The sequence below is a fragment of the Candidatus Omnitrophota bacterium genome (assembly GCA_041650805.1).
GTDB lineage: Bacteria > Omnitrophota > Gorgyraeia > 2-01-FULL-45-10 > 2-01-FULL-45-10 > JBAZKM01.
On the sequence record JBAZKM010000007.1, the window covers coordinates 1 to 57671 of the forward strand.

General features: G+C 52.4%; 65 protein-coding genes (1 of these 65 running past the window's edge). 6 read left to right on the plus strand and 59 right to left on the minus strand.

Features of this window, described 5'->3' with window-relative positions; translation table 11 throughout:
- Both WC515_05930 and WC515_05935 read left to right on the plus strand, forming a co-directional pair.
- Positions 1-323: hypothetical protein (locus WC515_05930; protein ID MFA5146888.1), on the plus strand; the 323-nt coding region annotated here is incomplete at its 5' end.
- A 55-nt stretch (positions 324-378) separates the two neighbouring features.
- Positions 379-3729: an Ig-like domain-containing protein gene (locus WC515_05935; protein MFA5146889.1), complete on the plus strand. Its 3351-nt coding sequence runs from the start codon at positions 379-381 to the stop codon at positions 3727-3729.
- Between the two features lie 21 nt (positions 3730-3750).
- Here the strand turns inward: WC515_05935 and WC515_05940 are convergent, their stop codons facing one another.
- From WC515_05940 to WC515_06025, 18 genes are all read right to left on the minus strand, one after another.
- Positions 3751-4758 (minus strand): hemolysin family protein, encoded by a 1008-nt coding sequence (locus tag WC515_05940; GenBank protein ID MFA5146890.1) that lies wholly within the window; start codon positions 4756-4758, stop codon positions 3751-3753.
- Positions 4759-4761: 3 nt separating this feature from the next.
- Positions 4762-5352, minus strand: coding sequence for a DUF502 domain-containing protein (locus WC515_05945; protein ID MFA5146891.1), 591 nt, complete (start codon positions 5350-5352; stop codon positions 4762-4764).
- A gap of 27 nt (positions 5353-5379) precedes the next feature.
- Positions 5380-6639, minus strand: a complete 1260-nt coding sequence (locus WC515_05950) for an Nramp family divalent metal transporter (protein MFA5146892.1) — start codon at positions 6637-6639, stop codon at positions 5380-5382.
- On the minus strand, positions 6636-7976 hold the full coding sequence (locus tag WC515_05955; GenBank protein ID MFA5146893.1) for a CBS domain-containing protein: 1341 nt from the start codon (positions 7974-7976) through the stop codon (positions 6636-6638). Before WC515_05955 ends, WC515_05950 begins: the two co-directional genes overlap by 4 nt.
- Before the next feature lie 11 nt (positions 7977-7987).
- Entirely contained in the window at positions 7988-8491 is a 504-nt protein-coding gene (locus WC515_05960) for a DNA-binding protein (GenBank protein ID MFA5146894.1), read from the minus strand.
- Positions 8488-9993 carry a TrkH family potassium uptake protein gene (locus tag WC515_05965; GenBank protein ID MFA5146895.1) on the minus strand — a complete coding sequence of 502 codons (1506 nt, stop codon included), beginning with the start codon at positions 9991-9993 and terminating at the stop codon, positions 8488-8490. Before WC515_05965 ends, WC515_05960 begins: the two co-directional genes overlap by 4 nt.
- Positions 9990-10130, minus strand: a complete 141-nt coding sequence (locus tag WC515_05970; protein ID MFA5146896.1) for a hypothetical protein — start codon at positions 10128-10130, stop codon at positions 9990-9992. Before WC515_05970 ends, WC515_05965 begins: the two co-directional genes overlap by 4 nt.
- 2 nt (positions 10131-10132) lie before the next feature.
- Positions 10133-10801 (minus strand): TrkA family potassium uptake protein, encoded by a 669-nt coding sequence (locus WC515_05975; protein ID MFA5146897.1) that lies wholly within the window; start codon positions 10799-10801, stop codon positions 10133-10135.
- Positions 10802-10827: 26 nt separating this feature from the next.
- The gene (locus tag WC515_05980; protein MFA5146898.1) at positions 10828-11472 is read right to left on the minus strand and encodes a TrkA family potassium uptake protein; all 645 of its coding nucleotides are present in this window, start codon (positions 11470-11472) and stop codon (positions 10828-10830) included.
- Positions 11473-11510: 38 nt separating this feature from the next.
- Positions 11511-12107 (minus strand): MarC family protein, encoded by a 597-nt coding sequence (locus WC515_05985; protein MFA5146899.1) that lies wholly within the window; start codon positions 12105-12107, stop codon positions 11511-11513.
- A gap of 179 nt (positions 12108-12286) precedes the next feature.
- Positions 12287-12469, minus strand: coding sequence for a DUF2934 domain-containing protein (locus WC515_05990; protein MFA5146900.1), 183 nt, complete (start codon positions 12467-12469; stop codon positions 12287-12289).
- Positions 12470-12517: 48 nt separating this feature from the next.
- On the minus strand, positions 12518-14185 hold the full coding sequence (locus WC515_05995) for a glycoside hydrolase family 57 protein (protein MFA5146901.1): 1668 nt from the start codon (positions 14183-14185) through the stop codon (positions 12518-12520).
- 6 nt (positions 14186-14191) lie between these two features.
- The gene (locus WC515_06000) at positions 14192-15781 is read right to left on the minus strand and encodes a 1,4-alpha-glucan branching protein domain-containing protein (protein ID MFA5146902.1); all 1590 of its coding nucleotides are present in this window, start codon (positions 15779-15781) and stop codon (positions 14192-14194) included.
- Positions 15782-15785: 4 nt separating this feature from the next.
- Positions 15786-16628 (minus strand): DUF4912 domain-containing protein, encoded by an 843-nt coding sequence (locus tag WC515_06005; protein ID MFA5146903.1) that lies wholly within the window; start codon positions 16626-16628, stop codon positions 15786-15788.
- 14 nt (positions 16629-16642) lie between these two features.
- Positions 16643-16804 (minus strand): hypothetical protein, encoded by a 162-nt coding sequence (locus WC515_06010; protein ID MFA5146904.1) that lies wholly within the window; start codon positions 16802-16804, stop codon positions 16643-16645.
- 77 nt (positions 16805-16881) lie between these two features.
- The gene (locus WC515_06015; protein ID MFA5146905.1) at positions 16882-17292 is read right to left on the minus strand and encodes a hypothetical protein; all 411 of its coding nucleotides are present in this window, start codon (positions 17290-17292) and stop codon (positions 16882-16884) included.
- A 166-nt stretch (positions 17293-17458) separates the two neighbouring features.
- On the minus strand, positions 17459-17785 hold the full coding sequence (locus tag WC515_06020; protein ID MFA5146906.1) for a hypothetical protein: 327 nt from the start codon (positions 17783-17785) through the stop codon (positions 17459-17461).
- Positions 17786-17810: 25 nt separating this feature from the next.
- A complete protein-coding gene (locus tag WC515_06025; GenBank protein MFA5146907.1) occupies positions 17811-18254 on the minus strand; it encodes a peptidoglycan-binding domain-containing protein in 444 nt (147 codons plus the stop codon).
- A gap of 169 nt (positions 18255-18423) precedes the next feature.
- Here WC515_06025 and WC515_06030 point away from each other — a divergent pair, with 169 nt between their 5' ends.
- Together WC515_06030 and WC515_06035 are read left to right on the plus strand one after the other, a co-directional pair.
- A complete protein-coding gene (locus WC515_06030) occupies positions 18424-18834 on the plus strand; it encodes an EamA family transporter (GenBank protein MFA5146908.1) in 411 nt (136 codons plus the stop codon).
- Entirely contained in the window at positions 18831-19205 is a 375-nt protein-coding gene (locus WC515_06035; GenBank protein ID MFA5146909.1) for an EamA family transporter, read from the plus strand. Before WC515_06030 ends, WC515_06035 begins: the two co-directional genes overlap by 4 nt.
- On the opposite strand, the gene WC515_06040 is transcribed toward WC515_06035, so the two are convergent.
- The 32 genes from WC515_06040 to WC515_06195 form a co-directional block, all read right to left on the minus strand.
- Complete coding sequence (locus WC515_06040; protein MFA5146910.1) at positions 19198-20124, minus strand: arginase family protein; 927 nt, start codon at positions 20122-20124, stop codon at positions 19198-19200. The two genes, WC515_06035 and WC515_06040, sit on opposite strands and share 8 nt — an antisense overlap.
- Positions 20114-21430 carry a hypothetical protein gene (locus WC515_06045; GenBank protein MFA5146911.1) on the minus strand — a complete coding sequence of 439 codons (1317 nt, stop codon included), beginning with the start codon at positions 21428-21430 and terminating at the stop codon, positions 20114-20116. Before WC515_06045 ends, WC515_06040 begins: the two co-directional genes overlap by 11 nt.
- 11 nt (positions 21431-21441) lie before the next feature.
- Positions 21442-22860 (minus strand): aspartate aminotransferase family protein, encoded by a 1419-nt coding sequence (locus WC515_06050; GenBank protein ID MFA5146912.1) that lies wholly within the window; start codon positions 22858-22860, stop codon positions 21442-21444.
- Between the two features lie 55 nt (positions 22861-22915).
- Positions 22916-23560, minus strand: coding sequence for an MtnX-like HAD-IB family phosphatase (locus WC515_06055; GenBank protein ID MFA5146913.1), 645 nt, complete (start codon positions 23558-23560; stop codon positions 22916-22918).
- Between the two features lie 49 nt (positions 23561-23609).
- A complete protein-coding gene (locus WC515_06060; GenBank protein ID MFA5146914.1) occupies positions 23610-24434 on the minus strand; it encodes a hypothetical protein in 825 nt (274 codons plus the stop codon).
- Complete coding sequence (locus WC515_06065) at positions 24434-25591, minus strand: aminotransferase class I/II-fold pyridoxal phosphate-dependent enzyme (GenBank protein MFA5146915.1); 1158 nt, start codon at positions 25589-25591, stop codon at positions 24434-24436. The genes WC515_06060 and WC515_06065 overlap by 1 nt, the downstream gene beginning before the upstream one ends.
- A 46-nt stretch (positions 25592-25637) precedes the next feature.
- Entirely contained in the window at positions 25638-26123 is a 486-nt protein-coding gene (locus WC515_06070; GenBank protein ID MFA5146916.1) for an Lrp/AsnC family transcriptional regulator, read from the minus strand.
- Between the two features lie 80 nt (positions 26124-26203).
- A complete protein-coding gene (locus WC515_06075; GenBank protein MFA5146917.1) occupies positions 26204-26659 on the minus strand; it encodes a peptidoglycan-binding protein in 456 nt (151 codons plus the stop codon).
- A 67-nt stretch (positions 26660-26726) separates the two neighbouring features.
- Positions 26727-27500, minus strand: a complete 774-nt coding sequence (gene lsrF / locus WC515_06080; protein ID MFA5146918.1) for a 3-hydroxy-5-phosphonooxypentane-2,4-dione thiolase — start codon at positions 27498-27500, stop codon at positions 26727-26729.
- 95 nt (positions 27501-27595) lie between these two features.
- Positions 27596-29362: a phosphoenolpyruvate carboxykinase (GTP) gene (locus WC515_06085; protein MFA5146919.1), complete on the minus strand. Its 1767-nt coding sequence runs from the start codon at positions 29360-29362 to the stop codon at positions 27596-27598.
- A gap of 7 nt (positions 29363-29369) precedes the next feature.
- Entirely contained in the window at positions 29370-30398 is a 1029-nt protein-coding gene (locus WC515_06090; GenBank protein ID MFA5146920.1) for a zinc-dependent dehydrogenase, read from the minus strand.
- 3 nt (positions 30399-30401) lie between these two features.
- Entirely contained in the window at positions 30402-30881 is a 480-nt protein-coding gene (locus WC515_06095) for a flavodoxin (protein ID MFA5146921.1), read from the minus strand.
- A gap of 143 nt (positions 30882-31024) precedes the next feature.
- The gene (locus WC515_06100) at positions 31025-31522 is read right to left on the minus strand and encodes a peptidylprolyl isomerase (GenBank protein MFA5146922.1); all 498 of its coding nucleotides are present in this window, start codon (positions 31520-31522) and stop codon (positions 31025-31027) included.
- 141 nt (positions 31523-31663) lie between these two features.
- On the minus strand, positions 31664-32254 hold the full coding sequence (locus WC515_06105) for a hypothetical protein (protein ID MFA5146923.1): 591 nt from the start codon (positions 32252-32254) through the stop codon (positions 31664-31666).
- A gap of 88 nt (positions 32255-32342) precedes the next feature.
- On the minus strand, positions 32343-33836 hold the full coding sequence (locus tag WC515_06110) for a glycosyltransferase family 39 protein (protein MFA5146924.1): 1494 nt from the start codon (positions 33834-33836) through the stop codon (positions 32343-32345).
- A 2-nt stretch (positions 33837-33838) separates the two neighbouring features.
- Positions 33839-34390, minus strand: a complete 552-nt coding sequence (locus WC515_06115; GenBank protein MFA5146925.1) for a hypothetical protein — start codon at positions 34388-34390, stop codon at positions 33839-33841.
- The gene (locus tag WC515_06120; GenBank protein MFA5146926.1) at positions 34387-34767 is read right to left on the minus strand and encodes a hypothetical protein; all 381 of its coding nucleotides are present in this window, start codon (positions 34765-34767) and stop codon (positions 34387-34389) included. The genes WC515_06115 and WC515_06120 overlap by 4 nt, the downstream gene beginning before the upstream one ends.
- Before the next feature lie 24 nt (positions 34768-34791).
- A complete protein-coding gene (locus tag WC515_06125) occupies positions 34792-36006 on the minus strand; it encodes a radical SAM protein (GenBank protein ID MFA5146927.1) in 1215 nt (404 codons plus the stop codon).
- Positions 36007-36131: 125 nt separating this feature from the next.
- The gene (locus WC515_06130; protein MFA5146928.1) at positions 36132-36293 is read right to left on the minus strand and encodes a CxxC-x17-CxxC domain-containing protein; all 162 of its coding nucleotides are present in this window, start codon (positions 36291-36293) and stop codon (positions 36132-36134) included.
- 84 nt (positions 36294-36377) lie between these two features.
- A complete protein-coding gene (gene corA, locus WC515_06135) occupies positions 36378-37352 on the minus strand; it encodes a magnesium/cobalt transporter CorA (protein ID MFA5146929.1) in 975 nt (324 codons plus the stop codon).
- 15 nt (positions 37353-37367) lie between these two features.
- Positions 37368-37619, minus strand: coding sequence for a hypothetical protein (locus tag WC515_06140; protein ID MFA5146930.1), 252 nt, complete (start codon positions 37617-37619; stop codon positions 37368-37370).
- Between the two features lie 66 nt (positions 37620-37685).
- The gene (locus WC515_06145) at positions 37686-38489 is read right to left on the minus strand and encodes an ABC transporter permease (protein MFA5146931.1); all 804 of its coding nucleotides are present in this window, start codon (positions 38487-38489) and stop codon (positions 37686-37688) included.
- A gap of 4 nt (positions 38490-38493) precedes the next feature.
- On the minus strand, positions 38494-39234 hold the full coding sequence (locus WC515_06150) for an ABC transporter ATP-binding protein (protein ID MFA5146932.1): 741 nt from the start codon (positions 39232-39234) through the stop codon (positions 38494-38496).
- Positions 39235-39269: 35 nt separating this feature from the next.
- Positions 39270-39761, minus strand: a complete 492-nt coding sequence (locus WC515_06155) for a peptidylprolyl isomerase (GenBank protein ID MFA5146933.1) — start codon at positions 39759-39761, stop codon at positions 39270-39272.
- 99 nt (positions 39762-39860) lie between these two features.
- Positions 39861-40220: a hypothetical protein gene (locus WC515_06160; GenBank protein ID MFA5146934.1), complete on the minus strand. Its 360-nt coding sequence runs from the start codon at positions 40218-40220 to the stop codon at positions 39861-39863.
- Positions 40217-40858 carry a hypothetical protein gene (locus WC515_06165; protein MFA5146935.1) on the minus strand — a complete coding sequence of 214 codons (642 nt, stop codon included), beginning with the start codon at positions 40856-40858 and terminating at the stop codon, positions 40217-40219. The genes WC515_06160 and WC515_06165 overlap by 4 nt, the downstream gene beginning before the upstream one ends.
- Positions 40859-40873: 15 nt before the next feature.
- The gene (locus WC515_06170; protein MFA5146936.1) at positions 40874-41272 is read right to left on the minus strand and encodes a hypothetical protein; all 399 of its coding nucleotides are present in this window, start codon (positions 41270-41272) and stop codon (positions 40874-40876) included.
- Positions 41273-41324: 52 nt separating this feature from the next.
- Positions 41325-42056: a hypothetical protein gene (locus WC515_06175; GenBank protein MFA5146937.1), complete on the minus strand. Its 732-nt coding sequence runs from the start codon at positions 42054-42056 to the stop codon at positions 41325-41327.
- A gap of 18 nt (positions 42057-42074) precedes the next feature.
- Positions 42075-42557 carry a rhodanese-like domain-containing protein gene (locus tag WC515_06180; protein MFA5146938.1) on the minus strand — a complete coding sequence of 161 codons (483 nt, stop codon included), beginning with the start codon at positions 42555-42557 and terminating at the stop codon, positions 42075-42077.
- Between the two features lie 20 nt (positions 42558-42577).
- Positions 42578-43009, minus strand: coding sequence for an FxLYD domain-containing protein (locus tag WC515_06185; protein ID MFA5146939.1), 432 nt, complete (start codon positions 43007-43009; stop codon positions 42578-42580).
- Positions 43010-43098: 89 nt separating this feature from the next.
- A complete protein-coding gene (locus WC515_06190; GenBank protein ID MFA5146940.1) occupies positions 43099-48525 on the minus strand; it encodes a filamentous hemagglutinin N-terminal domain-containing protein in 5427 nt (1808 codons plus the stop codon).
- Between the two features lie 87 nt (positions 48526-48612).
- On the minus strand, positions 48613-50322 hold the full coding sequence (locus WC515_06195) for a POTRA domain-containing protein (GenBank protein MFA5146941.1): 1710 nt from the start codon (positions 50320-50322) through the stop codon (positions 48613-48615).
- A gap of 103 nt (positions 50323-50425) precedes the next feature.
- On the opposite strand from WC515_06195, the gene WC515_06200 reads away from it, so the two are divergent.
- Entirely contained in the window at positions 50426-50836 is a 411-nt protein-coding gene (locus WC515_06200; GenBank protein MFA5146942.1) for a hypothetical protein, read from the plus strand.
- Positions 50837-50880: 44 nt separating this feature from the next.
- Entirely contained in the window at positions 50881-51813 is a 933-nt protein-coding gene (locus tag WC515_06205; GenBank protein MFA5146943.1) for a hypothetical protein, read from the plus strand.
- Here the strand turns inward: WC515_06205 and WC515_06210 are convergent.
- The 9 genes from WC515_06210 to WC515_06250 form a co-directional block, all read right to left on the minus strand.
- Complete coding sequence (locus tag WC515_06210; GenBank protein MFA5146944.1) at positions 51803-52081, minus strand: GYD domain-containing protein; 279 nt, start codon at positions 52079-52081, stop codon at positions 51803-51805. The two genes, WC515_06205 and WC515_06210, sit on opposite strands and share 11 nt — an antisense overlap.
- A gap of 39 nt (positions 52082-52120) precedes the next feature.
- Complete coding sequence (locus tag WC515_06215; GenBank protein ID MFA5146945.1) at positions 52121-52534, minus strand: hypothetical protein; 414 nt, start codon at positions 52532-52534, stop codon at positions 52121-52123.
- Positions 52535-52577: 43 nt separating this feature from the next.
- Positions 52578-52964, minus strand: coding sequence for a response regulator (locus WC515_06220; GenBank protein ID MFA5146946.1), 387 nt, complete (start codon positions 52962-52964; stop codon positions 52578-52580).
- Complete coding sequence (locus tag WC515_06225; protein ID MFA5146947.1) at positions 52961-53281, minus strand: hypothetical protein; 321 nt, start codon at positions 53279-53281, stop codon at positions 52961-52963. Before WC515_06225 ends, WC515_06220 begins: the two co-directional genes overlap by 4 nt.
- Before the next feature lie 15 nt (positions 53282-53296).
- Positions 53297-53608: a hypothetical protein gene (locus WC515_06230; protein ID MFA5146948.1), complete on the minus strand. Its 312-nt coding sequence runs from the start codon at positions 53606-53608 to the stop codon at positions 53297-53299.
- A gap of 30 nt (positions 53609-53638) precedes the next feature.
- Positions 53639-54250 (minus strand): nitroreductase family protein, encoded by a 612-nt coding sequence (locus WC515_06235; GenBank protein ID MFA5146949.1) that lies wholly within the window; start codon positions 54248-54250, stop codon positions 53639-53641.
- A gap of 23 nt (positions 54251-54273) precedes the next feature.
- Entirely contained in the window at positions 54274-54603 is a 330-nt protein-coding gene (locus WC515_06240) for a DUF5666 domain-containing protein (GenBank protein ID MFA5146950.1), read from the minus strand.
- Between the two features lie 357 nt (positions 54604-54960).
- The gene (locus WC515_06245) at positions 54961-56034 is read right to left on the minus strand and encodes a hypothetical protein (GenBank protein ID MFA5146951.1); all 1074 of its coding nucleotides are present in this window, start codon (positions 56032-56034) and stop codon (positions 54961-54963) included.
- Between the two features lie 164 nt (positions 56035-56198).
- Positions 56199-57671, minus strand: partial view of a hypothetical protein gene (locus tag WC515_06250; GenBank protein ID MFA5146952.1) — the 3' portion only. The gene runs 27 nt beyond the window's last position; the window shows 1473 of its 1500 coding nt (coding positions 28-1500); its start codon lies beyond the right edge, outside the window; the stop codon is at positions 56199-56201.

The following is a 57671-nucleotide window of genomic DNA, read 5'->3' on the forward strand; positions in this document are numbered from 1 at the left end:
ACGGTATATGGGCCAGGTACGGCACTGGCACCTGGGCATTACTCAGCTCCGCCACCCCCGAATCTATGGCCTCAGGCGACATTGACGGTAACGGCAAGGACGATATAGTGATCGACTTCGGGCCTGAGTACGGCATATGGATACTAGGCGATAGCGGCCTATGGACCAGGGTGAGCGATGTGGACCCCGGGTCTATCGTAACGGGAGACCTGGACGGCGATAACCTCGGCGATATAGTCATCGACTTCGGATCGGAGTACGGTATATGGGCGAAGCATCAGGACGGCACATGGGAGGAGATACATGGGTTGAGCGCGAAATGAGGGAAGGGCGAATAAAATGTGTATAAAAAAATATTGTTATATGACCATAATATTAATGAGCGTCGTGTCAGCCCCTTGCACAGCCGACTTCTCTTATGCAAATACTCCTCCTATCGCGGAGACAATCCAAATAGAGGTGTCTCAGAACCAGCCAAAAGACATAGTGCTTCAGGGAAGCGACCCTGATGGCGATCCTATAGTATATACGATAGTGTCATACCCCGCCTATGGCGCGCTCACCGGCGCACTGCCTGATCTCACATATACGCCTTCTGCCGAATATTATGGCGCTGATTCATTCACCTTTAAAGTAAATGACGGTGCAGCCGATTCAGAGATAGCGACGATATTCATTATCGTGACACCTGACGTTACTTTGGATGTGTACGCCGAAGAGGAGATACGCGATATCTATCCGACCGTCATCGGAGGCAACGAAGTGTACCATTACTCAAGCATATTGTGGCTCATGTATGATTATTCTAAGGATAGCAACCTTTCAAAGATGTGCTGGCGCGTGCATCTCTCCGACAATGGGTGGGGCATAAAATGGGATACCAATCTTATCGACCAGCGCTCGGTGATATCCACATATAATCTCGAAGGCCTTAACGGCTCCTCTCAGGTTTTCGTCCCACCTGACGGGTTTTATACAACTTACGATAATGTCGATCATAACCAGGGTAATAAATTTGTGGTGGATTACTGGGAAGCTACGGATATGGACCATTCGGGAGTGGTGATAAAAGGCACTCAGGCCGCCAACGCATACCAGAGGGTCATATTCGCCCAGAAACCTGCGATACCGCTATATGTGCGTCTCGATGTGAAGATAGACAGCGCGCGCACATTTCGCTCGATCAATTCCGGATGGGTATTGTTGAATAATGATAATAACTTTGAGGTCCGTTTTACCAATGACAGGCGGCTTGATATACGCTGCCGCGATACCCTGAATAAAATAAAACAGCTGGCCCTCTCGCCTGTCCTTGAGCTTGACCGTTATTATTCCATCGAGGTATATTACGGCAATAACGAATGCGCCTATTGGCTGGACGGTTCAGAAATAGACAGGGCATCGCTCACCACAAGAGCGAATATACAGGAAGTTGACTTCGGCTCGGTGAGATCTGATATAGCCGGGGCGGAGGGGCAGATACACGTAGATGCATTACGGGTAGATGACAGTTACATAGGTAATAATGTCAAAAGGCCATGGCAATATCCATATAAAGCGGTATACACTTTCGATAACAACCTCCGCACCATAGACGATCTGGCAAAGATGTCCGAACGGCTCGGGGTGACGCTCCTGTGGGGAATACCCGCACCTAATAAAACAAGACCGGGATATGTGGAAAACACCGACGCCACCGGCTGGGATTGGCAGACAATGCAATATTACGTGGATATGGTCGAATACCTCGATGGGGTGGCGGATCCGGACTATGCAGAAAAGGTGAAGACGCTCGACTGGACACATAGCACGCCGGATGACAACTGGGCCAACTTGCGCGCCGCGCGCGGCAGGGTAGAACCCTACAACCAGATATACTTTGAATTCGGCAATGAACCTTATTATGCCGGCGGCTGGAGGTGGACGGACGCCGCGACGGGCCAATATGTAACGGATCTGGATGGCTATGGGAATGAGTTTGTCGCCTTCGCGACAAAAGTGCATGCCATTAACGGCAATATAAAATTAGGGATCCACACCATGTCGGGCGGCAGCAACAATGACTGGTTCGATAAACTGCTGCCGATAGCCCATGACCATATAGGGTTCATCAGCATATTCCATTATTATTTGTTTTATCACGACTCGGTACAGGGGCTTGTCCCCCCTATCGAGCACTGGCTGGGCATCCCGGTAGGCGAGAATAACACCTGGCGCTACTATCTCGGAAACAACAGAAGAGAATGGGTACAGGCGCCTTTTGGAAAAAGCAATCCTGTAGAGGGGGCGGACCACAGCATATACCTGCCTTATTACGCCCGCTTTAAAATAGACCAACATCTTTCAGACCGCCCTGACCATGCCTCGATCCCGCTCGCCATAACGGAATACGGCTATTTTGGCAATGCGGGGTACGGTGAGGAAAACTGGATAGGCACCGCCATACACCGCGCAAGCTGGATAGAAAATAATATAAAATCGGGTGTTGCAATAGGGAATTCCTGGAGCAGTCTGGCAAGCCAGCGGTTTGGCCATGGGATCATCTCGCTCCATAACAACCCCGAAGGAGGGATAGAAATAACGCCTTCTTATTATCTTTTCAGGATGATGGCAGATCACCTGGGAACCAGATTACTAAAGTCCGATATGTTGAGCACCATAACACCGTACTGGTGGCAGAGGGACCCCGCAAAAGACCAGCCGGGACAGGGCTTTGATATCCCTTACGTTACTTCCTGGGCGTCTATAGATGCGGAAAAAAAGAAGATATACATTACCTTTATCAATAGGAGCCAGGTCTACCCCGCTAATATATCGGTCAAATTACACGGAATTGTGCCGTCTGACACAGTAAAAGTTTTTATGCTGAATGGGAACAGCATCGGCGATGATAATGAGATTACGAACGAGGGCAGCAGATACACATGGTGGCTGCCTGCCTCAGACAGTAATGACAATCCAAATAACATAGTAACGAAAGAGTATTCCGCTTCAATCACCGGCAATTCATTCAGTTATACTATCCCTAAATTATCTGTCACTATCTTTGAAATTACAAAATCCGGCGTTGAAACAAACAATGGCCCTATATTTACATTGCGTGCCGACGGAGATGGTATAAGGGACACCGTCATCAACTTCGGTCCCTCATACGGGGTATGGGCAAGGTATGGCAACGGCTCATGGGAACGCCTGCATGAGCTCTCCCCCGATTCAATGGCCTCGGGGGATATTGACGGTGACACCATAGACGATATAGCCATGGACTTCGGCCCCTCTTACGGGATATGGGTGAGGTACGGCAACGGCTCATGGGGTCAGCTGCATAACTTGAGCTGCGAACATATGGCTATATGCGACCTCGATGGGGATAACCTCGGGGAGACAGCGATCGACTTCGGGCCGGATTACGGCATATGGGCCAGGCACTATGACGGGACATGGGACCTGGTGAGCGATGTAAGCCCGGAATCTATTGCCACGGGAGACATTGACGGTAACGGCAAGGATGATATGGTGATCGACTTCGGCGCCTCTTACGGCATATGGGCCAGGCACGATGACGGCACATGGGACCTGGTGAGCGATGTAAGCCCCGACTTGATGGCCGCCGGGGACCTTGACGGAGACGGCAAAGACGACCTGGTCATCGACTTCGGCACACAACACGGTATATGGGTCAGATACGGCAACGGCAACTGGGAGAAGATACACGATCTGAGCACGTAGGACCCGGCCACAGGACGGTATCTATGCGGGATTCCTGATATCGTATTCGTCCTGTATCTCACCCACTATCTCTTCCAGCACATCTTCCAGCGTTATGAGACCCGCGACCTTCCCTTGAGGATCGGTCACGAGAGCTATGTGGGTGTGCCCTTTCTGAAATTCCTTCAGCAGCTCCGTCACCTTCTTTGTGTCCGGCACAAAGGTAACGGGATATACGATATCCTGCAGGACGACCAGCTCTTTATTCGCGGAAAGGCTTAAGAGATCTTTCATATTTATAATGCCTATGATATTCTCGGGCTTATCTCTGTATACGGGTATGCGCGAGTAACCCGATTCCAACACATCATCAACGATGTCGTCGAACTTGGAATTTACGTCAATAGAGACCATCTCTTTCTTCGGCGTCATCACGCTGCGTACAACGGTCTCGCCGAAGTCGAATACCTTGGAAAGCATCCTGTATTTGTCCCTGTGAGGCGCATTATCTTCCTCCCCCAGCTTGATCAGCGCCCTTATATCCTCATCCGTAACCAGCGCCTGTTTTCCCGCCGCAGGACCGCTCATCAAATTTACTATCGCGTTCGTTATGACAGCGAGGACCTTCACCATGGGTGATAATATAAGTATGAAGACCTTTATGGGCCTGACCAGTAAAAGCGAAAGTTTTTCGGAATGTCTGGCCGCGAGCGTCTTTGCGGCCACTTCCGCTACTATGATAAGGAACGTGGCTACTATGGTAGCGAGGACCACCCCGTTCTTTTCGTCCGACACAACGGCGATCATCAATACCGTAATTATAGAGGCGAGCAGAGTATCGACGATATTGTTCGCTACAAGGATAGTCCCAAAAAATCTTTCGGGTGTCTCCAGTATCTTCAGTATGGTCTTGGCTGCCTTTGAGCCCGTAGAAGCAAGCCGGCGCAGCCTGAGACGGCTCACCGCTATGATGGAGGTCTCCGAGGCGGCCGTCAATGCCGCCAGCATAAGCAATATAATGATCGTGACAAGCCAGAATATCGTTTTCATATATTAGGGGTTGATTATCCCTCCCGACACTATGAGTTTGATCCCTTCCTCGACAGATATGTCCAGGAACTTCACGTCTTCCCTGGGCACAAATATCAGAAAGCCTGTGAACGGGCTTGGGCTAGTCGCGATGAAGACACTTACCAGGTCCTTCCCGGTCTTTTCTTTGGCATTCCTGAAGCCGTCATTGGTCACAAAGGCGACGGACCATATCCCTTTTGACGGGTATTCCACCAGGACGACCTTCTTGAAGGCCGGTTTATCTTTCGAAATGAAAGAGTTAACTATCTGCTTGGTCGCCGGGTAGACCTGGCGGATGAGAGGAAGCCGCATCAATCTCCCCTCGATCGCCCGGAATATCTTCTTACCAAAGAAATTTGTCGCGATAAACCCTATGACCAGGACCGTCAATATGCCCAGTATGAAACCGAGGCCCGGGACGACGAAACCGAGATACTTCTTAAGGTAGAAATTTATCACCTTGCCCCATATGCCGTCTATGAACCTGAATATTATGAAAAGGAAGTAGAAGGTGAAGAAGACCGGGAGCGTTATCAATACACCTGTGACAAAATATCGCCTTACTTTAGACATATATCTCCTTTAATGATATGACGGCCCTTACCTTTTCGGTAAAAAAGCGGTGACGGCTAAAGCGATAGTCAATCCTGCCACGATCATACAAGTGGCCCAGGAGACGACATTGAAAAATACGGAATTCCTGTATTCCCCCATGAGATGTTTGTCATTTATCAGGATGATCATAAATACCAGGACAAAAGGCAGAAAAACGGAGTTGGCTGCCTGCGAAACGAGCATCACCATCACCAGGTTCACTCCCGGCATCATTATGACCCCGGCGCCTATTATTATAAGCGCCGTAAATAAGAAATAGAATTGCGGCGCCTCTTTCAACCGTTTATCGACGCCCGTTTCCCAGCCGAGCCCCTCGCAGACGGAGTAGGCGGTAGCGAGCGGCAGGATCATGGCGGAGAAGAGGGACGCGTTCAGAAGCCCGAAAGCAAAGAGAGAGGCGCAATGGTCGCCGGCCAGCGGCCGGAGCGCAAGGGCCGCGTCTTTCGCGTTCTCTATCCTTATGCCGCTCTTGAAGAGCGTCGCGGCGCAGGAGATGATTATGAATACCGCGACTATGCTGACGACTATCCCTCCTATTATGACGTCCAGGCGCGCGTACTTATAATCCTTTACCGGTATTCCCTTCTCCACAACGGCCGACTGCTGGTAGAACTGCATCCATGGCGCTATCGTGGTCCCTATGACCCCCATGAGCATGAATATGTAATCCTGGCGCCAGCTGAACATAGGATGGGACGCCTCCTTAAGGACCGCTCCCCAGTCAGGATGGCCCATAAAGCCCGTGATGATGTACGAAAAATAGAAGACGCATGCCGCCAGGAATATCTTCTCTACTGACTTATATGTGCCCTTGACCACTATCCACCATACCAGCACCGCCGCTATCGGCAATGACACGTAACGGGGTATGCCGAATATCTCGCAACTGGCCGCTATGCCGGAGAATTCGGATACGGTATTGGTCAGGTTCGAGATTATGAATGCCAGCATCGCGTAAAAGGTCACTTTCACTCCGAACTTTTCGCGTATCAGGTCCGCCAGCCCCTTGCCTGTCACCACACCCATCCTGGAGCACATCTCCTGAATAACGATGAGGGCAACGGCCATCGGCAAGAACACCCATAACATCGAATACCCGAAATGGGCCCCGGCCACGGAATACGTCGTGATGCCGCCGGCGTCGTTATCGACATTTGCCGTTATGATGCCGGGCCCCATGATGCTCAGAAATATAAGAAAACTCTTCCAGGGAGCCGGTTTCCGGATCCCTTCCTGATCGTTCATATCCCCTTCGCCGCCCTCGGCCTCTTTCTCCAGGCGATCGATATGACCTGGCTCAGTATATCATCCATGGTGATTATGCCGTGCAATACCCCTTTCTCATCCACGACGGGGATCGCGGAGACCTTATACTTGTCCATCAGGTAAGCCACCTCTTTTACGCTGTCTTTCAGATGGACGTATATCGTCTTCTGGAAGACCGTCTTTATGACAATATCTTTGGGCTCGGCAAAAAGAAGCCGTCTTACCGTGGTCGCCCCCTTAAGGTGGTTCTTTTCGTCGACTACATAGATATACGGCACGGTATCGAACTCCCGCGTCTCGTTCTTTATATATGTTATCGCGGATTCTACGGACGTACTTTCGGACATCGATACGAAATCTGTCGTCATCAGCCCTCCTGCCGAATCGCTCGAATACCCAAGGAGGGTCGACAATTTCTTCGCTTTCGCCGACTCCATAAGCGTGAGTATATTCTCGACCATATTGCGGGGCAGGTTCTCAAGGAGATCAGTAGCCTCATCCGGAGACATGTTGGTTATGATCTGTGCCGCCTCTTTCTTATCCAGCTCTTTCAATATCATGTTCTGCTCTTCGAACTCTATATTTTCGAAGATCCTGGCCTTCGTTATAGCATCCAGGGCCTTGAAAAAGACCATCCGTCTGGCAGAATTGAGGTCGAACATTATCTCGCTCAGGTCAGCCGCCGGTATCGACAGGAGCTGTTTCTGCGAAACCGCCAGCTTCATTGTCATACTCGCGGGGTTTACGGACACCGGCTGGATATATTTCCACGAAACGAGCTCCTCGTTCTTAAGATACGCCTCTTTCTTAAAAATATTTTTTACCAGGAGATCGACGCACCTTTCCCAGCCCATCCGCCGCACCAGGCCCCTCAAACCTATATTTACGTGGGCCAGCATGAGGTCCCGGTCGACCCTGAGGAGGTGTACGTCGTTCACGCGTATGACCTTGTGATTGTACGTATCGACCACCTGCTGGTCGAGGACATCCCTGCGCAGGAGGAACTCATACTCTCCCGGTTCCGGAGAGAAGACGATCTCTTCCTTCCTGGCATCTAACCTTAAGTCGTCCTCTATATCGGCCACCCTCGACCACGGTACGCTCGCGTAGGAAGACCTCAAAGAGCCCCTCTTCACTATGATCTCGTCCAGCCGAGGGTATATCTCGCCCGACCTGACGGAGACGTCCCAAAACCGGCCGAGATGCGTCCCGTCGCCGCACAGGACATCCTTACCCAGGATACCGGAGAAATTAATGAACATCGCCTGTGCCTTGGCCCTTATGGACTCTATACCGTTTACAGATAGATGTGCCATGGTCCTCTTGCTTATACCCTTTTCCTGAATACGAATGCCGTCAAAAGGACGAGCGAGAACAATATGAAGGAGAGCGCGGACCTCTTTTTATTCAGATGTTCTTTTATTATCTCCCCTTTTTCGATGACCTTGACGGCCTTGGCGTGGATATCCATCTCACCGTTATGGGCAGGGCAGGCGCGGTTGAATACGCCATCCACCTCCAGGATGTCTCCCTTGCGTTTATAGCCGCCGATAAATCTGACCGGCTCGATATCGGCCGTCCTGGCCCATACCCCTACGGCATTGCGCCCGTCGTTCAGGTTCACCCACGAATATTCCCCGCGGTTCAGGATCGCAGTCACGACTTCGCCCTTGTATTGGACCGGTTTACCGTCAAGTTCTTTCGCCTTCTCTATCAGATCGCTGCTCGTGACCGTCCCGGCGTAGCAATCCGTAAACTGTAAGCTACAGGATATAAGCGCAAGAACAAATACCCTATACCCTATACCCGATGCCCTATACCCTTTATTCATTTCTTCCCCTTAAATATAGCCAATATCATCCCGCCGAGCACAAATATAGATATGAACTCGAGACGTCCCGCCCACATCTGGGCCATATAAACGATCTTCAGGGCCGCCGGCATAGAAGGTGATGTTATACCGCAGGAGAGACCCACATTTGCGGCCGCGGATACCGATTCAAATGATGCCTCGCTCAAGGGATAGCCGCATATCATACCGGCTATGGTGCCGAATAGATATAAGTTTATGTACGAAAGTAAAATTATGGCAGACGCCCTGACATGCTTATCGTCCAGGATGAGGTCCTTTATGTGGTGTATCTTCTGTATGAGTACCGCGCTATCAGGTATCATCAGCTTCTTTATGTCCTGCCTCAGCGCCTTGTACATTATGCCTATCCTCAGCACCTTTATGGCGCCGGTCGTGGAGCATACGCTCCCACCTATGGCCATAGCGATCGTTATACCCAGCATGGCGAACTGGCCCCATTCGTTCACGAACTGCCGCGCGTATATGGTGGAATACCCTGTCCCGGTATGGGCCGATGCGAGATGGTAGAACGTCTTTTTAAAGAACGGCATGGCGCCGGCATAGACCGCCCCCTCCGAAAGAGCGGCGGCGGTGATAGAGAGCGTCACCACCACGCTTATGAAGAGCGTCACGATCTCTATATTCTTATAAAGCTCTCTCCTGTTGCCGGTCCAGACCGCGTAGTGGAGCGCAAAATTAACGGAGCCGAGAAGCATTAGAGATACGGTTATCACCTCGAACGGGAAGTTATGATAGAAGAGGATGCTTTGTGACTGGGGCGTGAAACCTCCGGTATCGAATGCCGCTATGAATACGCATACGGAATCGAAGACGGCCTTCGACGGCTTGAGGCCTCCCATTATACCCGAGACAGATAATGCGGCGCTCCCAAGCAGAAGATATACAAGGCTCACCAGCCATATGAAACGTGCCGTCTCTATTACGTTCGGCAATATCCTCTCATCACGCGCCTCGCCCACATAGACCCTGAAGGCCCCCGCGGTCCCTTTAAATAGGAATGTAAGCGCTATCACGACTATGCCCTGGCCGCCGATGAACATGGTGAGGTGGCGCCAGAGATTGTGAGAGTATGCCATATGGTCGAGGTCGACGACAAGCGACAATCCCGTAGTCGCGTAACCGCTCATCGCTTCGAAGCAGGCATCCAGATAAGACAGGAAGTGCCCGCTGAGGTATAGGGGTATCGCGGATACGAACATCGCCAGGAGCCACGAAAGCGATGCTACCACCATGGCATGCATCGCGGAGAGGTCCTTCTTCGTGTAGCATACGATGACCGCTATGAGGCCGGCCAGGATAGAGACCGATATGCCGAGCAAAAAATCTACCGCCGGTTCGAACTCGGAATATGCGAGAGCCAGGGCAAAAGGTATCAGCATCAGGATACCTATGCCGATGACGATCTTCCCGAGGTAATACCCTATTATCTTGTAGTCCTCTAATGCCGGCCGTAAGATCATCTGAGGAGACCCCACCATACCAGGCACACCAGGAACCCGGCGAAGATAAAAAAGCACACCAGGGATATCTCCAGCGATATACCTAGGACGGCATTCAGCATATTCTTAAAAAATATGCCTGCCTTGAAACGTTCCATCGTCAACCTTTCACCTTGCCTACCAGGGAATCGAGGAGCTGCTGCTCATTTTCTATAGTCGTGAGGGCTATTATATCGTCGCCCTTCCTCAGGACCGTCTCGCCCTTGGGCACGATTATGCTCTCACCCCTCACGACGGAGACGAGGACGGAATTTTCGGGTACCCGCACGTCTTTCACGCACTTGTCTATCACGGGCGAGTCGCTCGTCAGGTCGACCCTTACAAGCGCCAGCTTACCCCTCTTGAACGTCATCAGGTTTATGAAATCCTCGAATGACGCTTCCTCCTCTATTATCTTAGCTATTATGGTCGTGGAATTGACCGGGACGTCTACCCCGAGCTCATTAAATATGCGCTCATTCTTCGGGTTATTCACCCTCGCGACGGTGCGCCGCACCCCGAAGACCTCCTTGGCGAGCTGGCAGATTATCAGGTTATCCTCGTCTTCAGCCGTCACCGCGGCGACGACATCGGCCCTGCCCACCTCGGCATCCTCCAGATACCGCGGTTCGCAGCCGTCGCCATGGATCACCAGCGCGTCCAGGTTCTGCGACATACCCTCGCACTGCACCTTATCCTTCTCTATCACCGCTACCGCGTGTTTATCCTGAATGAGTTTTTGAGCCAGGTTAAATCCTACCCTCCCTCCGCCTACTATGACTATATACATGGCACGATCTCCTTCGGGGGTTTATCCTATAATTTGAACGTATTTTTGACCTTGCCGAGGCTCGTCGTCCTGACCACGCCCATCACCTTGTCATTCAGCTCCAGCCTCGTCTCCAGCTGGGGGATGATGACCTTCTTCTTGCGCTCGATCGTAACGACCATAAATTCATCGGGCATATTGAGCTCCTTCACCTGTCTGCCCTTCAGATGTTCGTCTATAGGGACCTCGATGACACCGAGCTCGCCGGTCTCTACGAGATAGCTTGTGAAACGGTTCTCTATGATCTTATCCCTTATCATGGCCGCGACGAGGACCGTCCCGCTTATGGTATCGAGCCCCAGCTTGCGGTATATGTTCGCCCTCTTGGGGTCATAGACACGCGCTATGACCCTCGGCACCTTGAATATCTTCTTCGCTATCTGGCTCGCCATCAGGTTCGTGTTGTCACCGCTCGTCACGGATACGAAGGCATCCTGTTTATCTACCTTAAGTTCCTTGAGGAGCTTCTCGTCAAACCCGTTCCCGACAGCCGCTATACCGTTGAAGGTCGCGCCGAGCCGCTTGAACGAATCCTGGCTTTTGTCTATTATGGTGACGTTATGCCCTTCCTGCGACAGCAGAAGCGCGAGCTGTGACCCCACCCTGCCGCAACCTACGATCATTATGTTCATGACAACCCTCCGGGACTGAAAGTTTCGCTAAAAGTATACTACCCTCTGGCGCTCAGGAAGTAGGTGATGGTGTCTACGAGGCCTTTTCTCATCATCATGACGGCTATGGCCGCCAGGAGAAGGCTCGCTATCTTGGAGAAGGCCTTCGACCCGGCCTTACCGAGAAAATCTGATATAGCCGTAGCGTACGAAAAAGTGATCCATACCAGCACGAGGTTCACTACGAAGGACGATACTGTAAGGAAGATACCGTGAGTATCGAGGAGTATTATGATGGTCGTGAGGACCGCCGGACCCGTTATGAGGGGCGTCCCTATGGGGACAGCGCCCATGGTGGCGGTAGGGAGCTTTTGCGTCTTTTCGTGCTGCAGGATATCCCTCAACGATATCACGAGGAGCACAAGCCCCCCGGCGATCTTGAAATCGGATACGAGGACACCGAGTATCCTGAATATCCATTTCCCCAGGAAGAGGAACGTTACCCCCACGAGAAAAGCGGTGATTATGGACTGGGTCACTATTTTGCTCTTCTCGCGTTTCGTCAGGTGTTCGGTGAAACCGATAAAGAGCGGAAGCACCCCTATCGCGTCCATAGCTACAAATATAGGGATAAAGGCGAGCAGAAAATCTTTCATATAATTGATATAATTATATCATATAACCATATGAATTACAAAAAAAACGGACGCTTCGCCGATTCACGCATAAAAAAAGGCAAGGTCTGTATACAAACCTTGCCTTAAGAATATAAAGACCGAATCTCCCGGGATCCGATCATTATTCTTGAAACTTTAAATAAACCTTTTAGGGACGATTACCTGCAGAGCTTTCCCTTTATGATCCTCTCTGCCTCTAACCAGTCGTCCTGAGAATGACCGGCCTTGCGGCCTCTCTTTTCATAGAGCTCGTATGCCTTCTTCTCTATGAGCTTACTCAAATCTTCCTTCGTCATCGTAGGGTTGGAAGATTTCCCGAGTTTAAAGGATGTCCTTGCCATAACAACAACCTCCTTTCATATTATATCCATTATATCAATTTCTCTTTATTATGCAATAGAAATCTTCAAAAAATCCGGGACAGGTTTTTTCAGGAACTTATATACGTTCCTGAGGTGCGTCCTGTAAAGGACATCGAACGGGTTCAGTTTCCCGGCGTGCGCCTTGCCGCCGTACCACCAGTTCCAGTCGCTCCCCTCGGCGATGTAGAATTCCCTCCACGCCTTCTGTATATCCTCGCCGTACGCCTTTCTGTCTTTCTGGGACGCCTTGGTAAAGCGCATCAGATCTCTCCTCACCCTGTCGAGGTATTCCCACGAAACGTTATCCTGTTCTTCGCCTATCCATATCTCAAAATTGTGGTTTATCCAGGATGCCGGGAATATATTCGTCAACGTCTTCCTGGCCGGCTCGACGGCCAGATAATCGCTTATCGTGGTCGATTCGAACGGCTCATCCGCATCGTCCAGACGGGCGTACAGCGTCTCGAAGAAACGCCTGCCGTTGTCTTCGTAATACTCCCAGGCATTTTCACCGTCCATGGCGATGGTGACTATCCCGCTATCGGTATCGCGCCTCAGGTTATCGGATATGCGCCTGAAGTGGCCGGTCAGGTCCTCGGCCGCCTGCGCGGGGTCCCAGGAGTTGTAGCTGAAACTTATCATATCGGAAAGGTTCTTGTCGCGGAAGACGAGCGTCATATGCCTTGAGTCCCTCTTCATCCTGTACGGCTGATATATGAGCCGCCTGTCGATGGCGCCGGAATCCCGGTATTTCTTATCGTAAAGGGCGAGCGTCTTGAACAATATGTCTTCGTCGGTTGCGGCCCAGTCGACGCCGTTGGCTATCATCAGGTCGAGCGCCGCGTCCGAGACGCTCCCCTCCGAAGGCCACATGCCTCTCGGCGCCTGGCCGAATTCGTCGGCGCAGTATTTCAGGGCCTCGGCTATGTGCCAGTTGGCATCCTCCGGGTGGGAGAACCTCTTCTTCGGAAGTTTCATATAAGGAGAGGATGCGCGGGCTGCGGACGTATCACAGAGGAGCGGTAAGATGGGGTGGTAGAACGGCGTTGTGCTTATCTCTATACGGCCGGCGTCCTGTAGCCTCTTATACAGAGGCAGGATCTGGCCCATGATCTCTTTCTGCTTGGCTATTACGTACTCTTTGTCCTCTTCGGTATAAGACGAACCCTTATCGATGAGGTCTTTCAGGTTTATATCGTCATCGATGCTTATAGAATGGAACCACGCGAGGTTAAAGAGGACCTGGAGGTCGCGCATATCGTGATCGGAGAAGCCCCTGGCTATCCTCTTGAGCCCCGTGAAGGCGGTATCCTTGAGGCCCTTCTTTATCAGGAGCTCCGAATAGCGCGCGTTCGGCTCTATGAAATGTTTGAAATTCACCCTGAAGAAATTCTCCAGAATCTGCGCCTTTTCGTCAAGCGTCAGCGCGCTCGCCCTCTTCGCAGTGAGGTCGAGGAAGATGTCGCTGGCATCATTACGGACATAATCGTTTATCTGCTCGATGAGGGACGGGACGAGATTGAATGTCGCCTTTACGTTGTTGAAATCTTCCAGGAGGGCGGCCATGGGGAAATAATCTTTTATGCCGTGGAGCCGCACCCAGGGCATAAGGTACTTTCCCGAGATGGGGTCTTTATAGAACGGCTGGTGCATGTGCCACAGGAAAGCGATATCTATTTTTTTATACGCATCCATAGATCGTCACACGCCGTATACGGAGTAGTCGATATCCGGGAACAGGTTGTATTTGTCTTCGCAGCGCCTGATATATTCCTCGTCAAGCGAGCCCTCCTTCACCTCTTCATATATCTCGGTGAAGTGTTCGGCATGCTCCCTGAAGCGTTCTACCGCGTACGAGACATGCGACCCCGTCTTCATGATGAAGGCCCAGTCGCTCGACTGCGCAAGCAGGAGTTCCCGCGCCATCTGGTTCAGCGCCCTGAGAAGCATCCCTTTCGCGTTGGGGTTATTCCTTGCGGCTTCGACCATGCGTTCGACCATCTTATGGAGATGGCGGTATATCCAGTCGTTGGAGCCCTCGAGCCACACCTCGCTATATCCCTTCCATCCCCAGCTTGAGGCCGAAGGCGTGAGGACCTGGTATTTCTTGTACGTCTTCAGGTATTCGCCCGGCGTGGTGAGAGCTATATTATTCTGGTCATACCGGATCTTGCGGATAAGGAAATCGAGCCACTGGGGCCCCTCGTACCACCAGTGCCCGAAAAGCTCTGCATCGTAAGGGGCTACTATCATGGGGAGCCGGTCGCCCATCTGGTGGGCCAGGTGCTCCACCTGCTTCTCCCTGTTGAACATGAAGTTGCCGGCATGGAAAGAGGCGGTATCCCGGGCGCGTTCCTGGGAATACGGCTCCTTGCGGTTCGTCTCGCCCGTTATCCTGTAGTATTTGATGCCGGTATTTATCCTGACCCCGTCGGCGTTTATGTAGGGTCTGATGTAATCGTAATCGAGGTCGAACCCTATATCGCGGTAGAACTCCCTGTAGTTGTAATCGCCCGGGTATCCCTCCTTGGCGCTCCATACCGCCTTCGACGACTCGACATCCCTCCCTATCGCCGCGACGCCGCTCTTGCAAAGGTACGGGCTGAAAACGCCGAACCGCGGCCGCGGCGAACCGAAGAGTATGCCGTGGGTATCTACGAAGAAGTACTTTATCCCCTCCTTTTTCAATATCTCGTCGTCGCCGGGATTGTAGCCGCACTCCGGGAGCCATATGCCCAGCGGCTTTTTACCGAATACCTTCTCGTAAAGGCCGGATGCCACCCGCACCTGGGCGGTGACGGATGCCTTGCGCTCAACCTCCATAAGCGGCAGATAGCCGTGCGTAGCACAGCACGTGATGACCTCAAGCCGCCCCTCATTCTGAAAGTGCTTGAATGCCTCCACGAGATTCCTCTTATAGCGGTCGACGAATATATGCCGCGTCTCGAGGAATTGCGAGTGGTACATGCGCGCCAGGGCATTGAACTGGCCTTCCCACGTGGTCCTGTCTATCTCTTTGGCGGACAGTTCGATCAGTTTGTCGAGATGTTTGACATACTTTGACTGGAGGAGCGGGTCCATCAGCATGGAGATCAGGGTGGGCGACAACGACACCGTCAGCTTGAAATCGACTCCGTCCTTTATCAGCTGGTCGAATATCTTTACGAGGGGTACGTAGGTCTCGGTGATGGCTTCAAAAAGCCAATCCTCTTCGAGAAAATCTTCGAATTCGGGATGACGGACGTACGGCAGGTGGGCGTGAAGAACTATTGCGAGATATCCTTTGGGCATACGCCTACTCTGTCTTCCGTGTTACTATGGGAGTGATACGGCGGCGGTCTATCCCGTCTTTTGAGGTGGCCTCCACGGGGATCACCTGCTTTCCGTCAGGCAGCGCGAACCTTAAGGCAAAAGACCCGTCGGGCCTTAACTTTATCTCTTTCCCCTGCACCGTCACCCTGGCATCCGGTTCCGTTGCGCCGTATACGATAAGCTCCGTATTGACCACAAGCCAGAATTTTCTCTCCCCCGGCTTCCTGTAAAAAGACGCTCCGCTCGATATGCCGCCCGAGGAGACCTGCTCCTCGAGACGCTTCTTGATCATCTCCCTCACCTCGAGAGATCCCTTGCCGACACCGAACCCCCCGGAGAGGCCGAACATCTTCCAGTATTCATCCTCCGACATCATCCATTCGGCATCGAGCTTGTCCGACATCCCGAACCGCGGCGTCTTGACTACATTCGACCGGGCCAGCAGATAGAAATTACCTTTTTTGGAGAGTATGCCTATATCGACGACCCAGCTCCTGTCCGGGTTACCGACATTTATATACCAGTTGCTTGCGAGCCCCTTGAGGTCTATATCGAAGTAGGAGTGGGCGTTCTGACCGTTGAAATTGATGTCCGTTACGTCATATATGCGGAGTATAGATTTAGCGACGTCGTCTCCGGAGCTGCGTATGCTCCCTATGACGCTCTCCTCTTTATCGCGCCTTATCTCCCAATACGCGAATATCCACCAGGGGTCCCTGACCAGGAGCACTATCTTGTTGTCGCCGTATCCCTGGGGAAATCTGAACTCTTTTCTCTCTCTTATCTTCAACGGTTGCGGATTCTGCCTGGCGATATCTTTTGCCATATCGGTCGCCTCCTTCAGATGTCGTTAAGTTCGTCCTCTTCCCCTGCCGTCTCCTCCTGGTCCGACGCTTCACCGCCGGAACAGGAGACCTGCTCGGGACAGGCGGTACAGCACGTATTATCTAGGTGCCCCTCTTCTTCGCAGCTTACATACCGGGGGCATATCTCACAGCACATTACTCTATCCTGGAACTTATATTATGTATGGATAAGGTCGCGGCGCGCCGCACTATCGGACGCGCCATTTGAACTATTTACTCTTCTTCCGCCGGCGGAACAGGTGACCCTGCATCCTCGGGCTCCATCGTCTCTTTTTCAACGGCTATCACCCTGGCGGTCGATTTACCGTCACCGGCCGAGTAGGTGATATCGGCCCAGTCGCCTTTATTTATCTCGCCCAGGGCGGCGGCGTTCTCGAGCCTTGTATTCTTATCGAGCATTATCTCGCTCGTCTTCTCCTCGTCAGTATCATAATCGTAATACTGTATAGTGACGGAATTGGCAAATGTATTGACGGATTGGATCTCGCCGTAAACGGACAGGTCTTTCGATTGGGACGCATCCGGGACGGCCGGTTCGTCCGTCTCTTCCGAAAACGCCGGGGTGACGGCCATGGCGGCGAACATAAGCACGAGGATAGAGCAGAACAGACTACGGCATCGCATATCTTACCTCCTTCTTTAAGGGGATTTTAATATACCATATCGCCCGGACAAAAGTCAAGCGTAAGTTAAAGAGGCACATGCTCAAGCGTAACCCCACTGTGAGTATGTGCCTCTTATAAATATCAATATAATACGCAAATAGACCGTACTATCCGGATCGCGACGATCAGGGTGTCGTTTTCTTACTGTCTGCCAGCAGCTTATCGTATGAGGCCTTGAGCGCGATCTTTTCATCAAGTAACTTATCGTATTCGCTCTTCAGCGCATTCTTTTCGTTAGCCGTGGTCTCGACCCTGGTCGCCAGGTCCATCTTCTCTTTCAGAAGGTTGTCGTACTCGTTCTTCAGGGCGTCTTTGGCCTTCACGAGCACCGATGCCTTTTCCTCAAGCATGATCTTTTCGTTGAGAAGGGTCTCATACTTATCTTTCGAAATACCGCACCCTGCTGAACTAAAAAGCACCGCCGCGATAAGACACAGGGAAAATATCCTCATCTAAATACCCCTCTTTCCTACTGCTTTATTGTTGCACAAGGTACTTCTCGAGCTCCGCCCAGGTCTTCGGCCCTACTTTTCCGTCGACCTTCAGGCCTTTCTGCTTCTGGAACTCCTCGATAGCCGCTTTCGTCTTCGGGCCTATCTTACCGTCTATGGCGCCCGTATAAAGACCGGCATTCTTAAGCGCTGTCTGGATCTCTTTATCGCGGTTCAGGCCTTCCTGCGGTACGGCTGCCGGCATCTCTATCTTGCCCGCTGCGGCCGTCGGAGGAATCGTCTCTGTCGCCACCGTCTGGGCAGGTTCGGTGACAGGCATGGTCATCGTCTCCTCGGTCGAAATTACGCCAGGCGTGCTCTCTATGATAGCTTCTTCCTGTGTCTTCGCCGCTCTTGATTTACATCCAAAAAATGTGACGGACATAATGACAAGTCCCGTTAAAAGGACAACCCATAATCCCCTCTTCATCTATAACCTCCTTTCCCTGAGATTTTTATAAACACGTCTCAAAAAGATTTTGTATCGATTATAGTCCCCCCGTGCCTTTTGTCAAGAAAAAAATAGGTTAAAAAGGGGCTATGGCATGGTATAATGTCGCTGTTTTCCGCTTATTTTACAAAAGAGGGAGCATACAGGCGTGAAGAGAAATCCCGTCACACTGAAGATATTCGCCATGATAGTTATGACCGACCTCGGCGAGAGCATAGCGGAGATATTCTTTAAAAAAGGGTTGCTCGAGACGGGTATAAATTCCGTCAATTTCGGCAATATACTGGAATTCCTCTCAAGAAACTCCTCATCCGCGCTCGTCTGGCTGGGAATAGCCGTATATATAGTGAACTTCTTCATCTGGATAACCGTCCTCTCGCGCATCGACCTGAGCATCGCCTTCCCCGTCGGAAGCACCAGCTATATATTCATACCCGTATTCTCAATGATATTCCTGGGCGAAGATGTCGGGCCGGAGAGGTGGCTCGGGATAGCGCTGATAGTGGCGGGCATACATTTTGTATCTAAGAGCAGCCATAAAAGAGACGGGGACCGATGATGCTGAAGATAATAATTATAATCCTGGTCGCGGAATTATGGGGAACGGCGGGGCAGATACTATTCAAGAAGAGCGCGAATAAGGTGGCTACGCCTGATCTGAGGAGCATGGCTTCCTATCTCACCTTTGTGAAGGATATCCTCTCCACATACACGATATGGTCAGGCCTCGCGGCGATGGCTGCGGGGATGGTGATATGGCTGGTGGCACTAGCCCAGACGGACCTAAGTATCGCCTTTCCTATAGACAGCATGCAGTATATAGTCGCCATGGTAGCGGCGAGGATATTCCTGGACGAGAAGATAGACCTGATGAAGCTTGTGGGGACCCTCCTGGTGGTGGCCGGCGTCTTCCTGGTCGCTGTCAGCTGAGCGCTTCCAGGATACGGAGGTTCGTCGACTCGTTCGTCTCCCTCCGGAGATCATCATCTGCCGCTACGGTTCCCCGGCCTTTCGGGTGGTCTATATACGACGCCATCTTCTTTAACACGCCCTTCACACGGACGGGCGAATAGTCCCCGGTTATATCCGCCCCGACGATATCCGTCTTCTCCTTTATGAGCCGCAGGATCGACAGCACCTCTTCCAGGGTAGACCTTCCCGCTTCCCAGTTGGTGAAAGCATATTCTCTCTTCAGGCAGTCCTTGTCTATGGTCACATAGACCTTCCGCGACGGAAGACGTTCCAATACGCCCCGGAAGAAATCCGTCATGTTCTTCCCTGCGAGTTCCGTCCACCATATCCTCCTGAAGAAGAGCATCTTCTCTACTATTACGGACAGGTTCTCCGGCACATCCCTGAAGAAGACATATGAAGGCGCATGAGAGTAGGGGTATATCTCGAGCCGGCCGTCCCGGAAAGCCCCTATATTGCCTGACTCTATCCACGGGGCGGAAAGATCGTCCGAAGATGCGCCTATGAGAAGGAATTTAAGGACATTCCTGTTCTCAAGCGCGCCGTTCACCCAGGACCCGCACGCAAGGCGCGGCGGCAGGATATCCCAATCGGGGTGCATGTCGAAACCGATGACGCATAACGGTCCGTCGATCCTCTCTATCAGGAGACGGCTCACGTGATGAAAATCTCCGGAGCCCAAAAGATTTATGGCGGCCGGGGGGCGGAGGTCCAGGCGGCGGTTGATCTCACCCTCGCTATTGTCGCTGAACCACATACGCGCCGCGGGTCCTATATCGGTGAGGTCTACTATATCGGGGGCGTACTTCTCGATCAGGGTTTTCTGCCGGGTGATGCTGGAATCGAAGTTCAGTATGCGTACATTTTTACGGGACATACCGCTTGTCCAGGAGGCGGATCAATTTCCTGTTCACGCGGAGCGTGCCGGGCTTATGGTAGACGAAATCGATATAGAATATCCCTATCGAAAGGTTCTTCCATATGTCGGGATAGAGGAGATGTATGTTAGAAAGGACCTTCTCTTTGATCGCGTCTTTGGAGATGCTCTCATCCGCCAGTTCCAGGTTGAACTCCATCGTCTCTTTAAGCCCGTGGAGACGGAAGATCACCTGCCAGTCGGTGGCCAGGCCCTTCACGTCCTTCAATATCTCCTGGAACATGAGCGGGTAGAGGTTCCCGGCTGCGGCGATGACCATCTCGTCCGCCCTCCCGCGCGTCGGGGCCAGGCGCCTGAACTTCACGCCGCACGGGCACTTCTCCTCTATGATCCTGCTTATATCCCTGTTCCTGTAACGGACCAGCGGCATGGCGGTGCGGGTGAGGGTGGTGAACGTCACCTCTCCGTACCCCTCATGGTCCGGGTCGGCGATCTCTACGAGAAAATCGTTCTCATCTATATGATAGCCGCCGCATACGGAAGAGAGCTCGGAGCCGATCACCCCGCCGGACTCCACGGACGCGTATATCATCCTTATCTGGACCCCGGGCCACACCTTCTCCATCCACGGCCGCGCTGCCGCAGGCATCGTCTCCGCGGCGCCGATCAGGAATTTTAAAGGATAGGCGCCGTTCTTTTCCGCTATTTCGGTCAATTTTATGAGCCACGTCGGCTCTCCTATGACGACGTTAAAATTATGCACGGGGATCCTCTTATACACTTCGACGGGGTCCACCTTACCGGCCGCCATGCTGAAGATACCGGACTTCTCTATGCCCTTCTGCGTCACTATCCCGGGTATCCATATGCAAAAATCGAAGGCGTTCACTATCCTGTCGGTCGATTTGAGGCCCCAGAGGAAGAAGCCCATGGCGTTGATCTTGCCTATATCGTCGAGCTCACACTGCGTGAAGTACACCCGCTTATTCCTGCCGGTCGTCCCGGACGATTCGAATACTATCTGGGGGGTCTTGCAGAGGAACTCTTCCGCGTGGTTAACTATATCTTCCGGCAGCGTGTAAAAATCTCCGAGGTCCTTCGGCCCTCTTATCCTGCGCGGGTCTATCCCGAGCTCGTCGAACTTCCGCCTGTAGAACTTCGAGTGTTTGTAAACATACCTGACGACGCGCCGGAAGGACTCCTCGTTCTTCGCGCTAAGGAAAGAAGGAGGGATCACCCTGGCGGCCCGGCTCAAAAGCCGCGGCGAGGCGAGCGATACGAACGTGTCTATTATGGGTGCGAGCATATTATAATGCCTCAGGACCTCTTAAGCGCCTTCACAAGCGCCTCTTCAAAAAGATCGACCCCAAGGTCTATCTCCTTCTCGGTTATGTAGAGAGACGGCGCGAGCGTGAAGACGTTCTTGTAATAACCGCCTACGTCAAGGACCAGCCCCCTCCTCTTCCCGCCGGCGGAGAGCTTCCCGCCCAGCCCGATCACCTCGATCGCGTCGGTCAATTCCCTGTTGGGGGTATATCCGTCCTTCTGGCACATCTCTATCCTGAGCGCAAGGCCCAGCCCTTCCACGTCGCCTATATGCGGATACTTCTTCTGCAGGCTCCTGAGCCGGGAGACAAAATACCTTCCCTTCTTCATGACTTCGGTGCCCAGGTCGGACTCCTCTATCATCTTCATAACCTCTAACCCGACGGTAGTGCCGAGCGGGTTGGAAGAGAACGTGGAGTGGGTCGAACCCGGCGGAAAGACATCCGGGGATATGAGCTTCTCTTTGGCCCATATTGCCGAGATCGGGTTGAGGCCGTTGGTCAGCGACTTCCCGAAGACGATGATGTCCGGCGTCACGTCGAAATGCTCTATCGCGAAGAACTTACCGGTCCTGAAGATGCCCATCTGTATCTCATCGTCCACCATCAGTATATTATACCTATCCAGGATGCTCTTCAGGCCCCGGAAATATCCCTCCGGGGGCATATTGTACCCGCCTGTCCCCTGTATCGCCTCTACATAAAAAGCGGCGAACTCGCATGAGTTCGTCTTCTTATTGAGCACCGTATAATATTCCGTTTCGAATAGCTTCTCAAATTGTTTGAGGCAATATAGGCCGCATGACTCTTTCTTCATGCCGTAGAAACACCTGAAGCAGTACGGGAACGGTATGAAGAACGCCCTGTCACCGAAGTGGCCGTACCGCTCCCTGTAACGGTAGCTTGACGTGATCGCCGTCGACCCGAGCGTACGCCCGTGGTAACTGCCCATGAACGCAAAGACGAGGTTCTTGTGCGAATGGTTCCTTACCAGCTTTATCGAATCCTCGACCGCCGCGGAACCGCCCACGTTGAAATGGACCCTCCCCTTCTCCTCAAAGGTCATCTCCGCCCTCTGGGCGAGCTTTGTCGCCAGCAGTATCTTCTCTTCGTGCAGGTACTGGCAGGCAAGCTGGGGAAGCATGTCGAGCTGGCGTTTCAGCGCGTTATTGAAGCGTTCGTTCCTGTAACCGAAGTTCACGGCCGAGTATAGCATCTGGAGGTCCAGGTACTCGGTGCCGTCCCTGTCGTACAGGTAGCTGCCTTCCGCGCGTTTGAATATGTTCGGTTTATCCACATAGTGGACCGTGTCGCCCCAGGAGCAATACCGCGCCTCCAGCTTCAAAAGCTCGTCGTCCGAAAGCGTCCTGGTCGATCTGCTTCCGGCGTTCGTCTTCGTCTTTTGTGCCATAAGTGTCCTCTTTTGCTTTTAAGCCCCGCGAGGCAGGCCAGATATGAACCCTGACTCACTTAAGAGCTTTGAAATAGTCATGCACCCCCCTGAAATCCTTGAAGGGTACACAGTCCATCCCCTCTTCCCTGCAGTATTTTAAAAGCGTGTCTTTCGCGAACACTATGTCTGCGCATTTCGACGCGTGGAGATCGGAAAGGCCGTCCCCTACGTAGGCGGACCTCACGCCCTTTCCCGTATGCTTCAGCACCGTCGTCTTTTTGCAATGACCGCAGTTACCGCACTTCGCATTCGTTAACGGGAAACGGGGTATCAGCCGGTCCTTATCCACCTTCAGGCGGTTACAATACGTCTTCACCCCGTTAATACCGTGATTCTTCATGGTATTTTCCAGTATGTAATCGAAGTTGTCGCTCACTATTACCGGTTTTATATTTTTTGAGGCAAAGAAACGGAGCAGCTTTTTGAAATGGGGGTCTATGTCGATCTCTTTGATATAGCGGTCGAGCATGCCCTTCGTCATCCTGATCCCGCCGATCTGCCCTTCCAGGCATTCCTTCGAACCGATATCCCCGCGCTTCCATCTCCTCTCAAGCTCTATCCACCTGCCGTTGACAGAGAAGCGCGCCAGGATATCGTCCAGGACATCCCGCCGGGTTATCGTATTGTCGAAATCGAAGAATGTGACGTATTTTGGCATTGCTTTTTAAGCTTACCACATAAAGAGGCCCATGACAAGGGGACCTGCCTTACTTTATGGTCCCGAACCTGGTGGTAAGTACGGCGCCGAAACCTGCCATTAAGAATATGACCTTTATCGGGGTGCCCAGTATGGGGACGAAACCTACGAAAAAGAGCACCAATAAGCCGAGGATCGCATCGACGAACGGATGAGACCTCTTTCCCATCCTGGCCGTTACGTTCTTTCCTATGAATGTGGCTGAGGTAATGTACCCTATGATCAGGGCCAGGACCACAAGCAGTATTTCCAGCGGTATCAATGCGATCCCGATTATGCTTATGGCAAGCATGACCGCTATCGGGACGATCAGTATCGACCAGAGTATGCCCCACAGGAACATGCCCACGAATGACCGTTCCATGGCCCTTATGGCGCTGCCCATATGCTCCGGTATGAGCGCGGCCAGGAGCACGGCAAGGCCTATGAAGCCTAAAAGTACGAGCACGCTTATCGTCGCCCATAGGGCTATCCATCCGCCTTTTATCATAGTTGTGAGCGAAGGTATGAAATGGGGCATGTATATCTGCGTTATCCTCTCGCCTATGCTTGCGGTCGGGTCTTTTACGATATCCCCGCCCACCACCACGACCTGCCCTCCGACCTGTGAACCGGGTTTGAATATGGCCGAACCTCCTATGACGACTACATTATTCTCGACCTTGCCGGAGACCGTAACATCGCCTCCTATGGCTACCACCTCTCCGCAGGTCTGGCCTCTCTCGATCTCTATATCCGTGTTCATCTTGACTATATCCTGCGCCTTCGCGAACGCGGACGGCGCGGAGAAGATAAGTACCGACACTACGGCTAATACGGCTGATCGTTTCATCATTATGCACCTCGCCTTTTCAGAAATTTTTCCATCCTTTCGAGCGCCTCTTTCAGGTTATCCATCGCGGAAGCGTACGATATCCTCACGTAGCCCTCACCGGTAGGCCCGAATGCCGTGCCGGGCACGACCGCCACCCTCTCTTCCTCAAGGAGCCGTTTCGCGAATTCCATGGATGACATGCCGGTCCCCTTTATGGACGGGAAGGCGTAAAATGCTCCTTCGGGTTTATGGCATGGGAGCCCTATCTCATTGAGGCGCTGGATCACGAACTCGCGCCGGCGCCTGTATTCACGCTTCATCGCCTGGACCGAGCGCTCGCCGTTCCTGAGCGCTTCGCGCGCGGCCATCTGCGACATTATCGGGACACACATCATCGTGTACTGGTGGATCTTCGTCATCGCGTATATGACATGCTTCGGGGCGCAGGCATATCCTACCCTCCATCCCGTCATGGCATGCGCCTTGGAGAAACCGTTCAGGTATATAGTCCTCTCTTTCATGCGCGGCAGGTTCGGGAACGGAGTGTGGGTGCCGGAGTATGTGAGTTCGCAATATATCTCGTCGCTGAAGACGGTCAGGTTGTGCCTCTCGATGCTCCTGGCTATCCTGCCGAGCTCCGGCCTGGAGTACGAAGTGCCCGTGGGGTTGCTCGGGTAATTGAATATTATCCCTTTCGTCTTCCTGTCACAGTGCCTGTCGATGTCCCGCGCTGTGATCCTGAAACCGTTATCGGGATACGCCCTTATGAAGACGGGTCTCCCTCCGCACATGATGACATTGGGGCCGTACGAGACATACGAAGGTTCGGGGATGAGCACCTTATCCCCCTTGTCTATGGTCGCCCTGAGGGCAAGGTCGAGGGCCTCGCTCACGCCGACGGTTATCAGCATCTCCTCCTCGTGGTCATAGAGGATTTTATACTTATGCCTCAGGTATTTCGACAGCTCCTGGCGCAGTTCCAGCATGCCCTTATTTGAGGTATAGGAGGTATACCCCTCTTCCAGAGAATATATGGCGGCCTCCCGTATATTCCACGGGGTCACGAAATCCGGCTCGCCCACACCCAGGGATATGACGTCCTTCATCCCCAGCACAAGGTCGAAGAAGACGCGTATCCCGGACGGGGGGATTATGGTTGCAGGTTTGGATATCTTCATCTTCAGCTTTCAGCAGCTGTCAGCTTTTTTTAGCTGATAGCTCAGTTCATAACGATATCGCCTGCCTCTTGTCCTTCTTCGGCTGGCGCAGTATATCCCCGTCCTCTTTATATTTCTTCAGGATGAAGTGCGTGACGGTCCCCCGCACATTCTCCATAGGCGATAACTTCTCCGCCACAAAATTCGACACGGTATGTATGTCCTTGCCCTCCACCACTACCAGGAGGTCGTAGGTACCGGACATGAGGTAACAGCTCGAGACCTCCGGGAACTGGTATATCCTATCGGCTATATAATCGAAACCGACGTTCTTCTTCGGCGTCACGCGTACCTCTATCAGGGCCCTGACGTCCGAATGGTCGTCCCTGACCAGCTCCTTATTTATTATCGTCTTATACTTCAGGACGATGCCGTCCTTCTCGAGTTTCTTTATAGAGCTCTTGACCGCCGAGACGGACCTCTTCAGCATCCTGGCGATCTCTTCCGGGGTAGTGCGCGCGTCTCCTTCCAATATCTCAAGTATCTCGTCCATCTTATCCTCCCTAAGTTAAAAGGGGCTTCCCTTCTTCGCGGAGGGCCGCCCCTTTTCGTCTTTATCGAACAATTTTAAAATTACTTGGTTGGCCCTTCCGACGATCCTCCGTATTTACTTAATAGTTCCCAGGTCTTCTTACCGACTATGCCGTCCGGGTTGAGGCCGTTCGCCTTCTGGAATTCCCTTATCGCATGCCTGGTATTCTTGCCGCTTATGCCGTCTATGGTGCCCGTGTAGAACCCGGCGCTCTTAAGGCATGCCTGTATCTCGCGTACACGTTCTTTGCTTTTCGACCGCGGACTTATATTCGTCTCTTCCCTCTGCTCAAGGGCCTGGGAGGCCTCGGCGGACAACCGTTCTGCTTCAGCCTGCTTCGCCTCCATACCGTCTACCTTGGACTCAAGGGTCTCGACACGCGTCTTTATGCCGCCGACCTCTTCTTTGAAATGCTTGGGCACGGTCTCGCACCCGGATATGACCGCCGAAACCACAAAAAGTAATAAGATTCCGTATACCGCTTCTTTTCGCACCATCTCATCCTCCTCCGTGGGGTATTTCTACTTAATTATATTACAGAAAACGGAAAAAGCAAGGTAATTTTTAAAGGACCCTGGCCGCTTCCTTGACCGATTTATGCCCGTGGACTATGGCGCGGATCGCTTTGATCATGCCGACGGCGTTCTCCGACTGCCATATGTTCCGCCCCATATCTACGCCTGCGGCGCCCTCCCTTACCGCGGCGTGGGCGAGCTTCAGCGCATCGAGCGGGGTGGAAAGCTTGGGCCCGCCGGCTATCACCAGCGGTACAGGGCATGACCTCGATACCTTCTCGAAGTCATCGCAGTAATACGTCTTGACCATACGAGCCCCGAGCTCTGCCGCGATGCGGCAGCATAACCCAAGGTACCTGGCGTCCCGTTTTTCCAGCTCTTTGCCTACTGCCGTGACCGCCAGGACCGGGATGCCGTACCTCTCCGCTTCGCTGACCAGCCTCCCGAGCGCTAAGAGCGTCTGGTGCTCGTGTTCGGTCCCTACATATATGGAGAACGCTACGGCCGAGGCATTCAGGCGTATCGCCTCCTCGATCGACGTCTGCGTATCCTCATCCGAGAGGGCCGGTCCCACTATGCTGTTCCCGCCCGAGACCCTGAGTATCGCCGGTTTATCCATGCCGGCATCTATGCAATTTCTCAATACACCCCTGGTCAGCATGAGCGCATCGATATGGTCGAGAAGCGGCTTTACCGTCTTCGCCGGTTCTTCGAGCTTCGAAAGCGGCCCCAGGAAATATCCGTGATCGATGGCAAGCCATACGGCACGGCCGGTATCCGGCCTTATAAGCTTAGAGATCCTGTTCTTCATGCCCCAATCCATAGTAACCTCCGCGTAATAGCCTATCAGGCTTTCAGCTTTCAGCTTTCAGTCTTCAGCTTTCAGCTTTTTTAGCTGATAGCTGAAAGCTGATAGCTCTATTTAAGCTTCTCCTTCATACGACGAAACTCTTCCCAGATCGCACCGGGCATGCGGTCGCCGAATTTCTGAAGGAATTTCTCTATATCTGCCGCTTCCGATAGCCATTCTTTATGATCGATCTCAAAAAGCTGTTTCAAGCCCTCTTTCGATATATCCAGCCCCGTAAGGTTCAGATCGCCAATATGCGGGATGAGCCCTATGGGTGTCTCTTCGGCCCCGACACGGCCGTTAACCCTGTTGACTATCCATTCCAGTACCCTTATGTTTTCGCCGAATCCCGGCCATATGTACTTGCCCCTGTCATCGACCCTGAACCAGTTTATGGAATATATCCTGGGCGGATGCTTCAACCGCTTCCCTATATTTAGCCAGAGCATGAAATAATCGGCCATATTATATCCGCAGAAAGGGAGCATAGCCATGGGATCCCGTCTGACCACGCCGACGTCATGGATCGCCGCGGCCGTCGTCTCCGAGCCCATCCTTGAGCCGATAAAGACACCATTCTGCCAGTCGAACCCTTCGGCCACGAGCGGGTTAAGATGCATGCGTTTACCACCGAAAAGTATGGCCGATATCGGGACCCCCTTCGGGTTATTATATTCGGGCGAGAGCGTGGGCGCATGCGATATGGAGACGGTGAACCGGGAATTCGGATGAGCGGCGCGCGTGCCCATATCGCTCTTCCATTGTTTACCCTGCCAGTCGATCGCATTCCCGGGGACCGGCCCGTCCATACCTTCCCACCACGGCTCATTGGTATCTGTGTTCAGGGCGACGTTCGTGAAGAGCGTCGGGTAGAAGGTCCCCTTCTTCAGGGTGCGCATCATATTCGGGTTTGTGCTCATCGACGTCCCGGGCGCGACCCCGAAGAAGCCCGCTTCCGGGTTTATCGCCCATAGACGTCCGTCCGGACCCACGTTGAGCCACGCTATATCGTCACCGAGCGTCCATATCTTATACCCGGGCAGTTTCGATTCCAGCATCGCTAGGTTCGTCTTGCCGCATGCGCTGGGGAGCGCCACGGCGATGTAGGTTATATTGCCGGCCGGGTCCTGTACGCCCATTATGACCATATGTTCGGCGAGCCATCCCTCTTTAAGCCCCAGCCAGGATGCTATCCTCAGGGAGACACATTTTTTCCCAAGGAGGGCATTGCCGCCATAACCCGAACCTATGCTCCATACAAAATGCTCGTCCGGAAAGTGCATTATGAAACGCCTCTTCGGATCGAAGTCGCCTACCGAGTGTAGCCCTTTTACGAAGTTCCCGCTATCCCCGATCTTATCTATGATCGACCCGGACATGCGGGTCATGATCTTCATGCTTACGGCGACATATGAGATATCGGTGAGCTGAACGCAGGCCTTGGCGTATGGTGAGTCGGGATGGCCCATCATATAAGGGAGCACATACATTGTCCTGCCCTTCATGCAGCCGTCAGAGATCTTCCTCATCTTCTCTTTCGCCTCATCCGGGTCCATCCAATTGTTGTTAGGGCCGGCGGTATCTTTATCCGTATGGCATACGTAGGTGAGGTGCTCTGTCCGGGCCACGTCGCTGGGGTGGCTCCTGTGGAGATATGAGTTGGGAAAGGTCTTTGGGTTCAGCTCCTGGAATATCTGCCTGCCGTCGATCTTCTCTTCCTTGATACCGGCCTCTACGATCTTATGCGCTTCCTGATCGGAACCGTCGCACCAGTGTATCTTCTTCGGCTTCATGAGCCGCGCCTGTTCATCTACCCATCGTTCAAGAGGAGTCATATCTTCCTTACTTCTGCGGTTCTATGATGACTTTCATCGAATCTTTCGCTTCGCTTACGAGACGTATCCCTTCACCCGTCCCGGCGAGCGGCAATTTGTGTGATATCATATCACGAACGTTTATTTTATGCGAGCCAATTAATTCGAGCGCCTTCATATGCTCTTCCGGTGTCGCGGCATAGGAACTCGTGAGCGTGACCTCGTTACGCCAAAAGAGGTCGTTCACCGAAAGGGGTATGGTCACGCCCTTATCGGTAGCGGCAAAGAAGAGGATGGTGCCTCCGCGCTCTACCGACCTGAGCGCACCTTCATATGCCTGGCGGGCGCCCGTACATATTATGACGAGGTCGGCCAGGGACCCGCCGTTCAATTCTTTAAGACGCTCCGGGGTATATTCCATGGCATTCAGGGTATGATCGGCCCCGAATCGCCCGGCCGCCTTGAGCCGGTATTCGACCACGTCCGTCGCTATAATGCGTCCGGCGCCGCTCAATCTTGCCAGCTGGATGTGCAGGAGGCCGGATATACCGCTCCCGACCACCAGTACCGTCCTGCCTCTCTTCATCCCCGCAAGCCGCTGTCCTCTCAGGACACATGCGAGCGGTTCGGTAAACGTCGCTTCGTCAAAAGAGACGCCTTCCGGTATCTTATAAACGCCCTTCTTTACGTTTATCCCGGGGAGCCGCAGGAATTCCGCAAATCCGCCGGGGTCAAAATTCGTCCTGCGGAGCATGTCGCATACCGTATGGTGGCCGTCCAGGCAGAACCTGCATTCGCCGCACGGCACGTGATGCGACGCGGAGACGGCATCGCCGACCTTATAATGACCGGCCCCTTTACCCGAAGCGACCACGACGCCCGCTATCTCGTGACCCAGGATCAACGGCACCCTGTTGATCCTGTACCACTCCAGGCAGTCGGTCCCGCATATGCCGCTCGACTCGACGCGGACCAGGAGCTCCCCCGGCCCTATCTCCGGGCGGGCCCTCTCCTCTATACGGACATCATTATTGCTGTAGTATACCGCGGCACGCATCTTCTATAATACCTTCTCCAGCGACCCGGAGATGAAATTCCCGTCGTTCAGCATCCTGTCCGGTATGTTTATCCGGGCTATATCCGATGCGCCCTTATTCCTCAGCACCTGCTCTATATTATCAAAGCACTTCTTCACCCCCGCCCCGCTCCCGGAGTTAAGAAGGACGACGACCCTCTTGCCGTGCAGGCCGTTCACCTTGTCCAGATAAGTATTCACCGCAGGCGTAGGCGCAAACGCCCACACGGGAGAACCGATGATGATAAGGTCATATGCGCTGACGTTATATATAGGGCCGTCTTCCAGTTCCGCCCTCTTTCGCGCAAAGGCCGCGCGGCATTGGGCAAAGAATGACGTTATCTCATCCTTAGGTTTAAGGGGCTGGAGATCGACCGTCCCTTTACCCTTCAGGATATCGGCGAAGATCCCCGCCACCTTCCCGGTATGTCCGCTGTAAGAATAGTATATGATCAAAGACCTCATCGCTCCCCCTTTTATCCGCCTGCCGCCGGGCAGGGTTCGATTTAACGCATTATATCAAAAGAAAAAACCCTCCGCAATCTATTTTGCCGGAGGGTTTCAGGGTCTTGCCTGTCTTCTTCCTTTTATTAAGCGCTTGAGCGCCGTTAGGTTACGGATACGATCTTTACTTTGAATATCAGTGTCTTGCCCGCAAGAGGATGGTTGAAGTCCATCAACACCGTATCTTTTCTGATCTCGGCTACTCTTGTGATCAGGGTGCCGCCTTTGGCGTCTTTGGCCTGGAGCATCATCCCCACCTTAACCTCTCTGTCGGTAGGAAGAGATGAGCGCGGGACCTCTCTTACCGCTTTCGGGTCCATCGTGCCATATGCCTCCGCGGGAGGCACCGTCACCGTCTTCTCCTCGCCCGCGCGCATCCCTTCAAGCGCCTTTGCGAGGCCCACGATGAGCCGCCCGTCGCCCTGGACGTAGTTTATGGGGCCCTTACCTTCCGAGCTGTCCATCATCTTACCGTCAACGGTGAGCGTATAATCGAACGCGACCTTGCTCCCGGTATGTATCACGGGGCTTTCCGCGCCCGCCGTCTGCGTATTGACCGCTAATATGGCTGCCGCGCATAAAAATATGACCGCATATCTCATGACATGGTCTCCTTCCGGCCCTTTTGAGAAAAAAGGCGTAAGTTCAAACATCTCGGAACTTACGCCTTCAAGATATTTAAGCTTACCGTTATTATCTGTTGAGGATACTATACCATCCCGTCAGCTTTTGTCAAACGATTTCTATCTGCCCGCAGGCCCCGGAGGATTACCGCCCCTGTGAGATCCCTTCCACTGTTTGGCCTCGACCTTGCCGACTACACCGTCGTTATTCCTGTCGGCGGCGTTCTCCCACTTCGTATCTACCTTCGCCTTGTCCTCTATATTCTGACCGGGATCCGCCCCGTATCCGGGTCCGACCCCTGACCGGCCGCCGCCCCTCGGCCTGTTCCTCCACTGCTCGATCTCTACGTTATCTACGATGCCGTCGTTATTCGTATCGGCGGCCCTTTCCCACGCCGTATTGACCTCTGCCTTCTCCGCTACGCCCTGACCGGGGCTTTCGCCGGATACCATAGTGTCGCCGACGCCATCCTTGACCCGGTGCCTGTTCTTCCATTGTTTGGCCTCGACCTTGCCGACGACACCGTCGTTATTCCTGTCGGCGGCGTTCTCCCACTTCGTGTCTACCTTCGCCTTCCCCGGCTTCGGGCCTGCGCCGGGGCCGCCCTTCGGACCCGGAGGGTTGGCTGCATACAGGGGCGCCCCGAATAACAGCAAAACCGCTCCGCTTAAAAATATGACTATATACTTAATGCCTCTATTTCCGCCCATACTTCCTCCTTCCTTTATAGATTATTATATACCATATATACCAGTGCCTGGCAAGTTGGCGCGGCAAAAAACACCGGAACGTTACGGTTCACGGGATATCCAGGGCTCTTTTAGGCGTCACCTTAAAGAGCCCCTGTTTATATCTGAAGAACCGTATCTCGGGCCGGTGGTAATCCTCTGATAGCCGCGATCCTACCAGGTGGACATAAAAATTTGCGTCAAAGATCCTGCTGAATATCTTTTTATGGTCATAGCTCAAGGCCGAGCCGGTCATATAAAGGGGTACGCCTTTTGCCAGATACCCCTTCATCTCTTTCACAAAATCGGCGGTCTTACGGATATCGTCTATGGGGTGGGTCACAGTCTTTCTGCCGGCGTAATATTCGATGAACGCGGAATCGTCCATAGTTATTATAACGGCATCGGCCGGGGTGTTATCCCTGACGAAGAGGGCATAACGCTTCTCCCCGTTGTAGGAATGTCTGAACTCGAGCATCGGATGCATCATGACGAACATGCTGATGACGAAATAGGCCATGATGGCATCTGCGGCCAACCGCTCTTTCACGCGCAGCTCGGACATGTAATATGCGACACCTATATAGACGGGTATTATAACGATGTCCAGATACCGCAATGTGAATGTCTCTATATTGCCGAAGTAAAATATGAGCGCGGCCCACAAGATGAGAAATAGAGGGAGGAAGACGTCCTCCCTGGAAAAGAGCCTCACTATCCCCAGCACGAAAAAGAGAAAGAGGACGGGCGGGATACATGTCCCGAGGTCCTTGATGGCTATCCTCAGCATCGGTGATAACGGCCCCAGGAAAATGGCCGACGTGTTATCGCGCAGGACCATCTCGCGGTAGAACTCCGCCCTGAGGTATGTGAAATAGATAACGGCTAAGATCGCGGTCATGGGAAGTATAAGACGGAGCAGGGGACCTGCCCCCAATCTCTCTTTCCGGATAGATATCTCCGGAGGACGGATCGCGATCCGGGGGCTCAGGTAAAATAAAAAATATAAGGGCAATATTACGAGCGCCGACTCCCTTACGGATACGGAGAAGGCCATGGTCATGCCCGAAAGCCCCAGCCATAGGCCATTATCCTTCTCCGTACCGCGATGCAGCAGGTAGAATGAGAGGAGTACGGAAAATATGAAGAGGCCGTGTTCCTTGCCCCAGGTATTGGGTGAAAAATAGAACGGTGTAAATGACAGGAGGAGGCCGCCGAATAGAGCGCCCGGGACGGTGCCCAGGAGCGCATATATAAGAACTGCCAGCATGACTGCCGACAACGAATGGAAGAATACGCTCGAGAACCGCGTTGTGAAGTCGGCGTTATGGCCGAGAAGGAAGAAAGGCGCGTGGAGTACGCAGTTCACGGCCACGGAACCGTATCTTCCCCTGGCGGCGGGATGGAGATGGCCTGTGGCATACGTATCTTCCACGGCTTTGGCCAGGAGGACACTGTCGTGGTGGAAGAGGCCCTCATTTATAAAGAGAAGCCCTGCCAGGAGGTTCAGTAGGAAGAGAAATAGTGATACGGAAGCGATCCCGCCTGCAGCTCTCTTTTTCATCTTTATTGCTGATATTTTATCGCCGTACCGTCATCGCCGAAATATATATAGGATGTGTCACCCTTGTCCGATTTCGGCTCATAGCACCATTGCTCGTATCCGCCGCCGACATTGACGCTCTTATTCACGCGGTCCGGCTTGCCTAATAATGACGTGACCTCGTTCCTCGTCTTCCCTATTATGGTCGATTCGTCGGGGGCCTCTTCAAGGTCGGCATGCGCCGCCTTCTTCGTCTGGGCCTTCATCTTTTCCATCATCAGCGCTATATCCGTCCGCGCCCTGTCCGACATCTTTATTATCTTCCCGGCCTCCGCCGCCCTTGAGCTGTCCATATTCTGCGTGAACCTTTCGAGGGCGCGTTCGGCCCCGGCCTTTACCTTCCCGTAATCGTCATAGGCCTTCTCGCAGACGGCCAGGTCCTTCTCCTCACCCCTGGAGACAGAGCTGTTCTGCAGTTCGCCAAAATCCCATTTTACCGCTTCATAGCTCTCCTGGGCATGCAGGACCGCGGGGATCAGGGATAACAGAAAGATCGTCAAAATTTTGGCGGTCATATATCTTTCTTGTCCGATCTCAATACCTTATATCTCGTTCTGAACTCTTCCGCGGGATCCGCCTGCGGGCCGGGGATCACCTGCTGGGAAACATTCACCGCCGCGGCCGGGACCGCATCCTTGGCCGTATCCGAACTGTTCTTCTTACTGTAATCTTCTTTGAAGCCGGAGATATATTTGAACTTCGTCGAGTTCGTTGACGATATGTTTTCGGAAGGATTTGCCGCCGACGCGCCGGCCTTATACTCATCGGAGAAGGTGTTTATGACCTTCGTTTCGTTAGTGGCGTTCTCTGCATATGCGGCCGAGGATACCATAATTAAAGCGAAAAATATCTGATGCAGAGAGCCGGCCCTTCTTTCCTTATTCGGTCCCATATGCCTCCTCTTTCTTTGTGTATTTCACAGGCATCTGTCCTGCCTCGCGGCGGATGAAATATTTGTGTTGTCTAATACGATCGCGTTAAAAAAATTATCCATCTTATATCCATAATCAACCCCCAGAAAACCGCTGGAATTTATCTCTCCCATATCAAAATTATGCCGATCGGGCACAGCCCACATGTTTATGACCAGCCTCTTGACCCTGCTTTTCCGGAACAGGGCGCCCCTCACCGCAGCTACCGGTTTACCGACACGCATCGACTTGGCTAAAGATATCATGCTTCTCGTCATGCGCGATGACCACAACGGTCTTTCCGTCAGAAAATCGATCCTGCCGTACCCGTAGCGAAAATAGAGCACGGCATTGTACTGGATGGCAGAACTTATCTTCCTCGCTGCCACCGCCCTGATCAGCCGCTCCCTTCCCACCCCCAGCGCCTCTGACAGAAGGCCCATCAGTTCTCCTGTCGTTAAACCCTGCATATCTTCGCACCTTCCTATGCGCGAGAACGAGCGCACGCGGAGCGCAAAGACGTGATCCGGATTTTTCAGACAGAATTCCAGGGCTTTTTTGAATTCACCCTCGTTGACATCCCTCAATATGCTCAATGAGAGCTCCACCCTCATATGCTCCCTTTTCAGGTTCTCCAGGGCGGCAAGCTTCTCTTCCAGGCAGGGACGGCCGTCGATCCGGCTCAATATCGAGTCGTTGAAACCGTTGAGCGAAAAGACAAAACTGTCGGCCCCCGCCGCTTTAAGGGCCTTCGCGTATCCCGGGTCGACGAGCCGTAAACCATTTGTCACCACTATGACATTTTTACCCATACGTTTCAGCTTCCGTATGACCTCGCATATGCGCGGGTGGAGAGTGGGCTCACCTCCTGAAAGGGCGACATCCGGCACCGAAGCGCGTCTGACGGTTTCAACTATCTTTTCGACGGGTAGATCACTGCCTGTAATGGTGGGATGAAAACAGAATTTACATCTCATATTGCACCTGTCCGTGATCGGCAGTATAAGCAGGTCATTGCCGCAATATCTTTCTTTTGCTATGTTCGCCGCTGCCCTATAAAATGCGGCATCCTTTTCGACAAGGTCACGGAACAGACCGTGCTCCGTGCATGCCTTTTGCATGAAGATGCCGTCTTCCGCCTCCACGACATCCGCGCGTAACTGCTTCAGGCATGAGGGACAGACGCTTGTGGTATGCTTTATCAATCCGGGATCTGCCAAGACCGTTCACTCTCTTTCCTGTATATCCTGCCTCTATTCTATTCCAAACAAAAACCCTCTGCAAGCATTTTGCTTACAGAGGGTTCTCGCTGTTAGTATATCCCTTGGAAGAACGGCTCTCGACTTTACCTGCCGCCCTTGCGCTTCGAAAAGCACTCCTTGCAATATACCGGACGGTCTTCCCTGGGCTTAAAAGGGACTTCGCATTCTTTCTTGCATTCTGCGCATGTCGCCTTGTGCATTTCCCGCGGAGCTCCGCCAAATCCACCACCTGGTTGATATGCCATACTACCTCCTTTTTGGCTATGGCTGATTATAGAACTTCTCCGGACAAATTTCAAGTATTTTTTTAAAAAGGGCCGGGATCGCCTTTACAGCCATTTTCTGCGCCTGAAATATACAAGCATCGAGACGATCATTATGCCCATTACCAGGATGACCGCGGGATAGCCGAATTTATGCTCGAGCTCCGGCATATACCTGAAGTTCATGCCGTAGATGCTCGCTATCAGGGTGAGAGGCATCATTATGGTCGTTATCACGGTGAGGGTCTTCATTATCTCGTTCAGACGGTTAGAGACGATCGATACGTAGGCCTCCATTGCCCCAGATATGATGTCGCGTAATGCGCCCACCGTGTCATTGAACCTTACCATATTATCGTAGACGTTCCTGAAATAGATCAGGTTTGCCGGCATTATGAACTTAAACGTCCCCCGCGAGAGCAGGCCGATGACGTCGGCCTGCGGTCCGACCGTGCGCCTTAAACTCATTATATCGTTCTTGATATGGTATATCTTCTTGAGCGTATTCTGGCTCGGCGACCTGAAGAGCTCGTCGCTCATCTCATCCACCGTCCTGTCAAATTCGTTGATGATCGGAAAATAATTATCGATGCATGAATCGAGTATGGAGTAGAGGAGCATGTCTGCCCCGTGCATGATGGTGGGCGACTGTTTCTTGACCCTCTCCTTGCATGCGCAGATGGAGTTGAACGATTCGCTGTGAAACGTGATAAGGAAATTTTTGCCCAGGCAGCAATCCAGCTCGGTCATCGCGATCTTGCCCTTCTGGCCGCCGTTGGCGGATCTCATGGAAAATATCACGAGGAAGAGATAATCCGGCAGCTCTTCCGCCTTAGGCCTGGCATTGGGCATTATAAAATCTTCCATGGTAAGCGGATGAAGGCTGAAGACGTTGGTAAGCAGGTCTATGTCGCCGTCATCTATATCGAAGACATCGAGCCATAATATGGAACGCTCGTCTTTGACGGCGTCCGCCATCTGGGCCGGTGAAATGTCCGTCTTTAACCCATGGTCGGGATGGTAATAATAACTCTCGTACATATGATCGTCTCTTTCTTAACCGGGTTTTTTATTCTTACGGAATATCTTCCTTATTAACCGGATGACGATGGCCGACTCAAGGACCTTCAGGGCTATGAGCCCCAGGGCAAAAAAGCCGAGCGGCGGAAGGTAGATGAGGCACGGCACAAGGGCATCGTCATCGACACGCGAGCAGAGGTTTATCAGGTTTATGTATACGGACCATGCGACATAGATCACCAGCAACGCTATCACTATCCTGACAAACCTGTTCTTGGGCATCCTCATGCCCGATATTATATCACCATAGGCCGGATAAGGACAACCTGAAATCATCGTGGACCGGGTTTCATGTCAACTCAGGCTTTCGGCGCTGTATCGGGCCATGAGCCCGGTCCGGATGGCGTACCGGTAGATCCTCGTAAAGAACCAATATGCCAGGAGGATGCAGGCCGCGGCCAGGCATCCGCCCCATACAAGCCCTGCCCACGATACCCCTTTCCCTGAGATGATGCCCCTCAGCCCTTCGAAGACATACGACGGCGGCAATATCCGCGAGACAAGTTGCATCCAATGCGGAAGCGTCGATATGGGATAAAGTACCCCGACGAACGGCGATATGAGCGCCGGGATCGGCCAGATGAACCATTCCGATGCCGGGCCGAAGCGCAGCACCAGCGCGCTTCCGAAAATGCCGAGCGAGATGCCGAAGAGGAATAGCACCAGAAGAAAAGGTATGACCGCCAGGCCGTATATGAAAAATGACAATTTAAAGAACGCCACGGCGATGAAGAGCATGACGGCAAGTCCAACCATGCTCGTGGCGATACTTGTGAAGACGAGCCCGCATAAATACTCCGATATCAGAAGAGGTGTGGCGAATATGTTTAGAAAATTGCGCGACCATACATCCTCGAAGAAGGCCATGGTAACGCCCTGCATGATGCGGATAAAAAAATCCCAGAAGAGGACGGCCCCGAGCAGCGCCGGCACAAAATCGAACCCCGGCGAGGCGACGGAATTTAGATATCTGGTCAGGAAGCCCCAGAGGACCATGTCCACTGCCGCCCAGACGAAGAGCGGGAATACGCGCGAGAAACTGCCTCGTATCAGGTAGAGCTGGCGAAGCACTATGGCGAACGTGCGATGGAGGAACATATCTTCAGCCCAGGCCCAGTGTGACGGGTTCGCGCGCCACGGCTATGAAAAGCTCCTCGAGCGTCTTCTTGCCCCGCTGGGCCGGGAGCGTTTTCGGGTTCCCCTCGAGGAGTATCCTGCCGTGAGACAGAAATAGCACGCGGTCGCATATATCCCCTACCTCATACATATTGTGCGATGTCCAGAGCACCCCGCCCATACCCCGCGCCGTATATTCGCGGATCGTGGCACGAACCTCGCGCGCGGTGGCAGGATCGAGCGACGCCGTCGGCTCATCGAGCAGGAGGAGGTCCGGGCGGTTGAGCATCGCCTTGGCGAGGCCCGCGCGCGTCTGTTCACCCGAAGAGAGCACGCCGCACTTCCTGTCCCTGAAAGGCCTGAGGGAGAATTGCTCAAGGAGCTCGTCTATGCGCGCGGGGAGGTCTCTCACTCCGTACAGGCGGCCGAAGATATTCAGATTCTGGAATATGGTCAGGTTGCCGGGGAGCGGCGCATATACGGCCGCGAAGTTCGTGCGCGAGAGCGCGCTGGAACGGTGCGCGGAAAGGTCGAGGCCTCCGATCGTTATCTTCCCTTCGTCCGGCTCAAGCACGCCAAGGATCATATTGATGGTCGTCGTCTTCCCGGCCCCGTTCGGGCCCAGGAGCCCGACTATCTCATTCTTATTGACATCGAAGGAGATGCCGTCTACGGCAACGAGATCGCCGTAGACCTTGGTCAGAGCCGTGACGGAAAGAGTTTTCATAATATGGAGGGTCCCGGGAGGTGGCGGAGATACCGTCAGGATTTACCCTGGCCGCCCTTGATATATGCCTTTATGATCTTCTGTTCGCTGAGCGGCTTATCATTCGCGCCGGTGGGTGCGGCCTCTATCTTCTGTACCACGTCGTATCCGGATACGACTTTACCGAATATCGTATGGCGCATATTCAACCATCCTGTCTCGGCAGTGGTGATAAAGAACTGGCTGCCGTTGGTGCCGGGGCCGGCATTTGCCATGGCCAGGATGCCCGGCCTGTCGAACTTGACGTCCGGGCTGCACTCATCCCCGAACGGCTTGCCCCATAACGACTCCCCGCCCCTGCCCGTTGCCGTGGGGTCGCCGCCCTGGATCATAAAGGACTTGATGACCCTGTGGAAGACGGTACCGTCGTAATATCCCTTTTCGACAAGCCCGATAAAATTCTCGCAGGCCTTCGGCGCGGTCTCCGGCATCAGCTCTATCTCTATCTTACCCTGATTGGTATCCAAAACGACCGTCTTGTTATCCATGGCAAAAACGCTCCCTTCGATATTAATTGTGACCGGGATGAAACATAACGCCGCTATTATAACAGAAAAGATCCGCATTCCACAACCTCCTTTTGATCACTAACGCGTCTTATTATACAGCTCCTGGACGTTAGGCATGACGAATTCCGGCCTCACGTAACGGCCGTAACCGTTGGCCCACACATATTCGACCTTATTGGTCAGCCGGTTCACGAGGACCTTTATCATTATAGCGCCCGTGACTATAGTATCGGCTCTCAGGAACACCTGATCGATGACGGTTATCTCCGCCGACTTGCTGTCCTTCAGGATATCGGACCTGCCCGGCGCCGTTTTAGTCACTATTACGCCTTCACCGCTCGGGCATGATACAAGCAATACGGCAAAGACGATAAATACGCGGGCCGCCGCGCGCCCGATAACCTCTCTCCGGCCGTCATGGTAATATGACTTCTTCATTTGGGTTTCAGGCCTTTGATCCGGTCCGCGTACAGAAAGAATATCCCGGGGCCGAACGAGAAGAGCATTACGGAAAGCCCGAAAGCGATAGCCACGAACGTGTCCGCTCCCGCACAGCAATATGTCCTCTGCCGCGCGATCAGGTGGCTGGGAACGGCCACGAGGAGCTCCAGGATGCTCCCGCGGTACACCGTCCTGCTCAACTTCCGGACAAGGGGACCCGGCTCTTCGCGATTACTCCACCGCCTGAATACCAGCGCCCACAACGCCCAGACGAGGACCAGCTCCGACAGGATAACAAATTGTTCCTTGCCGGACGGTGAACCATGAAAGGCAAGCTCATAGAGCGCGAAGATGAGCCCTGCGGCCAATATACCCATCATCAAACCTGAGGCGGCTATCGGCCATATGAGCGACCTTCGCGAGACGGGGCGGCCTCCGGCAACGCGGGTGGGTATGACGAGGAGGGCAAGCTGCCCGGTCATCATCACCAGTATCCAGATCCAGTAAACGGGCTGCCTGAACATTTCGACGCTGTCTATCTGAGTACCCCAGAAGCTGAAGATGGCGACCGGCTGTGTAAGCGCTATCAGGATCAATCCGTATACCGCCGCTATCAGAAAAGCAGCTCTCTTCATATCTTCCCCCTTTCCCTAATCCGTTGCCGCCTCCAGCTCCGCCTCATCCAGACCGCCGTCTCCGTTCTTATCATATACCGTGTAGAACGCGTCCATCTCTTCTTTAGAGACAGACCCGTCATCATTATAATCCATGGCTTCATATATATCGACATTCTCGGTGCTGACGAGTACCTCGGGGACGTCCGACCTGTGCCGGTTTATCCACAGGAGACGGTCCTTGGTGTTCACGGCCCCGTCCCCGTTCAGGTCATGCGTATTTACGTACTTATAAGACCTCATCTGGGCCTTGTCGTGTGTCCTCTTTAAGTCATGGGCCTGTCTCTTCGGCAGGATCGGAGCGGCAAGCGCGCCGCTCAGAAGAACGGAAAACGCAACCGCGACCATAAAGCTCCTGTGGATCCATCTTAACATCTCTCTCCTCCTTTTTTTTATTTACCCTTCGGGTCCCGCGAACAGTCTATCTTCAGAAAAGATACGAAGATGAGACCGACAGCGCGGTCTCATCGAAAAAACGGCCCTCTACGCTCAGCCTGGCCTTGCCGTCAAAGAGATATATCTCCGCGCCGCTTATGAGGCCGACATGGTCCTCCGAATATCGCCTCTTCTTATCGTGTCCGTTCACCTTATATACCATCTCGCAGTCCGAGCCCTTGATGCCCGCGTAAAGGGTGACAAATTCGATATCCCCGGCTATAAGTCCGCTCACCTGCCAGTCATCCAGGAAAGATTCGTACTTGTCGTCTCCGGCAGAGCGGTCCTGCGGGTGGACGCTTATGTGCTGAAAACCGGCGATCACGCGGATATGGTACTTCTCGCTATCGAAGACCTTGAACCTAAAACCGTACCCTCCGGCAAACCCGGTATCAAATTCCAGCTTTGGGAGATGGGAGGAGCCCGTCTCCGTCGCGTCCCCGATACCGATCTTGCCGTCCAGCGATAACCAGTCGGCCACACCGAACGACACCGTGTAAAAATGGTTCCGGCTCCTCAGGGTGCCGTATGACCGGTCGAGGGGCCTGTCAAAGATCATGTTGAACTCGTAACCCAGCTCCACGTCATGCCCGGGAGGCAGACGCGTCCCGTTCGACGACGCCGCATAAGACCCGGACACAGGGCTGAGGGAGACGGCGGCCGATAAAGAGAGCGCTAAAAGACGGCTGCCGAGGCGCCCGATCTTCAGTGATCCTGTTCTCATATTTTACCGGTGCCGGCCTTAATTACCGGAGACGAGCCCGTTACCCTTCTCCTGCCACTCTTTCAACCCGCCCTTATAGTCAAGGACGTTGTAACCCAACCCGGATAATTTACCGGCCGCCTGTGTCGAGGCCGTGCATTGAAAACTGCCGCAATAGACGATGATATTGTCACCTTTGGAGAGCATCCCTGCTGCGGTCGTCTCATTTATCGTGTCGAGAGGGAAGGATGCCGCACCTTCAATATGCCCCTTACTATAGCTATCCTGGGAGAGGACGTCGAGCAGCTTATACCCTTCTCCGGATCCTCTTATCGCCATGAACTGGTCGTAAGTTATCTCCCTGACGCCGGCTTTCACCGCCGCCTCACCTGTAACACGTGAAAAGGTGCCCATCGCCGCCTCTTTGCTCTCATCGCCGGGACCGCATGACCCGCACATGGCAAAAGCGGAGACGCATATCAACACAACGGCCGCCGCTAACACGTATACTCTTGTTACCATATATAGATCCTCCTTTTCTGTTATTTCCGCCCGAATTTTACATTAAGTATCTTAACATCAAAATCATCGACTTCGCCGCGCTGTGAATAGGGATACTCTTCGTTCCTCTCATTGAAGACGTCGCCGTTAAGGCGTATCTTATATTTCCTCGCCTCTCCCGGCGGGATCGCCTCGGTCAGCCTATCTTTCAGGATGACCCTCTTTACCGTATAACCTTCCGCATCATAATAACTGACCTCAAGGTTCAGGTTGGTTATGCTCTTATCGCCGTTATTCTTGAGCTCTATCCGCAGGCAGGCGAAGTGCGGGAATTCGTCCCGGTCAAAATCGATGGCGCTTTCCGCCACCTCTATATCTTTCACGCCCTCTCCGGCCGCCATCGCCGCTTCCGGGCCGGGATACGACAGGAGCGCAAGGGATATCAATAATACCGCATCTCTCTTCTTTAACATATTTGCCTTTTCCCGAAAATTACGCTGAAAACTGCCGTATATTCTACCTCAAAAGAGAGGATCCGTACATCTTTGAATGGCGCGCATTACTATAACCTGCCGAGGAACCGCAAGTCATCCTGCATGGCTATAGGGATGACCCCGGGCCTGCGATACATTGCGCTCTCCGCCTGCCTTATAAACGCCTGATTCAACACTTCCGCGCCCGCTTCTCCACCGCCCGATTCAAACCCCCAGTTGATATTATTGCCGCCGTCTATGGTGTCGGTGTGCTGGACCGTAAGGCCCCCCGATGCGTCGGAGTCGGTCACCTCGACATAGTCGATCGCGAATGTGCCGTTACATACGAGAGCCCATCTTGTGTCCGGCGAGTCCGAAACAAGATCGATGCGGTCATCGTCGCCCAGGCCATTAAGGGTAAATAACCCGTCGATCGTCTGGGTGGCGGTGCTGTCAAAGGTAAGCGTGAGGTCCGTGCCGGTTGCGACAGCCACCGTCTTTGAGAAATCGTTGAATGTCGTCGAGCCGACAAGTTCCTGGTCATTCCCGTCAAATATCACCGTTGAACCGGTCAAGGTGAATGTAGCCACGGCGGCGATGTCCCAGGTCGCGCCGGCGAAATTTATGACTGTGTTCGCGCCTGAACCGCTCGTGGCGTCAAGCGTACCGTCCAGGTCAAGCGAGCCGGCCAGGTCTATATCAAAACCATCCGTCACGAACGAGCCGGCTGTTATGGTAAGCGTGCCGGCAATCGTGAAGTCCTCGTCCTGGGTGAATGTCTTTGTGCCTGAATTGATGACGAGATTAAAGTATGGCTGGAGGTCTGAAAACCTTTCTATGGAGGACTCTGAACCAAGATAGGTAACGGTGCCGCCGTTATTGGTCCAGCTTAAGAGGTTCAGGACGATATCCGCCTCTACGTCGTTCGATTCGATCTGGAGGTTTCCCCCGTCCATGGTGACGGTATCGGCCAGGGCGCTGTTACCGAAAGTGATCGTAGAGGCGCCGGTCTTGAAGGTGCCGCCGTTTATGTCGGTGTCGGCGTTTACCGTCACGGCCTGGTCATTGGCATCGAAGGTGCCGCTATCCAGCGTAAGATCATTGTCGATCTGTAACCCCGTATCGAGCTGCCAGGTGCCTGCGCCGTCGAAGGCGATATCCCAGAAGCGGTCTCCGAAGCCGGCGGGTAGCCCTCCCGCGTAAGTATCCGCGCCGTTGAAGAGGACCTTGCCGGAGTCCTCATCGAAGCCGCCTGCGCCGGAGAAGGTGACCGTTTCATCGCCTTCAAGCGCCAGGGTGGCATTATTGGTGAATACGCCGTTGACCGTCAGGGTATTGCCGTTTATATCCAGGATGCCTGAGGTCAGGGTCAGGGCCTGGACGGTGGTCAATGCCGACTGCAAGCTCACCGCCGCGCCTCCGGTCTTGGCAATGGTGAGCGTGCCCTGGGGAAGGTCGCCGCCTCCTGTTGCGTCTATGTCGGTGCCTGTGCCGCCGTTCATGGTGATGGCACAGGTGCCGGCAACTCCGGTATCGGTGAGGGTCAGATCACCCGCCACTTCTATGGTGCCGCCGTTAATGGTCTGTGACAGCGTTATGGTAAGATCGCCGTCGACATCCATCGTGCCGGTTATGGTGAGGGTGTCCCATGTCCCCATATTGATATTGACATCGTTCAGGATCGTTGAGCCGATATCTATCGTCTTGGAGCCGCCGCCGATATTCACGTCATAAGTGCTCGAGTCAAAGCTTCCCTGTGTAACGGTAAAGCCGCCCGTGCCGAGGATCCAGATGTCCGTACCCAGCGTGACTTTATTTGCCGCGCCCTTGTTTATCTCAAGCCCGGGTACCCCCCCGCCCGAGGTCCCGCTGATCCCGGTATCGGTGTTACCGGTCATAGATATAACAGCTGTTGATTCCACCGAACCGCCTGTGCCGGTCCCTGTGGCGTTCGTTATAAGGTTCCCTGAAAGGTCTATAGTTCCGCCCAACATCTTATAAACACTCGATATGGTAAGGTCCTCGTCGACATCCATCGTACCGGTTATGGTGAGATCATTCCAGGTGCCCATATTGATCGTTACGCTGTTCAACACGGTCGAACCGATGTTGACGGTCTTGCTCGTCCCGGAAAAGACGATATCATAGATATCAACGTCGAAAGTGCCGGATGTTACGGCAAGACCGGCCGTGCCGAATATGGATATGTTCCTGAGGAGCGTCACCTTATTCGCCGCGTTCTTATTTATCTTCAATCCCGGCATATCGCCGCCGGTGCCGCTTATGGTCGTATCCGAATTGCCGTCCATCGTTATGAGAAGCGTGGAAGCCGAATTGTGGGCCGCGGAATTGTTCTCGATCAGATTTCCCGCAAGCTCTATCGTCCCGCCGCTCAACTCATAAACGGAGGTAAGTGTCAGGTCGCCGGCCATGTCGGCTGTCCCCGTTACGGTGAACTCACTCCATGCGCCCACATCTATCTCGATATCGTTCAGGGTATTTGAGCCGATATTTAAGGTCTTATCACCGCTATTGAATATGACATTGGAATTTGTGCTCGTCAAGGCGTCAAGCAGGCTTAAGTCCATGGACGAACCGTAGTAGTAGACCGTATCATCGCTGATATCAAGCGCGGTCGCGGCCCCGTCATAGGCGGTGAATGTGCCGCTTATGCGCATGGTATCGGCCGTGATGAGCGATCCTCCGGAGGTGACAGAGCCGATCGCTACATTTACAAAGGTCTTACCTCCTGAGGTGAGTATGGTCGCCCCGTCAAAGACGACGGTGGAGCCGGTGGCGGTGAAAGTCGAGCCGGTCAGGTCCATGTCGCCGGCCACATTCATGGTGGTGTTCCCGCCGGCGCCGCTTGCGATATTCAGGGTGCCGTCGACATCGAGGGGACCGTTGATATCCAGGTCGTAGCCGGCGGAGATGAACGAGTCGCCCGAGTTGATAGTCAACGAGTCGCAGGTCATATCCGACTTAAGGGTGGTCGAATCGGGAGAGGTGCCGATGGCTATCTTCCCGAAGTTGATCCCTCCGGCGCTATCGGTATAGTCGATATCGCCGGCAAAGGTGATCAGGGCGGTCCCTTTGGTGACAGAGCCGCTATTTACGGTGATATCACCCGATATGGTCAACCCTGTATTGGCGGAGAGGTCCAGTGTGCCGCCCGATATGGTCAATGTGCCTGTGCCTATAGCCGAGGTGTTATTGATATACAGGGTGCCTAAATTGATCGTGGTGCCGCCTGTGTAGGTATTGGTGCCTGAAAGGGTGACTGTGCTTGCGGTATTCTTGGCCAGGGCAACGCCGCTTCCTCCCAAAATGGCGCTTATGGAGCCCTTTTCGACGGTATAAGAAGTGCCGGTTATGACCCCTGAGGTGCCTGTGATAGCCCCATCGGTAAGGACGACCGCTCCGGTATTGAGGGAAAAGGTCGTTATAGAAAGGGTAATACCGGAATTATTCAGGGAGAGCGCCCCTATTGTGCGTGTCTGGTCCAGCGTCACTATACCGATCCCTGAATTGGCATCAAAGACCGCCGAAGTGCCGCTATCGGCAGGGATAGTACCGGAACCCGCCTCTCCTCCGGACTCATCTGCCCAGTGGCTGGCGGTTGCCCAATCCCCGGCGCCGCCCACCCAGAAACTGTTTGGATCAAGAATAAAACCGTTTAAATCAACATATCCGGTCTTATGTTTATAAACTATGGCGTCAAAATCGCGCTCCAGGGTGAGCGTTCCGGTATACCCATCAAGGATGAGCGCGTAGGTCTCGCCCGAAAAGGCGGGGTCTATAGTGGAATCTTTATTGGCATTCAGGCCTGTAATACCGTCGAAGACCACGCGGGATGTTACGGTAGGGATGGTGCCGGTATCCCAATTGAACGCATCGGTCCACCTGTTATCGGCGCCTTCCCCTGTCCATCTTACGGCTATATCCCAATTCTTATTATTACCTGAAGAATCGCTGTGCATGGCGGCGAGCGGTGGCCCGCAGATATTGACCGAACCGCCTACCGACACATATATGATGTCCGTAGGCCCTCTGGGCAATATGCTCCATTGCTTTTCCGGATTTACAGAGGTTAACTGCAGCAACTTCCCGAAAGCGCCCTTTAATGTAAGGGTGCCTATGATCTCCTGTGTCGTCTCTGAGTCGAATCTGACCAGCTTGCCGGGCTCAAGCACCGTGAAGTCGTAGAATCTGTTTTCGCCGATGACCTCGGCATCCTCCGCCGAAACGAGGTTGACGCTCGATGTATCAGGGATGAAGTTCCCGTAATTCAGCCAATTCCTGCCTATCTCATAGTACGTATCAGCGGCTTTCAGTTCCGCACCCTCGCCTATAGACATAGACCCGGCGGCCGATACCCTGGAACCCGGGTGCTGGGTGAACTTTGCCGGGGCGCCGCCCTGGCGCAGGGATATCTCCCCTGCGGAGCTTATATCGGCAAGCGTGCTTTCGCCGGAGGACTGGATCGTGATATCGCCGGAATCGACCGTCGCGATGGTAGTGCCGGGCGCCTGGGTGAATGAGCCCTCCCCATCCAGGTCCGCATCGGCTATCAGGTCGAGATCACCCGATACGGTGGTCACGTCTGCGTTCACTTCTATATCTTTATCTGCCGAGATCGCCGTATCCCCTGTGGTCTTCAACTCTCTATTGACCAGGACCGTCTCTCCGGATGTGACTTCGACCTTTCCGCCGGCGGCCTCCATGACCCCGGAGACCTGCACCCTGGCATTGGATACGATCCTTATGACGCCGTTCTCTGCCGCAAGGCCGGTCGCCCTGACGATGCCCTCCTGGTTCACGGCATTTTCAAATATGTCCCTGGCCGCCTTGGCGCTCATTATGACCTTCCTGCCGCTCACCTGGCCGGAATTGGCCACCCCATCCTTTACCGCGACCCCGTTACCGTCCACGACCTTTCCGCTCGTCTCTGAATCTATCTCTACATTGATCAAACCTTTCTGATCTATGGTGACGGTCTGCTTGTCTCCCGAAGAGAGATGCACCGTGCCCACCTCTGCCACGATCACTCCCTCATTGCGCACGGCGGAGCCGAGGAGAGCTATATTATTTCCCGATATCCTGCCGCGGTTGATCAACCGGGCAAAGCCGGAGTCCGGACCGTGCTCCAGTATATAATTGCCGTTAAGAAAATTATTGGTGGATATCTCGAGGGTGGAGGCCACCAGGCCGTTCACCTGCACCTGCGCGGAAGGCGCGAAGTAGATGCCGTTCGGATTTGTGAGGAACAGGATGCCGTTCGCCGAGAGCGACCCGTATATAGCGCTTGCCCCGGCACCCGTGACACGGCTCAAGACCGTGGCGGAGTCGCCCGGCTGGATGAAATGGACCGCCTCGTTCTCTGCTATATCGAAAGAGTCAAAATTGATCACGGCCTTATCGTCCGCGATCACGTTAAGGGTATTGGGGTCCGGGTTTTCGAATGATACGCTGCCGGATTCAACCTTCGCGCCTTCGGGAAGGGCAAAAAGGGGCACGGGCTCCAGGCGAGTAAGGAGGATGAGAGTAAAGACGATTATTCTTATTCTTCTTATGCCTATATTCTTTTTAATAACTAAATTATATCATATGTTCGCCTGGACCGTCAAATAAAAGGTGGACGGCCCTGCGCCGCTGGTAGGATCGTCGCCCAGGGCTCCCGCCCACTCGAAACGCATCGATAAATTGCGCTTGAAGTTGACGCGCAGGCCTCCCCCCGCGCCCATCAAAAACTTCTCCCTCTTCTCGCCCGGGTACGTCTTGTTGAGCTTTCCCCCGCCGATATCGAAGAATACGACCGGCTCTATCTGCCGGCGGAGCGGCGTCTCCGAGCAGGGCAATTTCCAGTCCGCCGGGATGAGATACATCGGGAAGATCCAATCGACGCTGAGGCTGCCTCCGAGGTCCGCAAGATAATCACCCTCGGGATAGCCGCGGACGGAATTCATCCCTCCCAGCTGGAACTGCTCGGCCGAAGGGAGGGTATGGGAGGCGATCTGGAACTGGAAAGATGCGTCAAGATAGCTCCCGTAACACATGCGCTGCAGCCGCTCAAGGGTATGCTCGTATTTGAAGAAGAACCCGCCGGTATCTGTGCGGCTTGCCAGCGGGTCATTCCGCCTGGACGCGCCCAGGAAACCCGATGTCCCGAAAACGAAACGCGGCGTGAAACTTGTCTGGCCGTGATCGTCATTGCCTATTATATCCAAGCCCGCATAAGGCAGCCGGAGGTCCTCTTTGGCCGTCACCTCGGTATGCATCTTCTTCTTTATGCATTTGATGTCGATCCCGGCCTTACCGGTGACCTGAAGGTCTTCCGAAAGATACAGCTCCTGGGACAGGTACGGGCTATATATCTGGGTCTTGCCCGTAATATCGTAAATGAGGTACTCCTGCCCCAGTTTCAATTCAAAATAGGAGGCATCGATCCCCAGTTTTGTGCCGACGGTCGTGATCGGCAAAGCATAGCTCACCGATTCTCCGAACGCATCCTCGCTGAGGAGCGAATTGACGAAGATCACATCAAAATTGCCCGTGAAGTTAGAGCTCCAGAAGAGGACGAATGTGCGGTACTTACCGGTGAGGCGCGAACCATGGTTATCGACACCCCCGCCCAGGTGGTACGGGAACCTCTCTTCGGCCTTAAGGGTGATATCCGTCGTACCGGCCTCTTTCCCCGCGCCGATAACGGACTTGACCTCTAGGTCCGGGTTCTGGTTCAGGCGCAGCAGGTCTCTCTGTAATACGTTTATGTTAAGGAGCTCGTCCTTTTTGGTGTGGAAGTACCTGGTGATCGACCTGGTGGAGAAGAACCTGTTACCTTCGACATTAAGGCTGCCCATCTTCCCTTCGAGTACGCGGATCTCAATATTCCCGTCCCTTATCTCCTGCTCCGGCACATAGACGTTCGTGGTAAGGTACCCCTTCTCCCTGTACTTTGCCTTTATATTTTCCGTTATCTTATCCAGGTCCTCGAAAGTGACCGTACGATTGAGATAGGGTTGATATGTGGGAGAGAGGTCGGCCTCTTTGAATATGGTCGAGCCGGTGACCGCCACAGATGCGAGGGTGAACGTAACGGTCACGCCGGAAGGTTTGGGCTTCTCTTCCTCGACCTCTGCCCTGGGGGGCCTTACCCTCTTCTCTTCCAACTCCCTCTGCCTCCGTTCGATCTCCTTCTGGTAGCGGCTGGCCTGGGCTTCGGGTTCCTGGCCCGCGGTAGGGGTCTGGGCGAGGGCGGGGAGAGCGAACAATACGACGAATAGCAGTATCCCCGCCAGCTTAAGTATATTCATGGTCTGATTATACCTCAACAAAAAAGTCCCCGCAAGGACTTTACTCAAGCATGTTGCCATTTCCCGGGAATGGCCTTATAATATGCCCTGACAGGAGGGTGATATGAAAAAAGGTCTGGTAATATCGATGATCGTCATGGTCTTTACCGGCCTCGTTCTCATCCTGAAGATGGGATTGATGCCGCAGGTCGAAGGCGTCATAAGCGACTTTCATCAGCGCTACAACGACGGGGAGTTCGGATATATCTACCGGGAGATGGCAAGCGGCCAGTTCCGGGAGGCGCTGCCTTACGGGCCGTACGAGGAGTTCATGAATAAACTGCGTGACAGGTTCGGGAAGGTCGTAAAGGCGGAGAGGACCGGGTGGGGCGTATTCTATAAGAACATCGGGTCGACCTTCAACCTCCGGTACAGGACCGTATACGAGAGGGGCGAGCTCGAGGAGAATTTCACCCTCTTGAAGCACGGGTCCGGATGGCGCATCTTAACCTACGACGCCGGGTCCGGGAAGTAGATATTTTACTCCAAAAATTTAAACGCTGTGATATAATGCCGCCCATGAACAAGAAAAGCATACAGGACCTGGAGAAGCTCCGTAAAAAAGCGGTCTTTTACAGGACCCTCAGCATCCTCTTTGCCTGCATCATCATATCAATATCTGCGGCGGAATCCATACGCTGGATCAGGGAGAACGCCATGGAATTGGGGCTGATCGATATCGACGCAAAGGGCCCGTACCATAAAGAGATAAAAGAGCTCATGGAGCCGATCAGGTATTCCGGGCTTAAAGACCTGCTCGATGCCAATACGCGGCTATCCGTAGATTTCGAAAAGAAAGAATGGACACTGCACAATATACATCAATTCGACAAAGACGGGAAGATACTGCTGAAGGAGAACCGCTTCGGGCTGTGCGGAGACCTCGCGGCATATATGTATGAAAAGGTCTCGCCCATGCTGGACAAAAGGTATTCCATCAGTTTTGTCTCTGTTTCGGAATCCAATTTCTTCCAGGCCCCCAGGGGCTCCCATATCGCCCTGAAGATCACGGACAGGGCGATCAACCTCATACCCAATATATACCTGATCGATCCCACCTTCCGCAGATACAGGAAGATAGAATACTTTGAAGATTACGCCTTTTACTCCGAGATGCCGGAACTCCCGTTCTATAAGGAGAAGAGCAGGGATGAGACCTTTATCGCGGGCACCCAATGCCCCATATTGATCAAAGGGGATTTTTTACTCTGTATAGGCCTGGATTATGTGGACGATAAATTCGATAAGGACAATTTCGTGCTGTTCCTCTCCCTGACAAAACGGCATAAATATTTCTCCAGGCCGGTCTTCGCGCTCCGAAAAAGGAATAACGTGACCGGCACGTCCAAAGACGACGTCCTGGCGCAGAAGGTCCTGGGGAAACAGGAATTCGGAGAGCTATGCCAGAAGGTCACTCTCTTCTTTAACGAGATGCAGTATCCTACGCGGTGATCTTATCGAACTCTTCGATGGTGATCGCCGGGAAACTGGTGAAGGCGATGCCCGTCAGCTTGTCCAGGGCGATCGACGCCTTCATCACATCCGCTATACCGGGAAAATCCGTTATCAGCACTATATCGTATTTGCCCAGGAGCGCGTACATCGAGCTCACCTTGCCGCCGGCCTTCGCTATCGTATCGAGTGCCTTCTTCGTCCTGTCGGCCGAGATGCCCTTCATCGCCTCCTGCGAATACTTCCCGTACATGAAGAACTTTGCCATAAAACACCTCCCTTTTATTTTCCGGTGCCTTAAGAACGGTCACTCGCCGTATATGGCGGCAATTATGATGCCTTTGACCGGCATTTCTACCAGACCCATGACCGTCCAATAAACGACCACACCCGTGGCTACGGTCATGAACGAGTAAGTCGAGAACATCCCGGGCAGCATGCCGACGGCCCATACGCATAACCCGAATATGGCTCCTTTAGCCACCCTGCCCTTCCCCGGGATGCCTTTCCGGAGCAACGCATAGACGACCGCGAGGACCGCGTTGAGAAAGAAGCCCCCTATCATGAACGCCGGGCCGGGAGGGCCTTCCATCGGCCTCCAGACATTCGTCGGTTCAAGTTTATACACCCAGCTGAAGAGCCACCCGCAGGTCACTCCCCCGAAGATCATGCCGAATACCGAGAGCGCCAGCGCGGCGATGAGTATCTTCCCTATCTTCATATCATTCCTCCTCTGTTGTCTTCCATTTTACCATAAAAACGGCCTATATCTCTACGGGACGTTTTCCGCTATCGTCGAGATATCTCCTGATCAACGCCAGCAGGTCTTCCAGTTTGATCGGTTTTATGGCATAGTCGGCGGCCCATAAATGCTTCGATTCGAATATGGAATCGGTCTCTGCCTTGGAGGTCAGCATTATGACAGGGGTATTTACGTTATCGGGGTCCGAATTGATATGCCTGAGGAATTCGAACCCGTCCATCCCCGGCATCTTGATGTCCAGTAGGACGATGTCGGGCGACGCCTTCATCTTCTCAAGGGCATCGATCCCGTTATAGGCCACCATGACCGAGTATCCTCTCATGGCCAGGAACTCTCTCACGGATTCGACGAAATCCTTTTCGTCATCGATGACCAGTATCTTCTTCATATTTTCGACCCATCTATCTCTTTCTGTATAGCTTCCAGGTCGGCTTCTATCTTCGCGATGTGCTCTTCCACCTCTATCATCTTCCTTCCGATATATGCGTTTATATCCTCGTAGATCAGTATATCTCCCCGCTTGCGTACCCATGAATCCCTGGGTATCACCACATTCCTGCCCCCTATCTTCTTCATGACCATGCCGGGAGGCACGCCGGCGCTGCGGAGCTCTTCCTCCCCGTCATCCTGGGCGTAAACCGCAAATGAGCCGAGCGCTATGATCAGCGCCATTGAAAGGATTACGATATCTTTTCGCGTCATCATCTCCGTTTTATGGTCCTATTTTTTTGGTTCCTGCAGCTCTTTATGTATGGACTCCAGGGCGGCGTCTATTTTCGAAAGGCGCTTTTCGATCTCCATAAATTTCCTGGCGGCATATTCGTTGATATCCTCATAGATCAGCGCATCCCCCTGTTTGCGTACTATTGCATCTTTGGGCATTATGATATTACTGCCTCCTACTTTTCTGGCGACCATGCCCGGGGGCATCCCGCTGTCGTCCTCATCTCCGTCATCCTGGGCGTAAGCCGCGTATGGGCACAGGGCCATGATCAACGCTATCGACAGGATCATGATATTTTTTCGCATCATCTCCTCCGTTTCGGCATCCTCAGGCGCCGTTCACCTGAGGTACTTCGCGATATACTCCAGACTCTTCTTCTGGGGCGCCTGGTACGCCTTCAAAGAATACCCTACCGGTATGACGGCCATGAATTCGCCCTTCGATTCGCCCAAAAATTCCCTCACCTCGTCCTTCAAGAGGAAGAGTATGCCGAGCCATACGCTTCCCAGCCCCAGCGAAGTGGCCGCAAGGAGAAGGTTCTGGACGGCGGCGGATGAACTCTGTATCTCCATCGTGCGGAAGAAGTCCTTGCCGAGTTCCTTGCCGACCTTAAATAGTTCGGTGCCGTGTTCTATCAGGGTGCCGGAATTGACCACGGCGATCACTGCCGGAGCGTTAGTTATGCTACGCGCGGCCATACGGAGGATGGAGGAGGCCGGCTTCGGGAAAGAGGATGACTTATCCGCGACCAGCTTCGCCAGCGCCTCTTTCTTCTCTCCGCGCACGACTATGAAGCGCCATGACTGCTGGTTATGGGCTGAGGGCGCCTTATTGGCGGCATCCAGTATCTTACGTATCAGCGCATCGTCGACCGGCTTATCCTGGAACTGCCGGATGCTGCGCCGTTCGGTTATCGTACGTAGGGTCTCGTTGTCGGTCTTAGCGGTCATCTGATATCTTTCGATGCCATTGATCACATCTCCTTATTCTCCACCGTGATCTTCGTCGCTATAAGCATGCCTGAGGGGTCTTTATAGTGTTCAATGGTCACATAATCATCCGCTTCGATATCGGATAATTTTATGTCGTATATGCCTTCCATGATGGCGGTCTTTGCGGGGACCGAAAAGGTGAGTTCGTTTGCGGCCTTTATGGTGATGGTCGAGCGCGAAACGTCCACTCCTGTCACCTTACCGTCAACGGTCATCAATTCCAGCTCTTCCGCATTCTCCTGCGCGCGGCAATCGACCATTACCGAAACGCTCAAAAGTGTCACTAAAACCAATGCTATGATCTTACTCACGATGACCTCCTTAGCTGAACCATGAGACACCTAAAAATTTTAGGGTCCCCTCCTTCGCAGCTTCTGCCATTCAGAGATGTTTTGCTTCGGAGGGCAGGCTGCCGCTCCCTCGCCTTTTGTTTCTATAGGGCATTCAACGCTCTCGAGGCGTACCAATGACCGATCGTGGATCCTAGGCGCCGTAGTGCCCTAATACTCCAAAAGGCTCGGTCGCGTCATACTAAAATTTCCTCTGTGAAATTTTAGTATTTTAATAGTCTATAGCTTATCCCAAATTTTTCCTTTATAAAAATTTGGGGTCATACTAAAATTTTCTGCCCGACCACAGCTTTTTAGCTTAGCACTAAATGTTTAACTTCACTGAAAAAACTGCTTAGTGATAAAACCAATAGCTCCACCAAATGATAAGGGTTGAAAATCAAACTTAGTTTTAATTCCAGCCCCTACCAAACTTCGGAATCTTGGCAATACTGTCGTCTCGTTGGGGTCAAAAACCCAAAAGCGCTTAATTCTAGTAGGTCCGACTGACCCTAATGCAAAAAAATATCTGAAAAATAGATCACTATCTGGTAAAGAATATCCTAAAATAAAAATATTTTCTGCGTTTCTTAATTCAGCTGCAGCGCGACTCCATACTTTTGATAAGTCTTGTTGGTGCAACATTTTGTTCCAGGTAGGTGGCACAATAACCGGCTCGGATTTAATTAATTCCTGACAATGTGTAAGGCCAGATGTTGATAACTTTGATACAAAATCTAAATGGACCGATTCGATACCATGTAAAAAATGGAAATGATGATTTTTAAAATAATCACTAATACTGAATGGCACTATTTCCCCGCATTTAGAACACTTAGCCCAATTTACAGAACCGTGTAATTTAAATAAATTTACAAATCCTTGCTTAAAATCTTCTGATAAACAATAATTTGCAGGATGATCGTGAAAGTTTAACGCATAGTCTAAACCAATATCATAATTAAAGGTTATTATAGAGCAACGGTTATGATTGGCATTGGCATTTAGTTTGGTAATTAATTCTACAAAGTCATTGTAAGAATTCGGAGGATATATATTCTGATCCTCCACTGGGAATAAGATGGTTTTTTCTAATGTCTTATAAATTAGCCTCTTCATGGACAATAAAAGAGAATCTGTATTGTTTTTAGACAAATTTGGTAACATATTAATCAACTGTCCCATTTCAAACGCAGCAAATACAGATTCAATATTATCTAAATTTAGCTCTGATTTAGAGTGAACTGGCTGTAAGGCAGAAATGGCATTAAATACATCATCAAAATCAGATTTGTATTCACCTAAATTATCAGTTTTTCTTAACTCATCGGCTTTTTCAAGAAAATCAGCCATTAGAGGCGCACCAGCCTCTTTTGAGGCACCAGCACCTAATATAAATACAATCTCGCTCATTTATCCTCCAATAATACACCGATAGTCTAGTATTTGTCCCATAGGGTCCGTTTTCCGCGGAGCCACCTCCTAACCTGGCACCTTTGCAAACGGACCCTATTTAGTCATTTATTGCATTTTTGCATACGAGTGAGGCAGAGAGATTACTAAACTGCTATGATAATTTATTCGCTTTGAATGTTAGATAGTGGGAGAGTATCGTCTTTGCTCAATTTTTTGAAAAAATCGTCTAACTTTTCTTTGGAATCAAAATCTAACAATGTTGGCGTATTTTGAATATCACTTTCATTAAATTCAAGGCCAGTAATATCCTTAACATCCTGTTTAAACGTTTTTACATTTCGCATGCTTTGGAAAACTGGCCACTCATATAAGGATTCTAACGTAACTGTTTTCTCTTGAACAGCAATTTTCAAATTTTTACAAAAAGCTTCGTAATCCTCATTGAGAGCTGCGACGCACGTTTTAAAATCTGCACTGCATGATTGCCAATTGTGCCCATTTAATAGCGCCTTACATTTCTCAACATTCCCTTGCCACTTGTATGTTTGGGCTAAATTTATTAGACCCATAAGCGCTGATATAGAACTGGCCAAATGACGATTGTTTGCATATTCTAGAATTAATTCGGCAGAAAAATATTGTTTGTTTTTTATATTGTTATATGCTGCGTTATTTAAAAATTCATCTGCATATTCTTCGTCTTCTTTCGATTTTTTCCCTCTAGCATGGTCTACCGCTAGTAAATGCAGTAAAATAACTCCTGCGGCATAAAGAATACACCATGCCCGTATAACATATGAATCCGATTTAGAAAGGTCGTTTCCTTCGGCCGGCACCTTAAATGTAAGATTTCGTAGTTTTTTAACACGATTTAAATACTCTCCGCTTGCAATACCACCAGCATGGACAATGGCATGTCTTCTAAGAACTACTTCGCAAAGGTCATCAACAAAAGAGAAGTTTGACCTCAAATCAACATTTAAATTTTCTTTAAAATATTTTATTTGGTCAGATGTTGTATTTCTCTTTAAAAACTCGTCTATCTCATTTTCTATTAAATGTTTTTGTACGTCATCAAAATCGTTAAAACTAAGGATATCTGAATAAGTAATCGTTCTTTCTTTTGGAATAATATCAGGGGAAGACTTAAATTTCCATTCTAATAAACTAGCAAGAACTTTCTCCCATGCATTAACCATTTGCTGAAGTACGGTTTCATGCAGAAGATGCAGGGCTTTATCATTATGCCTGAAGTAATCGCTTAATTTTTTTAGATGAGATATTTCAAAAATTGGAATAATTGCTTCTTTCTTTTTCAAATTCTTTTTCTTAATTGAAAGAGTAAAATTGGCAACAGGCTTTTCCGTTGACGATGCTTTTTTATTTCGTGCTCGCAATTCATCAAGTATTGTTGGCAATTTAGTAAAATTTAATAAAGAGGTATTATTAGCGACTAACCCTATCTCTTGCGTATACTGCCAAAGCACATCAAGTACTGTTACATAATTCTGAGCAATTGACCTAAATTTTTCGACAGTTTTCTCTTTGGTAACAGCAGACCGAATGTCTTTGCTGTTAGCTTTAGGAGTAGGACTGTCTAGGATTTTAATCCCATAGGTAATCTCAACATCTGT

Coding starts and splice junctions, on each gene's coding strand:
- WC515_05935 (MFA5146889.1), top strand. CDS start 379: ATGAGCGTCGTGTCAGCCCCTTGCACAGCCGACTTCTCTTATGCAAAT.
- WC515_05940 (MFA5146890.1), bottom strand. CDS start 4,758: ATGAAAACGATATTCTGGCTTGTCACGATCATTATATTGCTTATGCTG.
- WC515_05945 (MFA5146891.1), bottom strand. CDS start 5,352: ATGTCTAAAGTAAGGCGATATTTTGTCACAGGTGTATTGATAACGCTC.
- WC515_05950 (MFA5146892.1), bottom strand. CDS start 6,639: ATGAACGATCAGGAAGGGATCCGGAAACCGGCTCCCTGGAAGAGTTTT.
- WC515_05955 (MFA5146893.1), bottom strand. CDS start 7,976: ATGGCACATCTATCTGTAAACGGTATAGAGTCCATAAGGGCCAAGGCA.
- WC515_05960 (MFA5146894.1), bottom strand. CDS start 8,491: ATGAATAAAGGGTATAGGGCATCGGGTATAGGGTATAGGGTATTTGTT.
- WC515_05965 (MFA5146895.1), bottom strand. CDS start 9,993: ATGATCTTACGGCCGGCATTAGAGGACTACAAGATAATAGGGTATTAC.
- WC515_05970 (MFA5146896.1), bottom strand. CDS start 10,130: ATGGAACGTTTCAAGGCAGGCATATTTTTTAAGAATATGCTGAATGCC.
- WC515_05975 (MFA5146897.1), bottom strand. CDS start 10,801: ATGTATATAGTCATAGTAGGCGGAGGGAGGGTAGGATTTAACCTGGCT.
- WC515_05980 (MFA5146898.1), bottom strand. CDS start 11,472: ATGAACATAATGATCGTAGGTTGCGGCAGGGTGGGGTCACAGCTCGCG.
- WC515_05985 (MFA5146899.1), bottom strand. CDS start 12,107: ATGAAAGATTTTCTGCTCGCCTTTATCCCTATATTTGTAGCTATGGAC.
- WC515_05990 (MFA5146900.1), bottom strand. CDS start 12,469: ATGGCAAGGACATCCTTTAAACTCGGGAAATCTTCCAACCCTACGATG.
- WC515_05995 (MFA5146901.1), bottom strand. CDS start 14,185: ATGGATGCGTATAAAAAAATAGATATCGCTTTCCTGTGGCACATGCAC.
- WC515_06000 (MFA5146902.1), bottom strand. CDS start 15,781: ATGCCCAAAGGATATCTCGCAATAGTTCTTCACGCCCACCTGCCGTAC.
- WC515_06005 (MFA5146903.1), bottom strand. CDS start 16,628: ATGGCAAAAGATATCGCCAGGCAGAATCCGCAACCGTTGAAGATAAGA.
- WC515_06010 (MFA5146904.1), bottom strand. CDS start 16,804: ATGTGCTGTGAGATATGCCCCCGGTATGTAAGCTGCGAAGAAGAGGGG.
- WC515_06015 (MFA5146905.1), bottom strand. CDS start 17,292: ATGCGATGCCGTAGTCTGTTCTGCTCTATCCTCGTGCTTATGTTCGCC.
- WC515_06020 (MFA5146906.1), bottom strand. CDS start 17,785: ATGAGGATATTTTCCCTGTGTCTTATCGCGGCGGTGCTTTTTAGTTCA.
- WC515_06025 (MFA5146907.1), bottom strand. CDS start 18,254: ATGAAGAGGGGATTATGGGTTGTCCTTTTAACGGGACTTGTCATTATG.
- WC515_06035 (MFA5146909.1), top strand. CDS start 18,831: ATGATGCTGAAGATAATAATTATAATCCTGGTCGCGGAATTATGGGGA.
- WC515_06040 (MFA5146910.1), bottom strand. CDS start 20,124: ATGTCCCGTAAAAATGTACGCATACTGAACTTCGATTCCAGCATCACC.
- WC515_06045 (MFA5146911.1), bottom strand. CDS start 21,430: ATGCTCGCACCCATAATAGACACGTTCGTATCGCTCGCCTCGCCGCGG.
- WC515_06050 (MFA5146912.1), bottom strand. CDS start 22,860: ATGGCACAAAAGACGAAGACGAACGCCGGAAGCAGATCGACCAGGACG.
- WC515_06055 (MFA5146913.1), bottom strand. CDS start 23,560: ATGCCAAAATACGTCACATTCTTCGATTTCGACAATACGATAACCCGG.
- WC515_06060 (MFA5146914.1), bottom strand. CDS start 24,434: ATGATGAAACGATCAGCCGTATTAGCCGTAGTGTCGGTACTTATCTTC.
- WC515_06065 (MFA5146915.1), bottom strand. CDS start 25,591: ATGAAGATATCCAAACCTGCAACCATAATCCCCCCGTCCGGGATACGC.
- WC515_06070 (MFA5146916.1), bottom strand. CDS start 26,123: ATGGACGAGATACTTGAGATATTGGAAGGAGACGCGCGCACTACCCCG.
- WC515_06075 (MFA5146917.1), bottom strand. CDS start 26,659: ATGGTGCGAAAAGAAGCGGTATACGGAATCTTATTACTTTTTGTGGTT.
- lsrF (MFA5146918.1), bottom strand. CDS start 27,500: ATGGATTGGGGCATGAAGAACAGGATCTCTAAGCTTATAAGGCCGGAT.
- WC515_06085 (MFA5146919.1), bottom strand. CDS start 29,362: ATGACTCCTCTTGAACGATGGGTAGATGAACAGGCGCGGCTCATGAAG.
- WC515_06090 (MFA5146920.1), bottom strand. CDS start 30,398: ATGCGTGCCGCGGTATACTACAGCAATAATGATGTCCGTATAGAGGAG.
- WC515_06095 (MFA5146921.1), bottom strand. CDS start 30,881: ATGAGGTCTTTGATCATATACTATTCTTACAGCGGACATACCGGGAAG.
- WC515_06100 (MFA5146922.1), bottom strand. CDS start 31,522: ATGAGATATGCGGTCATATTTTTATGCGCGGCAGCCATATTAGCGGTC.
- WC515_06105 (MFA5146923.1), bottom strand. CDS start 32,254: ATGGGCGGAAATAGAGGCATTAAGTATATAGTCATATTTTTAAGCGGA.
- WC515_06110 (MFA5146924.1), bottom strand. CDS start 33,836: ATGAAAAAGAGAGCTGCAGGCGGGATCGCTTCCGTATCACTATTTCTC.
- WC515_06115 (MFA5146925.1), bottom strand. CDS start 34,390: ATGACCGCCAAAATTTTGACGATCTTTCTGTTATCCCTGATCCCCGCG.
- WC515_06120 (MFA5146926.1), bottom strand. CDS start 34,767: ATGGGACCGAATAAGGAAAGAAGGGCCGGCTCTCTGCATCAGATATTT.
- WC515_06130 (MFA5146928.1), bottom strand. CDS start 36,293: ATGGCATATCAACCAGGTGGTGGATTTGGCGGAGCTCCGCGGGAAATG.
- corA (MFA5146929.1), bottom strand. CDS start 37,352: ATGTACGAGAGTTATTATTACCATCCCGACCATGGGTTAAAGACGGAC.
- WC515_06140 (MFA5146930.1), bottom strand. CDS start 37,619: ATGAGGATGCCCAAGAACAGGTTTGTCAGGATAGTGATAGCGTTGCTG.
- WC515_06145 (MFA5146931.1), bottom strand. CDS start 38,489: ATGTTCCTCCATCGCACGTTCGCCATAGTGCTTCGCCAGCTCTACCTG.
- WC515_06150 (MFA5146932.1), bottom strand. CDS start 39,234: ATGAAAACTCTTTCCGTCACGGCTCTGACCAAGGTCTACGGCGATCTC.
- WC515_06155 (MFA5146933.1), bottom strand. CDS start 39,761: ATGGATAACAAGACGGTCGTTTTGGATACCAATCAGGGTAAGATAGAG.
- WC515_06160 (MFA5146934.1), bottom strand. CDS start 40,220: ATGAAGAAGTCATATTACCATGACGGCCGGAGAGAGGTTATCGGGCGC.
- WC515_06165 (MFA5146935.1), bottom strand. CDS start 40,858: ATGAAGAGAGCTGCTTTTCTGATAGCGGCGGTATACGGATTGATCCTG.
- WC515_06170 (MFA5146936.1), bottom strand. CDS start 41,272: ATGTTAAGATGGATCCACAGGAGCTTTATGGTCGCGGTTGCGTTTTCC.
- WC515_06175 (MFA5146937.1), bottom strand. CDS start 42,056: ATGAGAACAGGATCACTGAAGATCGGGCGCCTCGGCAGCCGTCTTTTA.
- WC515_06180 (MFA5146938.1), bottom strand. CDS start 42,557: ATGGTAACAAGAGTATACGTGTTAGCGGCGGCCGTTGTGTTGATATGC.
- WC515_06185 (MFA5146939.1), bottom strand. CDS start 43,009: ATGTTAAAGAAGAGAGATGCGGTATTATTGATATCCCTTGCGCTCCTG.
- WC515_06195 (MFA5146941.1), bottom strand. CDS start 50,322: ATGAATATACTTAAGCTGGCGGGGATACTGCTATTCGTCGTATTGTTC.
- WC515_06200 (MFA5146942.1), top strand. CDS start 50,426: ATGAAAAAAGGTCTGGTAATATCGATGATCGTCATGGTCTTTACCGGC.
- WC515_06205 (MFA5146943.1), top strand. CDS start 50,881: ATGAACAAGAAAAGCATACAGGACCTGGAGAAGCTCCGTAAAAAAGCG.
- WC515_06210 (MFA5146944.1), bottom strand. CDS start 52,081: ATGGCAAAGTTCTTCATGTACGGGAAGTATTCGCAGGAGGCGATGAAG.
- WC515_06215 (MFA5146945.1), bottom strand. CDS start 52,534: ATGAAGATAGGGAAGATACTCATCGCCGCGCTGGCGCTCTCGGTATTC.
- WC515_06220 (MFA5146946.1), bottom strand. CDS start 52,964: ATGAAGAAGATACTGGTCATCGATGACGAAAAGGATTTCGTCGAATCC.
- WC515_06225 (MFA5146947.1), bottom strand. CDS start 53,281: ATGATGACGCGAAAAGATATCGTAATCCTTTCAATGGCGCTGATCATA.
- WC515_06230 (MFA5146948.1), bottom strand. CDS start 53,608: ATGATGCGAAAAAATATCATGATCCTGTCGATAGCGTTGATCATGGCC.
- WC515_06235 (MFA5146949.1), bottom strand. CDS start 54,250: ATGACCGCTAAGACCGACAACGAGACCCTACGTACGATAACCGAACGG.
- WC515_06245 (MFA5146951.1), bottom strand. CDS start 56,034: ATGAGCGAGATTGTATTTATATTAGGTGCTGGTGCCTCAAAAGAGGCT.